Here is a 57,671-nt window from a genome sequence, read left to right as displayed (position 1 = left end):
TTCAGGTTCGGCATACCGAGTTCCGCGATCAGCTTTTCGGCCGCGCCGAAGTCATTGAGGAAGTAGCCCGGCATGTTTCGCCCGTTGATCGGCTCGAGCAACAGGTCGATGCCCTCCTCTGAAAGCCGCCCCGCAACGTACGCAACGGAGCGTCGGTAAGATGAGGCCGCGTCTTTGTCGTGGGGATCAGCAAGGCCGGCCATCAGGTGCAGCCGCCCGACACCCGTCGCCACCGCATAGTCCAGCGCCCGCTCGACGCCCGCTTTCAGCGCATCGAACCGTCCGGGAAGCGCCGCGACACCCCGGTCGCCGGCGGCCCAATCGCCCGGCGGCAGATTGAACAGGGCCTGCTGCAGATTGTTGCGGGCGAGCCGTTCGGCAATCGCCTCCGGTGCGGCTTCATAGGGAAAGAGATATTCGACGGCGGCAAACCCGGCATCGGCCGCGGCGTCGAAGCGGTCGAGGAACGGCCATTCGTTGAACATCATCGTCAGGTTGGCGGCAAAAACCGGCATGGTGGCGTTCCTTACGGTTTCTGAGGCTCTTTGGTGGCACCGGGCAATGTGGCACCCGACAGCTGGGCGTAGAGCCGCGCGAGCGAGGAATCGTCGTCGCGGCCCATGCCGGCTCCGGACGCGCCCAAATACATCTGCAGGGCCGCCGCTGCGAGCGGTACCGGATAGCGCTCCGAGCGAGCCATATCCTGGACGATGCCGAGGTCCTTGACGAAAATCTCGATGCTGCTCAGCGGAGTATAGTCTCCGGCCAGCACATGCGGCACGCGGTTTTCGAACATCCAGGAATTGCCGGCCGAGGCCGTGATCACTTCATAGACCTTGTGGAGGTCGAGGCCCTGCTTGGCGGCAAACGTTATCGCTTCGCAGGCGGCCGCGATGTGCACGCCGGCGAGAAGCTGGTTGATCATCTTGAAGGCGGCGCCGGTTCCGGCCGCGTCGCCGAGCTCGTAGATCTTGCCGGCCATGGCGTCGAGACCCGGGCGGGCCGCGTCGAACGCCTGCCTGGAGCCGGATGCCATGATCGTCAGTTCGCCGTTTGCGGCCTTGGCCGCGCCGCCCGAAATTGGCGCATCGAGATAATGCAGACCGAGAGCCTCCACCCGTTGTGCCAGGTCGCGTGCCACAGCCGGGTCCATGGTAGCCGACGAAATGAAGACTGCTCCGGGCTTCATCGTCCTCGCTACACCCTCGACGCCGAACAGCACAGCCTCGGTCTGCGCACCATTGACGACGACGGAGACGACAATGTCGGCATCCTTTGCCGCACCGGCGGGCGTGGCCGCGCCGCGTCCGCCCTCGGCGGTGAAGCGGTCCACCGCCGCAGGAGTGATGTCATACCCAACGACGTCGAGGCCTGCGCGCTTCATCGATCGGGCCATTCCGAGCCCCATGGAGCCAAGGCCGATGACGGCCGCGACAACAGCGGGGCCTGAGTTTTCAGCAAGCGGTGACATGACGAGTTCTCCAGTCTTGTAAAGGAAGAGCTGCCCCTCCGGATGCTGCCACCCGGAGGGGTTGGTGTTTAGCGGTTGACGGTCTTCGCCGGAACCGTCAACACGGCCAGCGAACCGATGACCAGGGCCGCGGCGAGAAGATACATGCCCGCGCTGTTGCTGCCCGTAAGATCCTTCAGATAGCCCACCAGAAACGGCCCGAGGAACCCGGCGAGATTGCCGACCGAATTGATCCAGGCGATGCCGGCTGCCGCGCCCGTGCCGGCGAGAAAAGCGGTCGGAAGCGACCAGAAGAGCGGCGCGCAACTGATGGCGCCCGCAGCAGCCAGCGAGAGGCAGACGATTGAGACCGTCGTGCTTGTTGCCGTCGTTGCCGCGACAAAACCACCGGCGGCGATGAGGGCGGGAATGACCAGGTGCCACCGGCGTTCACGCAGCCTGTCGGCGGAGCGTCCGAGCACCAGCATGGCAACGAACGTGCAGATATAGGGGATAGCGGAAATCAGGCCGATATTCAGGTTCCCGCTGACGCCGGAGGCCTTGACGATGGAGGGCATCCAGAAATTCAGGCCGTATTGCCCAAGCACGAAGCAGAAATAGATGAGGCACATCAGCCAGACGCGGCGATCCGTCAGCGTTCCGGCAATGCTGTGCGGGCTCGAGGCCTTGGCCCGGTTCTCCGCCTCGATATTGGCCGCCAGCACACGCTTTTCGTCTTCGTTCAGCCATTTCGCGTCACGGATCGTATCATCAAGGTAGAAGAACGTGGCGACGCCGAAAAGGATGGCCGGGATGGCTTCGATCAGGAACATCCACTGCCAGCCGGAAAGGCCATGCGTGCCGTGGAAGCTGTCCATCAAGAGACCCGAAAGCGGATTACCGAAAATGGCGGATATCGGGATTGCGGACATGAAGGTGGTGATGATTCTGCCGCGGCGATGGGCCGGATACCAAGCGGTCAGATAGAGAATGATGCCGGGGAAAAACCCCGCTTCGGCAACGCCCAGCAGGAAACGCAGGACATAGAAGACGGCTTCCGACGAGGTGAACATGAAGGCGGCGGAAATGATGCCCCAGGTGACCATGATGCGGGCAATCCACACCCGCGCGCCGACCTTGTTCATGATAATGTTGCTCGGCACTTCAAACAGAAAATAGCCGATGAAGAAAATACCTGCGCCGATGCCATAGGCCGCTTCCGAGAGGCCGAGCTCACTCGACATCTGCAGCTTCGCGAAGCCGACATTGACGCGGTCGAGATAGGCCACCACGTAGCACAGCATCAAAAAAGGAACGATTCTCCAGAATACCTTGCCATAGGCCCGGTCTTCCACCGTCTGTACGGCGTATGCGCCATCGACTGGCGCCTGCGTTTGCAGCGTCATGATTTTCTCCTCCAATTGTTGCCGCAGTCTCCTTCCGCGGCACGCCGAGCCAATAATGGCAGCGCTGCCATTTTCTTTAATCCATCTTGGCAGCGCTGCCAACACGAAATTGGTAGCGCTGCCAAAAAAATCTTGCTTCTTGAAGAGAGTGGTGAAAAATGAGGACTGCATGGTGGGCAACATCGGAGGGATGACGGCTTAGCGGCTGAAGCGCCCACCCAAGGCCGGGTTCGAAAGTGACTATGGAATTCAAACACCAGGCGACAGTGACGCTTGCCGAGGTCGCGGAAGCGGCCGGGGTCGGCGAGAGCACGGTCTCGCGGGTGCTGCGCAACCACGGCTCGTTTTCCGGCAAGACGCGGGACCGGGTGATGGCTGCGGTCGAGCGGCTCGGCTATGTGCCGAACCGGATCGCAGGAACGCTCGCCTCCACCGCCTCGCGCCTTGTCGCCTTCGTCATTCCCTCGCTGTCCAACATCGTCTTTCCCGATGTACTGCGCGGCGCCAGCGCCGTTCTGGAGGAAAACCGGTATCAGGCGGTCTTCTCCGTCACCGACTATGATCCGGGGAAGGAAGAAGCGCTTGCCGCCGCGATGCTCGCCTGGCGGCCCGCGGCGGTGATGCTGGCGGGGTACGAGCACACGGAGGGCACGGTGAAGATGCTGCGCGCAAGCGGCTGCCGGATCGTGGAAATGCTCGATCTGGACGGCGATGCGCTTGATCTGGCGGTCGGTTTCTCAAACCGCGCAGCCGGACGCGAAAGTGCTGCCTTCCTGCTCAAGCGGGGCTATCGCCGGATCGGGTATGTCGGCCACGACCTCAACCGCGATACCCGCGCCGGCAAGCGGTTTTCCGCTTTTTGCGAGACGCTGGGTGCGCATGACGCCCCCCTCGCCGATCGCGAAATTCTCGCCGGGGCATCGTCGGTGGAAAACGGCAGGCTGGGACTGGAGCGGCTGCTCGCCCGGACGCCCGATCTCGACGCGGTCTATTTCTCCAACGACGACATGGCGCTGGGCGGCTATTTTCACTGTCTGGCGCGGGGGATTGCGATCCCCTCGCAGCTTGCCATTTTCGGCTATAACGGCCTCGATATCGGCCGGGCAACGCCGCAGCCGCTCTCGACCATCCGCACGCCCCGAGTTGCGACCGGACATGTGGCGGCACAACTTGTCGTCGCCAATGCGCCACCCCAGGTCGTCGATCTCGGTTTTGAACTGATCGAAGGGGCAACTGCCTAGAGCTGGAGGAACTGTCATGTCCGACGCGCGCCTGCGTGAGGAAATCTGCCGTTACGGCCGCTCGCTGTTCGAACGCGGGCTGACGCCCGGGTCGTCGGGCAACATATCGTTGCGGCTGGAGGATGGCGGCTGGCTGGTCACGCCGACCAACGCCTCGCTCGGCTTCCTCGACCCGACCCGTATCTCAAGGCTCGATGCCGCCGGGCGTCTCGTGTCCGGCGACAAGCCGACCAAGGAAATTCCGCTTCACACGGCCCTCTACGACACGCGCGGCAGCGCCCGCGCCATCGTCCATCTTCATTCCACCCACGCGGTTGCGCTGACCATGCTGCCGGAGATCGATCCGCGCGCCGCCCTGCCGCCGATGACGCCCTATTATCTCATGCGCGCCGGCGAGACCGCGCTGGTCCCCTATTACCGTCCCGGCGATCCGGCGGTGGCCGACGCGATCCGCGGGCTGGCGGGCAAATATTCGTCGGTGCTTCTGGCCAATCACGGACCGGTCGTCGCCGGCGACAGCCTGGAGGCGGCGGTTTTCGCGACCGAGGAATTGGAGGAGACGGCGAAGCTCTATCTGCTGCTGCGCAACCTCAACCCCCGTTACCTCAGCCCGGCGCAGGTGGCAGATCTCACCGAGACCTTCGGCCTCGACCTGCCGTCGCATCACGACCACGACCACGATTGATGCGCTATCGCCTGAAGCAGGCACTCATTCCTTCACCGCCCCGGTCATGGACGACACATAATAATCGACGAAGAAGGAATAGAGGATCACCACCGGCAGCGAACCGAACAGCGCGCCCGCCATCAGCGCTCCCCATTCGAACACGTCGCCGCGGACCAGCTCCGTCAGCACGCCCACGGGCACGGTCTTGTTCTCCGAAGACTGGATGAAAGTGAGCGCATAGATGAACTCGTTCCAGGAAAGCGTGAAGGCAAAGATACCAGCCGAGATAAGCCCGGGGACGGCAAGCGGCAGGATGATCTTGATCAGGATCTGCCAGCGCGTCGCGCCATCCACCAGCGCACTCTCCTCGAGCTCGAACGGGATCGACCTGAAATAGCCCATCAGCAGCCAGGTGCAGAAGGGGATGAGGAAGGTCGGATAGGTAAAGATCAGCGCCAGCCTGGAATCGTAGATGCCGAACTTGAAGACGATGAATGCCAGCGGAATGAACAGGATCGAGGGCGGCACGAGATAGGCGAGAAAGATCATCAGGCCCACCGGCCGCGAGCCCGAGAACCGCACCCGCTCGATCGCGTAGGCCGCAAAGACCGAAGCCGCAAGCGACAGAAACGTCGCGCAGGTCGCCACCAGCATCGTGTTCCACAGCCAGCCCGGATAGGAGGTTTCGAACAGCAGGTACTTGATATGGTCAAACGTCGGCCCGACCACCCAGAAGGGGCTGTAATTGTTGTAATCCGTCAGCTGCGAATTCGGCTTCACTGCAGTGATCGCCATCCAGTAGAACGGAAAGAGCAGCACGAAGACGAACACCGCCATCGGCAGATAAACCATCACGATCCTGCGTGGCAGGCGGTTGAGATAGCTCATTCCCTGTACATCATCTGTCAGAACGGCATCTTCGGATTTCACGGTCGTTGTCATCGTCATTCTCCCCCAATCAATCCTGGCCACCCTGCTGCCATTTACGGCGTTGCAGACCGAAGAAGCTGAACATGATGGCGGCAAGCAGGAAGGGGATCATCGCCACAGCGATCGCCGCCCCCTCGCCCAGCTGTCCGCCGGGAATGCCGCGCTGGAAAGACAGCGTCGCCATCAGATGCGTCGCATTCACCGGACCACCCTTGGTGAGCACATAGATGAGCTGGAAATCGGTGAAGGTGAACAGCACCGAGAAGGTCATGACGACGGCAATGATCGGCGTCAGCATCGGCAACGTCACATAGCGGAAGCGTTGCCAGCTCGTTGCACCGTCCAGCGACGCCGCCTCCTGCAACGAGGCCGGAATGGTCTGCAGGCCAGCCAGCAACGAAATGGCGACAAAGGGAATGCCGCGCCAGACATTGGCTGCGATCACCGAGGCTCGGGCATTTTCCGGATCGCCCAGGAAGTTGATCGGACTGTCGATCACGCCGAGCTGCATCAGCGACCATGAAATGATCGAGAACTGCGCATCGTAGATCCACCAGAAGGCCAGCGCCGAGAGCACGGTGGGAACGACCCAGGGCAAGAGTACGATTGCCCGGAAGAAGGACTTGAATGGCAAATTTTCATTCAGCAGCAGCGCCAGCCAGAGCCCGAAGACGAATTTCAGGATCGACGCCACAATCGTGTAGAGCAACGTGTTGAAGACCGAGAGCCAGAAGACCGAGTCCTCGGCAAGGAAGATGTAGTTTTCGAGCCCGATGAACACCCCGTCACGACCGATGCGCGTGTCGGTAAAGCCAAGCCAGACGCCGAGACCGAGTGGATAGGTGAGGAAGCAGACAAGGAAGACGGCGGCCGGAAGCATGAAGAGGAAACCAATCATGTTCCTGTTCTGCATGAGCGAGGCCATCGCGGATGGCGGCTTCCTGGATGACGCTGTGGACATCGGACATCTCCCGTATAGCGGATTGGGGAACGGGTATCGGCGGGGCATTTCCGCCGATACCTTGTCTCAGCGGCCTATGCAGGCCACGTTGGGATTTAGACCCGGTAGTAGCGGTTTGCCCGGCGCTCAGCCTCTACAATTGCCTCTTCCGGCGTCATCTGCCCCGTAACCGCGGTGGCGAACATGTCGACCAGCACGTAGTCGGCCATGACGCCGGCGGACGCATAGCCGAGCGGGCCGGCATAACCGTTCGGGCGCAGCGTTTCCGAGGCGCGCGCATAAGGCGCGTGGATCGGATCGGACGTCCAGACGGGATTGTCGGCGAAAGCCTTGAGCGGCTGGCAGCAATACGCGCTGGAGCCCGTGATCCAGGCATTCATCTGGTCGGCCTCCATCATGAACTTGATGTACGCCTTGGCCGCTTCCGGATATTTCGTATGGCTGAAGAGCAGCAGCGAACTCGTCTGATGCAGCTCGACGCTCTGGCCGACCGGACCGACAGGGAAGTTCGTGGTGCGGATGTCGGCTGAAAGTTCCGCCATCGCCGGGTCCTTCTTCGACGCATAGTAGAGCGAGACGCCGTTCGCCGTCAGCGACACCTGGCCCGCCAGGAAGGCCCGGTTGTTGTTGATGTCGAGCCAGCTCTCGGTGCCCGGAATGAAGGTCTCGTAAAGCGCCTTGGCATAGTTGACCGCTTTGAGCGTCTCGGGGCTGTTGATGACGACCTTGCCGCCTTCATCGACCATCTTGCCGCCATGGCTCCAGAGCAGCCAATGGGCATAGTTGTTGCCGTCGCCGACGGCCTTGCCGTGCGGGAAGCCAGCTGGCGTTCCCTTGGCCTTCATGGCTTTGCAGAGTTCGAGGAACCCGTCGGTTTCCTTCGGAAATTCGCTGAAGCCGGCCGCCTTCATGTGACTATCCCGGTAGCAGATCGCATTGCCGATGGCCGCCAGCGGCATGGCGATGAACTTGTCGCCGCGCGAAGCATAACCCTTTACGCCATCGTACCAGCCGCCGTATTTGCCGCCGAGGTAGTTGGCGAGTTCGGTCAGATCGACGAGCTTGTCCGGATATTGATGGGCATCGTCGAACCAGCACATCACCATATCCGGCCCGGAGCCGACATTGGCAGCGACGGCCGCTTTCGGGCGAATGTCTTCCCAGCTTTCCTTGTCGATGCGGACCTCGACACCGGTCGCTTGGGTGAACTTCGCGGTGTTGGCAAGCCATGCATCCTCGTCACCCTTGACGAAGGGTGTCCAGCGCAACAGCCTCAGGTTAGCACCGTCCTCCGGCTTGTAGGCCGGCTCCGCCCCTTGGGCGAACGACGAGCGGATGCCGAAAGGCGAAAGGCCGGCCATGCCCGCGACCGCGGCGGATGCGGCAAGAAAATCACGTCTCTTGAAAGTCATAATGCTCCTCCTGGTGACACGGGACATCATCCTTTCCGGCACCCGCCGTCCCGTTTGGCGAATGCTGAGTTAATGGCTTCCGGAAATGCCGGAATGCCGGCCGATGCGTCAGGGCTCCTCTTCCCTCACGCAGCGCAAAACGGGACGGTATCAGTCGGTCAGCCGCACGCCGGTTTCGGCGTCGAACAGGTGCACATGATCGGCATCGATCGATAGGTGGATTGCCTCGCCCGGCCGGGCGGTCACGCGCTCACGGAAAACGCAGGTGACGTCCGTGCCGCCGAAGCGCACGATCAACTGCGTCTCGTAGCCGGTGGGCTCGATAACCGCGACGGTCACAGGAAACCCGTTCGGGTCGAGCGACATATATTCCGGCCGCAAGCCGTAGATCAGATCACGCCCTCTTGCCGCCGATGGCGACCGCGCGAGTGGCAGCGCCATGCCATCGGTTGCGATAAAGCTATTCGGATTTTGCGGGTCGAGCCTGCCTTTGATCATGTTCATCGCCGGCGAACCGATAAAACCCGCGACGAAAAGATTGGCGGGACTGTCGTAGAGGTCAAGCGGCGCGCCGATCTGTTCGACAATGCCGTCATGCATGACGACGATTTTGTCGGCCATGGTCATCGCCTCGATCTGGTCATGCGTGACATAGACGGTGGTCGTCTTCAGCCGCTGGTGCAGTTCCTTGATCTCGGCGCGCATTGCTACCCGCAGTTTCGCATCGAGGTTGGACAGCGGTTCGTCGAAGAGAAACACCTGCGGATCGCGCACGATCGCCCTGCCCATGGCCACGCGCTGGCGCTGGCCGCCGGAGAGCTGGCGCGGATAGCGGTCGAGCAGCTTGGAAAGTCCCAAAATTCCGGCCGCGGTACCGACGCGCTTCTCGATCTCGGATTTCGGCGAGCTGTTCAGCATAAGGGAGAAAGCCATATTGTCGGCGACCGTCATATGCGGGTAGAGCGCATAGTTCTGGAACACCATGGCGATATCCCGATCCTTGGGCGGCAGGGCGTTGACCACCTTGTCGCCGATGCGGATCTCGCCCGCTGAAATGTTTTCAAGCCCGGCCAGCATTCGCAGAAGCGTCGATTTCCCGCAGCCCGACGGGCCGACAAGGATGACGAATTCGCCATCCTCGATTTCGATATTCACGCCCTTGATGACGGGAAAGGCTCCGAATGATTTTCTGACATCGACGAAGTCAACGCCTGCCATATGCTTTCCTCCCTGTGAATTTCATCTGAAATCGGCGGATTGTCCGGCGGCCTCCTCATGCCGTACTCGGACCCCGTCCGGTTCCCGATCGACTGCCCTTACCCTCGCCCCACCAGCGGCATCTTCGTCGCCATGACCGTCATCGTCAGCACATTCGCCTCCAGCGGCAGGCTTGCCATGTAGACAACGGCTTCGGCGATATGCGCGACCGGGATCGTCGGCTCACTGGCGGTCGCGCCATTCGCCTGCAACACCCCGGAATTCATCTTCGACGTCATGTCGGTCGCGGCATTGCCGATATCGATCTGGCCGCAGGCGATGTCATATTTGCGCCCGTCGAGCGCGGTCGACTTGGTCAACCCCGTGATCGCATGCTTGGTTGCCGTGTAAGGCGCGGAGTTCGGCCGCGGCGTCTGGGCCGAAATCGAGCCGTTGTTGATGATCCTCCCGCCGCGCGGCGCCTGCGCCTTCATCAGCCGGAACGCCTGCTGTGTGCAGAGAAAGGCACCCGTGAGGTTCGCGGCGAGAATACCGCTCCATTGCTCGAAGGTCACATCTTCCAGCGACACTGGCGGCACGGTGGAACCGGCATTGTTGACCAGCAAGTCGAGCCGGCCGAACTCCCTGCGGATCGCCTCGAAAAGGCGAGCGACCGCAGCGGGGTCGCCGATATCTGCAACGATCGCCCGCACGGTTTCTCCCGTTTGCACCGCTATGTCGCCAGCGGCTTTATCGAGCACGTCGGCGCGCCGGCCGGTGATGACGACGGTATAACCCTCCGCGCTCAAGGCCCCGGCGATGCCGCGTCCGACGCCCGTGCCGCCGCCCGTCACCAATGCGATCTTGCCTTCGCCGGATTTCAAAGCGCGGACCATCTCAGATATGTCCTCCGAGTTCGTCTTCGATATGGATCCTGATGATCTCGTCGAAGTTGGTTTCGGCTTTGAAACCCAGTTGGGAAGCACGCCGCGCGTCGAAATCGGTCGCCCAGCCTGAAACAATCGACTGGATAACCGGGTCGGGCTCACGGCGGATGAGCTTGACGGCCTTCTGACCGGCCACACGCCGAAGCGCTTCGATCTCTTCACCAACGAGGGCGGAAAGGCCAGGCATGGTCAGATTGCGTCTCGGGCCGATCGCGGACGTATCCATCCGCGCGGCATGAATGAAGAAACCGACTGCCGAACGCGGGCTTGCAAACCAGTGACGCAAGTTCTCGTCCACCGGCAACACCGCCTCCTGACCTGCCAGCGGCTCGCGGAGAATATTGGAAAAGAAGCCGGACGCCGCCTTGTTGGGTTTGCCGGGACGGATGCAGATCGTCGGCAGGCGGATGCCGACGCCATCGTAAATGCCGCGCCTCGAATAGTCGGCGAGAAGCAGTTCGCAGATTGCCTTCTGCGTACCGTAGCTCGTCAGTGGCGTGGTAAAGAACTCGTCGCCGATCTTTTCCGGGAAAGGCTTTCCGAAAACGGCGATCGACGAGGCGAAGATGACCCGCGGAACGTAGGGCTCCCGCAAACTCTCATGGCGGATCGCCTCGAAGAGCGCCCGCGTTCCGTCAAGATTGACCTTGTAGCCCTTGTCGAAATCAGCCTCGGCCTCACCGGAAACGATCGCCGCGAGGTGGAAGATCACGTCGGGGCGCAAAGCGACCAGTTTGCCAGCGGCGTCCTCGGTTGACAGATCAAGCGCGAGTGCCTTCGCGATCGGCGACAGCCCTTGAGGCACAGGCGGCTCGATCACATCCACCAGCGTCAGCCTGGAAATATCGTAGCCAAGCGCGCCTTCCTCTGAGGCGAGCTTCTCCACCAGCTTGCGGCCGACCATCCCGGCCGCTCCAATCACCATGATATGCATTTCCGGCGAACCTCCCCGTCTGCCGCCCGGCTCAGCCGGATCAGCCTGCCGTCCCGCTCTTGTTCTTTTCCCGTTTTTTCTGCCCGCTCCCCGCAAGCAGTTCCTTCGTCGTGTCGTAGATCCGGGTGAGATGCTGGCGAAATGCAGCGATCACCGCGTCCCGGTCGCGCCGCTCCAGTGCCTCCACGATCTCGGTGTGGTCGTCATAGCTGGCATCGATAGCGCCCGGCCGTGACATCGCGCTGCGCCGGTAGTCCATCATGTAGGTGTAGAGATCGGTGACGAAATCGGACAGCAGCGGGTTTCCGCAAGCCCGATAGATTCCCATGTGGAATTCGCGGTCGCAGATCAGGAAGCGCATGGCGTCATCGCCACACAGCTTCTGCGCTTCGAGCAGGCTTTTGAGCTTGCCCAGCGTCTCTTCATCAATCCGATCGGCAGCATCGCCGACGACCTTCAGCTCGATATGCAGCCGGGCCGCATGAACATCGTCGAGATCGTAGCTGTCGATGGCGTTGGGCGAAGCGATGGTAACGGTGAGATGGCTGAGATCGACATTGCAGATCCGTGTGCGGCTGCCCTGAGACACCTCGACGATACCGCGCGCGGCGAGCGTCTGGATGGCACCGCGCACAGTCTCGCGGCTGACATGAAGCACATTGGCGAGTTCCCGTTCGCCCGGCAAGACGTCGCCGGGGCGCAGCATGTTGGTGGCGATTAGCACCATCAGCTTGTCGGCGATGAGGTCACGAGCCGTGCGCCGGTCGAGACTCTGCCCGACCTTTGGCATTTGCGTGAGTATCGGGCTGCCGTCCATCGCCACCATCACCTCCAACTGACCCACTGGTTGGTCCAGCAGATCAGTTTCCATGGAGCCGCGAAAAGTATGACTAGTCAAGACAGGTTCGTTGCTGCACCGCATCAAAGATCGGCCCACCGCCAACACAGCTACGCATAGAACCCAAGAAGTCGCGGTGCCTTTGAAATGGCGAGTATGCGGAAGCGATGGTCGGGCGCACCGCAGTGCACCATAATTGAGCAATGCCCTCTCAGAGGGCTATTATTTGAACAGCATCGAACGCCCCGCCGGGACCCGCCTCGCTAGGTTATTGAAATCACTAGGGACCCAGTTTCGCTCCAGCTGGCATGCTACTTGCTTCCCTGATCTCGAGACCAAGCGGATTCCGTCGCAGGCGCCCAATGTCGCGCGCCAAGTGCAAAGTTGCTGAACAGGATCGACGGGCCCAATCCGATGGGCGTCGTCTTCGCTCATGGTGTTTCCAGGACCAACAGGAGAATGGCGCGTTCAACGCGCCGGGAGATGCAATGTCCGCTCTTCATCAAACACAAGAGATCTCTGCAAGCGAGCAAGCGCGCGCGCTGTGGACCTCCGCGACTGCCTTCACCGTCTGTTTTGCCGTATGGACGATCTTTTCCATCATCGGCGTGCGCATCAAAGACGAACTCGGCCTCACCGAGGCGCAATTCGGCCTGCTGATTGGCATGCCCATCCTCACCGGCTCGCTGATCCGCATTGTGCTGGGTATCTGGACGTGCCGCTATGGCGGCCGGCTCGTCTACACCGTCACCATGACGGCAGCAGCCCTTGCCACGTTTCTCCTCTCCCACGCAAAGACCTATCCCGAGATGCTGCTCGCGGGGCTGGGCATTGGCCTGGCTGGTGGCTCGTTCGCCGTCGGTGTCGCCTATGTGTCGCCCTTCTTTCCGCCGGAAAAACAGGGGACGGCGCTCGGAATTTTCGGCGCCGGCAATGTCGGTGCAGCTGTGACCAAGTTTGCGGCTCCGCTCGTTCTCGTTGCCTTCGGCTGGCAGACCGTCGCACAAATCTGGTCCGCAGTGCTGCTCATCACGGCCGTCGTCTTCTGGTTTTCCACGAACGACGACCCTCAGTTTCGCGCGCGCCGCAATCACCAAGTTCCGCGAAAAAGCTTCCTGCAAGAGTTCGAGCCGCTCCGGAACATTCAGGTCTGGCGCTTCGCTCTCTACTACTTCTTCGCCTTTGGCGGCTTCGTTGCTTTGTCGCTTTGGCTGCCGCGCTACCTGGTCGGCGTCTACGGTTTCCGCATCGAGACCGCCGGCATGATCGCCGCAGCCTATTCGATCCCTGGCAGCATCTTCCGCGCTTATGGCGGCATGCTTTCCGATAAGATCGGGGCACGCAAGATCATGTACGCGACGCTTTCCGTCGCGGCCGTGGCGACGCTCATTCTATCCGTGCCGGCAGGTGGGGCGGGCGGAGCAATGCCGATTGCTGTGACCCCGGCCGTCTTTGTCTTCGTGATCTTTGTGCTCGGCTTTTTCATGAGCCTCGGCAAGGCGGCGGTCTACAAGCATATTCCCGCCTATTACCCCGCCAGTGTCGGCGCCGTCGGCGGCATCGTTGGTATGATGGGCGGTCTTGGCGGCTTCGTCCTGCCGATCGCTTTCGGCCTTCTCAAGGATGCGACCGGCCTCTGGTCGAGCTGTTTCATGCTGCTCTTCGCGATCGTTGCGGTTTCACTTGTCTGGATGACCGCCTCAATACGGCAGTTCAAGCGCCGCGCCGAAGAAGACATGCCAGCCGGCGCCTTTGCTCGATAGGTGGTCCGGAGCGACCTGAAATATCCAAAGCTTCGGGGTGAAAGAGCTTCCCCGCAGGGCCGAGCCAAGGCCCTGCTTCTTGCCCGGCCACTTTGTGCCGGGCATTTTTTTGCTATTTCGCCGGGCGCCAAAAGCGCCGCGTGTGAAGGCTCGCACCTTGGGATCGCGAAGGCAATACCGCAGACCGCCAAGCCGTGCCCGCGCCGCAGGCCCCATCCGGACCCTTCGAGATGGCGGCCGTTCCCTAGAAAGACGACATGAGGGAAACGGCAATGGTCCTGAGACCTGGGATGACGAAGAAGCGCGGCCTCAAGGGTTTCCGGAGGCACTGCAAGCTGACATGTTCCTTTTCTGTTCCGAACCGCGCCATCGGCCAGCGAAGAAGGCGTCGAACCGGGTAACGGCCTGACGTGCTCCTCACGTCAATCTACGGGCCATTTTTCCCCACGCCGCCTCACGCGCGCGGGGCCGACGGGGCCGCCTGTCGGTCTCGACAGCCGCGTCTTGGTCAATGAGCCACCGGCGATGACGAGTACGTTGTCAAAGAACTCCTCGCCGCTTGCGGATTTCGGAGGCGTGGCGTCGTGCATGACGCTGATCACCGTCGCGCCAGGGCAATCGTCCTTGAGGGCCTGGTGAAAGGCGACCGCCGCCTCGCGGTCGAGAGCGCTGGTCGGTTCGTCGAGAAACAGGAGCCCCGGGCGCAGTAACAGGATCCGCGCCAGAACGAGCTTTTGCTTCTGACCGCCGGAAAGAAGCTGGTCCCAGCTTTGGTTGTCGCGCCCCTCCTCGGCAAGGTCGCCGATGAAATCGGCAAGACCGGCTTTTGTCAACGCTGCGGCGGCCTCAGTATCTGAGTGCGCCTCGACGGGATCGGGGAGGCAAATCAGTTCCTTCAGCGATATTGTCGGCAGCTTTATGTCCTGCGCGGCATAGAGGGCCCGCACCTTCCTGGGCAAGACAATGGTGCCGCGGCCATGCGGCCAGAGTCCGTTGAACGCGTTGAGCAACGACGACTTGCCGCTGCCCGATTCGCCGACGAGAAGCGTCCATTCGCCACGGTCGAAGTGGAGGAGCCCGGTCGTGACGAAGGGTTGATCATCGCCCGGGTGCATCAGTTCAAGATGCCGGATCGTCAAGCCGAACTCAGGATCCTGCCGGGTATAGTGCAGCTCGGCGTGACCGGTGTAGGCATAGAAATCGCGCGGCTGCTGCACGTCTTCGATGGCTTTTGCAAGGTCGGCAATACGGCCCGCATTCGCCCTGAGCCTCGCTATGTCGGGCATGACGTGGATGAACCACGAACAATCGTTGATGATCGCATTGGCGAGCTCCGCGCCGGTTACGTATGCTTGCAAGCTGAGCCTGGCCTCCACATAGGGGAGCAGCCCGGGCGCGTAGGCGACGATGCGCGAGCTGAAAAAGTTGTAGACGAGTTCGAAACCCATATAGCTCGCGGTCAGAATGTTGAGCCTTGCCCAGGTGCGGTCAATGTCGAGATAGCGCCGCCTGTGAACACCGTTCTGTGCTTCCTCGCCGCCGGCGGCCGCGACGTGGAAACTGCGGTGGAGGAGCGTGGTCAGTTCGCGGCGGTAGCTGCCTTCGGCCCATTGCATCCTGACATCCAGCCTTTGCTGGATCGCTCCGATCTTCACAGCCAAAAGCGTGTTGGCGGGGACATAGGCGACGACGGCCACAAGCGTCAGACAGGCGCTGGCGTAACTGCCAAGGAACTCCAGTCCGCTGACCTTGGTGGACGTTTCGATGATTTTGCCCCCGACAAAGAGGAGCGACAGGACCACGCCAGCGATGCCCATGGCAAGCCCGATGGCGCCGCCGGTCATGCCCTTGATCGATTCCTGGATGCGCTGGTCGATATTGTCCGGCACTGCGGCGTCGGACAGAATGGCGTCCACCGCCCCGTGCTGCAGGTGAAAATGCGTATGGTTGCGGTCGAGCAGTGCGTCGTTGAAACGCCGGTCAAGCCAGGCGCGCCACTTGCGATGCAGGCTCGTCGAGAAGAAGTGGCGGACTGCGGTGAAACCGACTTCCTTGAGCACGACGATCGCGGCCAAGGTCACGGCGCTTGCCAGAAGCGACTTGAGCGTTGTCGGGTTTTCCGGATGGTGGAGGAAGGCGATTGCGCTGACAAGTTCGCCCGACGCCTCGGCGAACCAGACGCTGGCCATTGCCGACAGGGCCGTAAGCACGACGATGATCGCCGCCAGTCCCCAAGCCTCCTGCCATCTGTCGGAGAACCAATAGGCCCACATCAGCCCCCAGAAGCTGCGCATCGAGGAGACGGGGGTCGGCTGCGGCGGCTTTCCCAGTTGCGGCTTCACCAGTGCAGCGCCTCCCCGCCGGTGATCAGTACGTCCCTCACTGATGTTCCCTTGTTATTGCATTCGACGCTCAACCCGCGAAGAGCGGAGTGCCGGTTGGCTCCCCCCCGGTTCGATGCCTAGCTCGCTACCCTCAAGGCTCCTGAAACGTTCCTGACCAGATGTCATGACGGAGGCGTGACGCTTCGATTCCATGGCGACGGTCAGTCGGCAGTGTCTTCAGCTGCGGTGTGTTGCATCAAACCGTCCAGGCCAACGGCAGCGAGCAACAACGATCCTCACTGCAACAGATGCTACAAACAAGTATAGTCCCTAAGCGATCGCGGAGGGAGCAGGAAAAGAACAAATGTCCGTGGACGCGGGACCGCGAAAATGGACGCCGGTGTGGAGCAACGGCCGAACGGACGGCTGATACTGACGTGGCCGTGCTCTATATGCGATGGATTAGGTAAGCGGGCTTGCAGTGCCTCCAATAGTTTCCACGCAAAAGAACCGTGGCCGGCAATTCCGTTACTGATACGCACCAAGACGAACGCGACGCGTTGCGCTATAATGTTTGCTTATGGCGACGGAAGCTGGGCAACCGATTTCACCTGTTCAAGAGCAGGACTTGCGCGGTCGCGACATGATTGCGATCGTTGAGGAATTTGTGCGCGAAGTGCATCTTCGGCACGATCGAGCCATGGATGTCGTCCCTTCGAGCCGCATCGAACGCGATCTCGGCATCGACAGCCTCGGCCGGACTGAACTGGCCTTGCGGATCGAGCGCGCATTTCGCGTGCATTTGCCCGCCGAAATCGTCGCCGGGGCGGAGACGGTCCTTGACCTTGTGCAAGCCTTGGAGCGGGCACAGCCAGCGGGGGAGCGGATCGCCGCTGGTCCGCGGCCGGCTGCCGTTCTGCCGTCCGCACCGGCCGCGACTGAGGCGCGCACACTGGTCGAGGCTCTGGAGTGGCATGCGACGCGGCATTCCGACCGCCGTCATCTGACCGTGTTGCAGGACGAGGTGACCAGTCTCGGAGCCCTGACCTATGGAGAACTTGCGACGAGAGCGCGCCGGATTGCCGGTAGCCTGATTGCCCGCGGCGTTGTTCCGGGTGACCGGGTGGCACTGATGCTGCCAACCGGCATCGATTTCTTCGTCGCGTTCTTCGGGATCCTTTACGCCGGCGCCATTCCGGTTCCGATATACCCCCCGACACGGCTTGCACAGCTTGAGGAGCATGTCCGCCGCCAGACCGGCATTCTCGGCAATGCGGGCGCCCGCCTGCTTATCACGATGCCGGAGGCACGGCGGCTCGCCGGACTACTCAGAGCGCTTGTGGACACCTTGAACGCGGTCGATTGCGTCGCCGATATAGAGAGCGCGGCAGCAGCGGTGGACCTTCCCCAATCTTGCGACCCGAATGCCGTCGCGCTCATTCAATATACCTCCGGCAGTACGGGCGACCCGAAAGGGGTCGTGCTGAGCCACGCCAATCTGCTTTCCAACATTCGTGCGATGGGCGGCGCCATGCAGGCGAGTTCGGCCGACATCGTCGTGAGCTGGCTGCCGCTCTACCACGACATGGGTCTCATCGGCGCGTGGCTGGGATGCCTCTACTATGCCGCGCCGCTTTACGCGATGTCGCCTCTGAGCTTCCTTGGAAGGCCGGCAACCTGGCTGTGGGCGATGCACAACTTTCGGGCGACCTTCTCCGCTTCGCCGAATTTCGGCTTCGAAATTTGCCTCAATAAGGTTGCCGACGCCGACCTGGAGGGCCTCGATCTCTCTTCGCTGCGTATGGTCGCTAATGGCGCGGAGCCGGTGAGCGCGCGCACGCTTCGCAGGTTCATCGAGCGGTTCGGCCGTTACGGCGTTTCCGCTGAGGCGGTGGCCCCGGTCTATGGGCTTGCTGAGAGTTCGGTGGGCCTCGCCTTTCCGCCGCTGGAACGCCCACCTGTTGTCGATCGCGTCGACCGCGATCGCTTGGCCACAAGCGGCGTGGCAGAACCTGCCAGCCCGGAAGACCATACGGCCCTTGAAATCGTGGCCTGCGGCCAGCCATTGCCCGGCCATGAGATTCGGATTGTCGATGAAGCGGGCCATGAACTCGAGGAACGGCGGGAAGGAAGGCTCGAGTTCCGTGGTCCCTCGGCGACGGCCGGCTATTTCCGAAACGACGAAAAGACCCGCGCGCTCTTCCATGACGACTGGCTCGACAGCGGCGATCGCGCCTATATGGCCGGGGGCGACGTCTTCGTCACGGGCCGCGTCAAGGACATCATCATTCGTGCCGGTCGCCATCTCTATCCGCAAGAAATCGAAGAGGCGGCGGCGGCCTTGCCGGGAATACGCAAGGGAGGGGTCGTGGTCTTCGGTACATCCGATCCGGACTCCGGCACTGAGCGAGTGGTGGTCGTCGCCGAGACGGCCCAGACCGATCCGGCTTCACGGGCATCGCTGCAGGCGCGCGTGATCGACGTCACGACCGACATCGCAGGCACGCCGGCCGACGAGGTTGTCCTGGTCCCGCCGCGGTCGGTGCCCAAGACATCGAGCGGCAAGATCCGCAGGAGCGCCTCGAAAGCGCTCTACGAGGCGGGCCGCATGGGATCCGCCCCACACAGCCTCGCGCTGCAATTCACACGCTTGATACTGTTGAGTGCCGTCCCTCAGATGTGGCGCTCTGCGCGGCTCTTTCGGGAGGCGCTGTATGCAGCCTGGTGGTGGACGGTTCTTGGCGTTGCACTGCTGCTCGGATCCCTCGCCGTGCTCGTTATCCCGCGTCTCCCCTGGCGCTGGCGTGCCGTTCGGTGGATTGCGCGCACGGCGTTCGCAGTCATGGGCGTGTCCGTCTCCACCGGGGGAACGGAGCGCATCCCGAAGAGCGGCGCGATGCTGGTCTTCAATCATTCGAGCTATGCAGATGCGCTCGTTCTGGCGGCCGGCCTTCCGGGCGAACCGGCGATCGTCGCCAAGAGGGAACTGGCCGAGCACTTCGTCGCAGGCCCGCTGCTGCGGCGCCTCGGTATTCCCTTCGTCGAACGCTACGACGTTTCCGCGAGCCTCCAGGATGCCGAGGCGTTGACAGGTCTTGCCCGCGAGGGCCGTGTGCTGGTCTTCTTTCCGGAGGGTACCCTCACCCGCAGAGCCGGTCTTTCAGGCTTCTATCTCGGTGCGTTCAAGGTAGCGGCGGAAGCCGGCCTTGCGATCCTGCCGGGGGTCATTCGTGGAACGAGATCGATGCTCCGAAGCAATCAATGGTTTCCGAGACATGTGCCGCTCAGCGTCGAGATCGGCGAGCCGATTGCGCCGTCGGGCACGGACTTCGGATCCGTTCTGCGGCTGCGCGACGCGGTACGCAGCGCAATCCTCGCCCGCTGCGGCGAACCCGATCTCGGCGGGCTGGCAAAGCCGGAACCGCCACAAGTCGTGGCGTAGCGGCACGGTCCCTCCTGCAGTCAACGGCCGATGACAAGCGAAGGCGGCAGGTCGCGCACGCTCGGCGAACTCTTGCCGCAGGCCAAGTCCCATGGCTGGCACGGCCTGTTTTCTCGACGGGGAGAGGGCAGCATGGTATGGTTTCGCACGCACCGGCCTTTCACTCAGGAGTGTTCGGCAGGTCGGTGGAAGGGATGGCCTGCAATGAACGCCACGGGCCAGATATCCGGGTTCGGCTGGGAGCATTTCCATCATGACGCCGACATCGGGGTGCGCGGAAGTGGTCGGTCTGTTGTGGAGGCCTTCGAGCAGGCCGCCTTGGGCCTGACCCGGATTGTCACCTACAGTCCGATCGCCGCGGATATCCGGGTTGAGGTAGAATGCCGTCAATGCGACCTGGAATTGCTCTTCGTGGACTGGCTCGACGCCATCATTTACGAGATAGCGACCCGTAAGGTGCTTTTTGGGTGCTTCGCGGTGCGCATAGAGGGGCTCTTTCTGCAGGGCTCGCTTTGGGGCGAACCCGTTGACGTGGTGCGGCACGCACCAGCTTGCGAACCGAAGGGTGCCACGCTCACGGCATTGAAGGTGGCGCGAGACGACAGTGGCATCTGGACCGCACAGTGCGTGATCGACGTATGAGGCGCTTCAATGGATCCGGCTGGCTTCACGCAGATTGATCCGGTCACCTGGCGCATCGAACCGACCGGAGCGATGCGCGTGCCGGCGATCATCTTCGCGGATGAGCAACTCATCAGCGAGATGGACGATAAGGTCGGTCAGCAGGCCTGCAATGTCGCGACCCTGCCAGGAATCGTGTCTGCCTCGATAGCGATGCCCGATGCCCATTGGGGCTATGGGTTTCCGATCGGCGGTGTGGCCGCCTTCGATCCGGAGGAAGGAGGCGTGGTCTCCGCCGGCGGCGTCGGCTTCGACATCTCATGCGGGGTGCGCACGATGCTCACCGGCCTGTCGGTAGAGGATATTCTGCCGGTACAGGAGGCTTTGGCCGAAACTCTGTTCCGGCAAATCCCCGCAGGCGTCGGAAGCAGGGGAGAGATGACGCTCGACGATGCCGAGATGGACGCGATGCTCACGGGGGGCGCGCGCTGGGCCGTAGAGCGTGGCTGGGGCGAGGAGCACGACCTGGACCGGATTGAAGACGGCGGCCGAATGGAAGGCGCCAGGCCGGATTTTGTCTCGGATCGCGCCAAGGAGCGCCAGCGGCGGGAAATGGGCACGTTGGGCTCCGGCAACCACTATCTCGAAGTGCAGGCCGTGGCTGAGATCTTCGATGAACAGGCCGCTGACGCATTCGGCTTGCGTGTCGAGGGCGTCGTCGTGACAATTCATTGCGGCTCGCGCGGGCTCGGCCATCAGATCGGCAGTGAGTTCCTGAAGGAAATGGCGAGTACTGCACCGGCTGCAGGGATCATCCTTCCGGACCGCGAACTGGCCTGTGCGCCCATCAAGTCCAAGTTGGGGGAGCGATACCTCGGGGCGATGCGCGCCGGGATCAACTGCGCATTGGCAAATCGGGAGATTCTCGGCCATTACAGCCGGCAGGTCTTTGGCCGCTACTTTCCGCAGGCCAGCCTCGAACTACTGTTCGACGTTTCGCACAACACCTGCAAGCTCGAGTCGCACGTGGTGGGCGGCAAGCGCCGTGAGCTTTTCGTTCACCGCAAAGGCGCAACCCGTTCGCTCGGGGCCGGCCATCCGGTCGTTCCGCAAGCATTCCGCGCCGTCGGGCAGCCGGTCCTTATCGGCGGGAGCATGGGCACCGCCTCCTATGTGCTGGCCGGCGAGCCGACGAGCGAGGAGAAGGCGTTTTCGTCCGCATGCCATGGTGCCGGCAGGGCGATGTCACGCCATGCGGCACTCAAGCTCTGGAGCGGCCGCCAAATCGTTGACGAGCTCGCTGTGCGGGGAATTCTCATCTGCAGCCCCTCCAGCCGTGGCGTGGCAGAAGAAGCGCCCGGCGCCTACAAGGATGTCGAAGCCGTCGTGCTGGCCGCCGAGCGGGCCGGTCTTGCCCGGCGTGTGGCGCGCATGCGGCCCGTCATATGTATCAAGGGCTAGCCATAGCATCCGGCAAGATGACCATATGGCTGCAGACCAAGCCGAGGTGATCGATGTCGAGATTTCGCCGTTCGGTTTACCAGGCTGCCTTCGAAATCCGTAAAACCCTCGGTGTCATTGTGTTCGCTCATGGCAGTGGGTCGAGTCATAAGGGCCCGCGTAATGTCTACCTTGCCGAGACGCTGCGGCGGCACGGCGTTGCGAGCTTGCTCTTCGACCTCCTGAGTGAGAGGGAGGCTGCAGACCGCGCCCATGTCTTCGATATCCCGCTTCTGGCCGGAAGACTGGTTGGTGCCTACAATTGGGTCTTGGCGGCGCAAGAGAGGCGAGGGCTGCCGATCGGGATCTTCGGGGCGAATATCGGCGCGGCCGCAGCCCTCAAGGCCGCGGATCTGCTCTGGCTTCGGTTGGATCATGCCTCAGTCGTCAATCCTAAACCCGACTTTCACGACCACCTGATAGTGCGCAACTTCGCCATCTTTGATGTGTCCCCGGATCTGATCAACCTCGAACCATTCGAGATTTCTCATGGTCTTCGATGCCCGCTCAATCGCAGTCTCGATCGCCTCTGTGACGGAGGTCTTCGAACTTCCGACAAGTTCCACTTTCTTATAGACGTGGTCGCTCATGCCATCCTCCCGGTTTGCTTCGAATGGTGCTTGGCTTTTAGAAGAGGTCCACGGCAGGCTGCACGCGATAGCGCGCCGGCGCCTCCCCTAGCCTTCCGCGAAGCAAGACCACCCTCATCAGACGATCCGGGAATCATTGGCTGTTGTCAAACGACCTGCGACAACAGCGGTGAGGTGACACGTTCAGCGCAAATTTTACGCAATCACATGCAGGCCGCCGCGGAAACCGAAAATACAGCCACACTGCATGGGTGATGATATCGGCAAGCGCGCAGTGGCGCCCACAACGGTGAGATATGAGATCGGTCTAGTGTTTGGTCATGCCGCCGATACCATCGCGACCAGCGCCAATCGTTAAGGCCCCCCCGAGATCACCCACGGGCTTTGCGGCCTCCCGGCCCGTACAAGATTCGATCGCCTGTTCTCTTGGTGTTAGAATTGGGACCAACCTGCGGAGTCGGAGATGACCAGAGTAACCGCCCTGCCGGATCAGACGGACTTCGACGTGACCGCCGGCGAGACCTTGCTGGAGGCGGCCTTGAGATCGGGCTTGCCGTTCGCGCATGCATGCGGCGGGCGGGCGAAATGCTCGACCTGCCGTGTCTGGATCCTCTCTGGCTTGGAGGCCTGCCCAAATCGGAATGCCACTGAGGCTTCGATGGCGGACCGATTGCGTTTGACGGACGAGGTTCGGTTGGCTTGCCAGCTTAAACCCCAAGGCGACCTTCGTGTCCGGCGGCTGGTGTTGGACGAAACCGACATGATGATCACCAACCAACTTGGTGCAACTGCCGCGACACGTTCTGGAGAAGCCAAGCACATCACGGTGTTCTTCAGCGACATTGTCGATTTCACGGCGCTGTCGGAGAAGCTCTCTGCCTACGACGTGATGTACCTACTCAATCGCTACTTCGCCCAGGTCGGCGACATCATCGAGAAGAATGGCGGCTTCATCGACAGTTTCATTGGTGACGGGCTCATGGCCATATTCGGCATAGATGGTCGACCTGACGCACCGCTCCGCGCCGTCAATGCAGCCCTTCAGACTCTCTGCACCGTGGATCGATTGAAGCCGTTCTTTGCCTCGATGTATGGGATCGACTTCGAGATCCGCATCGGCCTCAACTACGGCGAGGCTGTCATCGGAACATTGGGTTTTGCCGGACATGGACGACTAACGGCCATTGGTGACGTTGTGAATGTGGCGAGCCGGATCGAGGCCGCCAATAAAGATGCCGGTACGCGGTTGCTGATATCCGAATCGCTCCGTAACGCGCTTGCCGATAAGGTGGAGATTGCTGACTTCGTCAGAGTGCGCCTTCGCGGTACAAGCGAGCGCTCGACGCTATTCGAAGTAGACAGGCTAAGGCCCGAAATCGACGCCGAGCTCAACGCCAAGCCCTCCCGCGAAACCATCCGACATGGCGGCCGAAGGTGGGTTTGCGCTCTTGCTGAACAAGACCTCCAGCTCCACGAAAGACGGATTCTCGACTTCGACGACTACGACATCGTCATAGTTCGCGAAGCGGATGGTTATTGCGCCTTCAACAACGCCTGCCCACATCTTCACTTGCCGCTATACGAGCGCCGCAGTCCAGCCCAGACAAAAGGGCTGCAACTCCCACACACCGAAAGTACCATTACCAGCGATCTTGGCCTCGTCTGCCGATGGCATCAAAGCTGTTTTGACCTGCTCACCGGCGAAATCAGGCAGTGGGCGCAATTACAGCAGGATGGCACTGCGCCTGGCTATGAATACGCGGGAGATATTTCGAAAAACCGCGCCAAGTTGGTTGTTTACCCGTGCCGCGTACAGGACGGCTCCGTCTGGATCGGCTTGGACTGACCACCCTGGCGTAATACTGCGCGGCGGCTTCAGCTGTCGGAACGTTGCCAATGGCCTCGACGGCGGCCCTGCCCGGTAGGGGCTATCTGCCATACCTGATGGATCTGGTTCTGAAAAGGAAGAGCAACCCAGGAAAGGTGTTCGCCCTTGCCGCGCTTCGAAGGAGGCGCCGCCATCTGGCCACGCTGAAGGCCAAGTTCGACCCGTTGCTGCCATTCGCCGATAACGCTGGGAATTTCCGGTGCTGACCCTTCTGCGACGATGGAACCGGAAACGGGAAAGATCGACACTCTGCAGCCGTCCGAAAGGGATTATTGTGGCAGCAATTACGTCTTCCAGGCTCAGATGCCCATGGCAGTGAAGTAACCTCGTCACAACTGATCAGATGGAGTATTCTATCCATCCTGGCAGACATACCGGCCATGGCGCACCCCGTGGTGGGGGCGGTAGCACTCGACGCAAGCTGATTGCATGGGGGATACTGCAGTGGAGGGGCGCGAGGCGGATGAATCAAGCGTCAGTCTCAGACAACAGGTCGAACTGCTGAAGCGGGAGCTTGACGAGGCCCTCGAGCAACAGACGGCGGCGAGCGAAATACTGCGCGTCATTCCGATCTCGACCAACTCCGCGCAGCCCGTCTTCGATGCGATAGCGAAAAGCGTAGCAAGGCTATGCGCGGCGGAATTTTGTTTCGTATTTCAGTTCGACGGAGAGTTCCTACACCCAGTCGCCTATCACGGCATATCGCGCGAAGGCATTGAAGCAGTACGTGCCAGGTTTCCGCAACGACCAAATAAAGGCAACGTCACGGGCAGAGCTTTTATCAGCGGTGTCATCGAGCAGATCCCCGACGTCTTTTCCGACCCAGATTATCAGATGCTCCAGCTGGCGGAGATCGTGTCGTACCGTAGCGCCATGGGCGTGCCGCTGTTACGAAAGGGACGTCCGATTGGATCGATCGCCGTCACTCGGCGCGCGATCGGCGTCTTTCCAGAGCGACAGGTTGAGCTGCTGCGAACATTCGCTGATCAGGCGGTGATCGCCATCGAGAACGTTCGTCTTTTCGAGGAGGCGCAAGCGCACAACCGAGAGATTGGCGAGGCGCTCGAACAGCAGACGGCGACAAGTGAAATACTTCGCGTCATCTCGACCTCACCGACCGATGCGCAGCCCGTGTTCGACACGATCGCGCAGCGTGCAGCCCGGCTTTGCGGCGCGCAGTTCTGCCACGTGTTTCGCTATGATGGCGAACTGTTGCATTTCGTGGCGCACCACCGGCTGGAACCCGAAGGCGCGGTGCTTCCAGCCCCGCCCGGTCGAGGCAGCGCGGCCGGCCGTTCGATCCTCAGCCGATCAGTAGAGCAGATAGAAGACTGGCTCGCCGATCCGGAATACACGGCCGACACCGTCATCGGCAGTCAATCCTCGAACTACAGAAGCCTGGTGGCAGTGCCCATCATACGCGGCGGCGTCGCGATCGGAACCATTGTCGTGGCACGAAGCGAACCAGGATTGTTCCCCGATCGCCAGGTCGAAGTTCTCAAGACCTTCGCCGATCAGGCCGGGATAGCAATCGAGAATGTTCGACTGTTTTCCGATTTGGAAGAACGGAATCTCGACCTGAAGGAGGCGCTGCAGCAACAAACGGCGACAGCCGATGTTCTGAAGGTCATCAGTCGGTCGACCTTCGATCTCCAGACGGTACTTGATACGCTTGTCGAATCGGCCGTGCGACTTTGCGAGGCCTATGATGCGGCCATTTTCCTAAAGGATGGAGACACTCTCTACTTGAGAGCGCATCACGGGCCAATTCCGATCGATTTCGCAGGCTGGCCGGTGTCACGGGGTTGGGTGACCGGACGGGCCGTCGTTGACAGAAAACCTATTCATGTGCCTGACCTGACGGCCGACGCCGACGAATACCCGGACGGCCAGAGCATGGCCGTGCGGATGGGGCATCGCACGATTTTAGCGGCGCCCTTGCTGCGACAGCAGCAAGCTATTGGTGGGCTCGTCATACGCCGAACTGAAGTCAAGCCATTTACTGAAAAGCAGATCGACCTTCTCCAGACCTTTGCCGACCAAGCGGTCATAGCGATTGAGAACGTGCGGCTTTTCGACGAGGTGAAAGCGCGGACGGCCGAGCTAGCCGAGGCGCTAGAACAGCAAACCGCGACGGCTGACGTACTGAAGGTCATCAGCCGCTCCGCGTTCGACCTGCAATCGGTTTTGGATACTCTGGTGGCGTCCGGTGCCCGTCTTTGCGAGGCGGACATGGCGACGATGACCCGGCCGATGGGTGACGCGCATTATCCAGTGTCCAGCTACGGCTTCTCTCAGGAATTCGACCAATATTTCCGAGCGCTCCCGCTGGAGCCGGGGCGCGGGAGCATAGTCGGGCGAACCCTGCTTGAGATCCGGCCGGTCCAGGTGGCCGACGTCCTCCACGATCCCGAGTACGCCATGCCGGAAGCGCAAAGACTTGGCGGGTTTCGTACCGTACTTGGCGTGCCGCTCCTGCGCGAGGGTAGCCCGATCGGGGTGCTCGCATTGACCCGTTCCACCGTGCGGCCATTCACGGACAAGCAGATCGAGTTGGCATCTACCTTTGCCGACCAGGCCGTGATTGCCATCGAGAATGTGCGTCTATTTCAGGAAGTGCGGGCGAGAACCGACGAACTGTCGCACTCCCTCGAAGAACTCAAGGCTACGCAGGACCGATTGATCCAGACGGAAAAACTCGCCTCACTCGGACAGCTTACCGCCGGAATTGCACACGAGATCAAGAACCCGTTGAACTTCGTGAACAATTTCTCGGCGCTGTCGGTCGAATTGATCGAAGAGCTTCAGCAGGCGCTCGACGGCGGGCCGCGCTCCGAGATCGACGCACTCGCCGAGACGATAAAGGGTAACCTTAAAAAGATCGTCCAGCACGGCAAACGCGCCGATTCAATCGTCAAGAACATGCTTATGCATTCGCGTCAGGGAGCGGGCGAGCGCAGGCCGACCAATATCAACGCCATCGTCGAGGAGAGCCTCAATCTCGCCTATCATGGGGCTCGAGCGGAGAAGCAGGGGTTCACGATCTCCCTAAGGAAATCGCTCGATCCGGTGGCCGGGGAGATCGATCTATACCCGCAGGAGATCACACGCGTGCTTCTCAACCTCATCTCAAACGGCTTCTATGCGACGAGCAAACGCGCAGCATCCGACCCCGGTGACAGTTATGAGCCGACGCTTGCGGCGGTGACCAGGGACCTCGGAGACAGCGTTGAGATCACTATCCGCGATAATGGTGTCGGAATCCCGCCAGAGGTGAGGGAGAAAATGTTCAATCCTTTCTTCACGACCAAACCCGCTGGCGAGGGGACTGGCCTCGGCCTGTCACTCAGCCACGACATCATCGTCAAGCAGCATGCCGGTTCCATCGAGGTGGAAACAGAACCCGGTCAGTACACCGAGTTTCGCATTCGACTGCCGCGGTTAACCCCGGCGATGGCAACGCCGGAGGGCAAATCATGAGCCTCCTCATTCTGGTGGTCGATGACGAGCCCGACGTCGAACTGCTTTTCAAACAACAGTTCCGCCATGACCTGCGCGCTGGTCGCTTTGTCATGGAGTTCGCGCGATCAGCATCATCCGCACTCGAGCGGATCGCCGATGCGGGCGACGTCATGCTCATTCTCATCCTGTCCGACGTCAACATGCCCGGTATGAGCGGGTTCGAACTTCTGCCGAAGGCGAGGACCGTACGGCCTGATGTGCCGGTGATCATGATCACTGCCTATGGCGATCCGGATACGAAGCGACGAGCCATGGAAAGTGGTGCGGAGGCGTTGCTGACCAAGCCGATCGACTTTATCGCGTTGCGAGAAGAAATCGACAGTCGAGTTGGGCGCGCCGCATGAGCACAAGTATCCTCGTTGTTGACGACGAGCCGGACCTGGAGATGCTTCTTCTCCAGAAATTCCGGAAGCAGATCCGCGACGGATTACTGCGTTTCCTGTTCGCCTGCGACGGAGTTGACGCCTTGGCAGTGCTTGCTGCCAACCACGACGTGGATATTGTGCTGAGCGACATCAACATGCCGCGTATGGATGGCCTGTCGCTGCTGGCCAAGCTTCAGCAGAGGGACGTGGATCTGTCCACGATAATCGTCTCGGCCTACAGCGATATGCCCAACATCCGGATCGCGATGAATCGCGGCGCCTATGATTTCGTGACGAAGCCGATCGATTTTCCCGACCTGGAGGCGACGATCGTCAAGACGATCCACCACGTGGAGACGTTGCGTGAGGCGCAGCGCCGGCAGTCGGCCGCCGAGCAGGCACGTGCGTCACTTTCCCGTTACTTTTCGCCAAATCTCGCCGAACGCCTGGCCAGCAGCGCCGACGCCCTCGATCTTGGCGGAAAACGCCGAGATGTTGCGTCGCTCTTTACCGATCTGACGGGGTTCACCACACTGGCGGAAACAATCGAGCCGAACGTGCTTGGGCAGCTCCTCAACGATTACATCGTCGGCATGACTGACATCGTGTTCGCCCACGACGGTACTGTCGCCAAGATCATTGGCGATGCACTCCACGTACTTTTCGGCGCACCGGTTGATCAGCCGGACCATGCCAGTCGCGCGATCGCCTGTTCATTCGCACTTGACGCCTTCGCACGGTCTTTCCGTGAACACTGGTGCAGAAAGGGAATAGCCCTTGGCCACACCCGGATTGGTGCGCATGCCGGCACGGCCGTAGTCGGCAACTTCGGCGGAGGAAAGTTCTTCGACTATAGCGCCTACGGTGACACCATCAATGTTGCCGCGCGCTTGGAAGCGGCCAACAAGTCGCTTGGCACACGTATTTGCGTGAGCGGCAGCCTCGCAGCGAACATGCAGGGGTTCTGCGGTCGCCCTGTTGGCGACCTCCTGCTCAGAGGCAGGGTGGAGCCGATCCGCGCTTTCGAGCCGCTCGAGGCCGAAATCTATGCCAGCGGCGCAACGCAGGCGTACATGGCTGCCTTCGAAGAGCTGGAGACCGGTGATCCTCGTGCTGTAGCTTCATTCGCTGCGCTGGTTGGTCGCAATCCGGAGGACCCGCTCGCTGGCTTTCACCTGAGGCGACTAATGAACGGCGAATTCAGCACAACCATCAACCTCAAGAATTTGCACTGAGTGTCTACTGCATAATTCCTTAAATCGGAATCGATTTAAGGGCAAAATTATGCAGCAATTCAAAGTGTTACAGCGACCTTTGCGCGTCTAAATAGACGCGCGGCGCTGTAGCCTTCGGATCCGGTCAGGACCGACCTGAAGGGCCAGATCTCCTGCTCCAAGGCCGAGGCGTACGCCGACCGCGGTGTTCCCTTCATCGAATGAAGCAGTCGAGCGTTCCTTTGAATTAACGATCCCGAGTGTGCTCATGCGCATCGGAGCCTGAGCGCGGCCTACGAGGCAGGTCACGTTTTGCCTGCGCAGCGCGGATGGCATGTCGTTCTCTGCCGGATCCGTCCGTGGGCTGCAGCATCTTGCGAAATTCATCCCGTTTCTCGTGTATGGATGCAATCACCAGGCCCATCGGAATGCCGATGCCAACGAGCACTGCTTGCGAGAGCTGGAGGCTGGCTTCGATGGTCTCCGGCACTGCATCAGTGACTTTCAGCTCGTACAATTCAGTTGCGTGCACCGCATCCCGCGCGCGGGCGACGATGGGAAGTTCCGACCGCTCCGATCTCGCAGCGCGGACGATAGATTCAACCGCCTCGGCATTGTCCAAGGTCACGACAAGCGCGCGGGCGTTCTGGATTCCACAACGTCGAAGCAACTCGATCCGGGTGGCATCGCCATAATAGATCGTAGGACCGCGAGCTCGCTCATTGGCGACGAGCACGGGATCGGCGTCGATTGCGAGGAACCTCAATCCGTGCCGTGTGAGCATCTCGGCGACCAACTGTCCGACACGCCCGTATCCGACGACGATCACGCGCTCCAGACCATCGTCATGCTGGGGCGTCAATCCCGCGAATGCAGGTTCATCCATACCGGCATATGCTCGACCGCGGCCCAGTATACGGATCAGCAGGGGGATGCCAACCATCGTCAAAGTAGCCGCGACGGTGGCAGTGGCGCCGGCTTCGTCAAGGACGACGTTGCCCGCCACAGCTGCACCGATAAGGATCAATGCGAACTCGCCGCCGGGGCCCAGTACAACCGCCAGCTCGCCGGCACTCCGGTTCGTCAAGCCCGATAGGCGCGCGATGGGGAACAGGATAACTGCCTTTATGGCAAACAAGCCGATCGCGACACCCACTGTAACGAACGGGTTGGCGATGATCTCCGAAAGATCCAGACGGGCTCCAACCGAGACGAAGAAGAGGCCAAGCAGAAGACCCTGGAAGGGTTGGATCGTGACCTCGATCTGCCGACGATACTCGGTTTCAGCCAGCAGGAGGCCCGCGATGAAGGCGCCCAGAGCCATGGACTGACCACTGAGCGCTGTGACAAGGCCAGAGCCGATCACGACCAGGAGGCATGCTGCGACGAACAACTCGCTGCTCTTTGTTGTCGCGACCAGCTTAAACAGGGGCCGAAGAATTAGGCGACCCAGCCCGGCCATTGCGAATAACGCAACTGCGGCAGGCGCTAGCGCATACAAAAAGCCGGCGCCGAGTCCCGTCCCTCCACGAGCACCCAACATCGTCACCATGAAAAGGAGAGGCGCCACCGCAAGGTCCTGGAAGAGCAGCACGGCGAAACTTGCGCGTCCAACCGTGGTGTTCAGCAGTTTGCGCTCGACAAGCGACGGCAGAATGATAGCCGTCGATGACATCGCGAGCGCGCTGCCAAGCACCACCGCCGAAGCTGGAGTTTGACCCAGCAAGCCCGCGACGGTCGCGAGGACGGCTGTTGAGGCGAGAACCTGCAAGCCCCCTAGCCCGAAGACGAGTTTGCGCATTAGCAGAAGGCGGCTCCACGACAGCTCGAGCGCGATCATGAAGAGCAGGAATGCTACGCCGAATTCAGCAAGATGCGCGATCTGTCCGACATCTGTTATGGAGATTGCAGAGAGCCACGGCCAATCTCTCGCGAGAGCTCCGAGACCGAAGGGGCCAAGCATCATGCCGGCGGCGAGAAATCCAAAGACCGGGCTCAATTTTAACCGCCCAAACAGAGGCACTATTACGCCGGCCGTCGCCAGAAACAGCAGAAGCTCCTTGTAATTTTCTGGTCCTGGCGTCATCGATAGCTCACAAACTTTGACCCAAGGCGCAACGCGCGCAGCCGCTTTTTACTACGAGCCGATGCGCACCACCGCTCGTAGGAGCACACTTCGTGTCCTCAGACGGATTCTACTCTCATTTCAGATGATGGTGTCTCCGGTGCGATGATAGTACCGGGCCAGCGGTTCAAATCGGCGACGAATAAAGACTACCTCTATTTTCGTGGCTCGCCGCGCCGGCAGTTCCCTTCGATCCATTATGCCATCTCTTCAGTACGGAACGAGAATGCCACTCACTCCCACGCGACGCTCTGAGGTTTGAAGAAGCGGTACGACTACGACCTCTCCTTCCATAGGTCAGTCTAAGATTATGTGGGGTACAAACCGCGACAAATTCGCGGTGATGCAAGTACGATCCTCGCGGATGCCGAGGCCACAAGAACGGTCGCCGACAATCCAGCTCCCCAGCACCGCGTAGCCAGCCTCACTGTGAAACAGCGGCGCATACGCTTGTATCACGAAGCCTTCGTCGCCGTAGCTGCCCCCCAGAGACAGGAACTCCCTGCCGTCGCGATAGACACTTACATTCTCGCCTTCACGGGAAAGCAATGGCTTGCGGACGTAGTTTGAAAGCGGTGGGGGATCGTCGGGAAAAAAACTCGGCAGAAGGTTTGGATGGTTCGGATACCGCTCCCACAAGAATGCAAGAAGACCTTTATTTGCGAGAACCGCCTTCCAGGCGGGTTCAACGAAGATCGATCCTGATTGGGGCAGATGAGAGCTGAAGCCCTCCCGAAACATAAATTCCCAGGGATAGAGTTTGAAACATCGATCGATGACGCGGTCCTTCAAATCCGTGAAGCGGCCAATGCCATCCACGCCAATATCACGAACGTCGAGTAGCTCGACGCGGTGACCGCCTTGCACAGCGCAATCCATGAGATAGACCGTCGTGCCGCGATCTTCCTCATTGTCTGTCATTGCGGCGAAATGGAAAATGGAGCTTGTGTCGAATTGTTGGAAAGCTTCGACCAAGCTCTCCTGCAGGGAGTTGAACTGATCGGCATTGGCCGGCAAAACACCGAGCGCAACCTGATCCGTCAGCCAATTATTCTGAAAGAAAGCCGACTCGAAAATCGAAGTCGGTGTGTCAGCATTGTACTCGAGAAGTTTGGCGGGTCCGCTGCCGTCATAGGCCAAATCAAACCGGCCATAGAGATGTCGCTCGCCCTGTTGCCAGGAGCGACGAACGACCTCACGGAACTCTTCCGGGATCGCTAACCGATGAAGCTTTTCATCACTCCCCACAATGTCTGTGACGAGTTCCATGCACATTGCGTGAAGTTCCTCGCTCGGACCTTCGATTTGGGTTTCAATCTCCTCAAGCGTAAACACGTAGGCCGCGTCATCAAGCCAATACGGCTCGCCATACATTTCGTGGAAGCCAAAGCCGACGGCACGTGCCTTGTCCTGCCAATCCGGGCGTGCCGGCAGACTTATTCGGTGCATGTCAGCCGCCAAATCCAAACGAGAACGAACGTCCGCCAAATCCTTGGCGCGCCACGGTTCGTGTGTTCACATTGACTGGCTTTACACTGTATCGGGAAGACGAGGCGCTGGCGCTCTGCGAGCCGCGGGCAGGCGCGGGCGTCGTCGTCACTGTTTGGCCGGAGCGCGTTCTATAGATGGGGGAGCCGGAGTACCCTCCACCACCACCACCGCCTCCCTGCTCCTCCTCTCGGCGGCGGTACTTGTAATAATCGTCAATTTTCTCGAACCCGGTAGACAGCATGTATCCTGCCATAAAGGGGATGAAGAAACTGCCCGCGCTTCCGCTGCCGTCGGCGCCGCGCGCCTGAGTGCATTGTGCCCACCCGTATTCTGCTTCGCATGCGGCGCGACGATCGAACCGCGGAGCGCCCGCCAGATGGGCGCGCATAGCGTCCTGATAAGCGGTCCGGCAAACTTGCTCATCCATGCCGGCCTGCATGCACTGGTCTACGGATTTGAACATGACATCTTCGGCAGGTGGGTTGTCGCCGCAACTCGCCAACGCAAGGCCGGAGGCCGCAATGGTGCCGAGGGCAAGGATAGGAGGCGTGCGGCCGGAAAGTCGTCTGCGCATCGGAGCTTCCTCAGTAGGTCATGCAAGCGGCATTGAGAATGCCGCCCGCCAGGGCAATTCCTCCGCCCCAGAGACCCGCGGCCATATCCCCCCGCGTTATCTTCTCGTGGAGACCTGGCATTGTGAATCCCGCGAGGAAGAAGGCGAGCACTTGCATGACAATGCCAATGACCGCCCAGATGACGTAATCGAGAATGCTCACTGAATTGGCTGCGGCCGAGGCAAGCGGCAAACTGAACCCGATCAGGGCACCCATGAACGCGGTGACGGCAGCCAGGTTTCCCGATCGGATCAATTTGGCCTCCGCATGGGGAGTGAGGTGGGTGTAGACGGTCGCAAAGATCGCATAGGCAGCTAAGCCGATAGCGAAATAGGCGAGAAAAGCTGGCAGCCCTGCAACATAACCAAACATCCTTAGTCTCTCCAAAATACTATTGAAACGCGTCTTCAGTCACGTCGGACGCAGGCCGGGCCGGCCCGCCGGCGCCTACCCAGGGCTCGCTCTTGGCCCAGGCAGCGACCGTGTCCCGCTGCGCCTGCCGCCGACGATCGCAGTGCACAACGCGTCAAGGCGCAGCTTCAGTGCCTACTCTTCTGCCCGCGGGTCGTCGGATCGAGCTCGACAAGCACCCCGCCCTTTTGCACTCGGATGCCGTTGATCGCATTTGCGGTGAATACCCGGCCCGGTTCTTTTTACTCGACGATCTTGCCCGGCCGACCGGCTGGATCTTGCCTGTGCGGTCGCGACGATGTCGCCACCGCCGCGAGCAATGTCACAAGTAGCTAGCAATATGCAACTGGCGTCAGCGGGATCCCAGGCTAAATAAAGCAATATATGTCAGGATGTTATCGTAGAGGACGCACATGATTAGTACGACATTTGCGGGGGCGGATTCCATTTTCAAATGCAACAGAGACAAATTGGCCATGGTCTCTGGAGGATGGACGTGGCCCGCTCGTTTGTGCAGTTGAGTATGAATGAACGACGCGTCATTGCGCGGATGCATAAGAAAAAGATCAGCCAGGCTGAGTTCGCGCGGTCGCGAGCCTATTCCGCCGGGCATTGAGGTCACGCTTCAGTCTGAAAACGGCATGCTTGGAATTGGACCTTTCCCCTTCGAAGGGGAAGAGGATCCCGATTTGATCAACGCAGGCAAGCAAACAATCAGCGAGTTGGCAAGTAGCAGTTATTTTTCGAGCTCCGACAGTTTCGCCATGATCCGCGGTGGCCACATCGACTCGACGGTCCTCGGCGCCATGGAGGTCAGCGAAAGTGGCGATATTGCCAACTGGATGATCCCAGGCAAAATGATCAAGGGGATGGGCGGAGCCATGGACCTGGTCGCGGGCGTCAAAAAGATCGTCGTGCTGATGGAACACGTGTCAAAGGATGGCTCGCTGAAGTTCATACCCTCCTGCAGCCTGCCGCTGACCGGCCGCGACGTCGTGGACATGATCATAACGGATCTTTGCGTCTTTGAGCGCCAATCTCCTGCCGCACCATTTTCGCTGATCGAACTGGCTGATGGCGTGTCTGCAGATGAGGTCGCATCGAAGACGACCGCCCGCTTCCTGAGATGAAGCCCAGCGCCGCTACGCCCATCGGTCGCCCACCAACGCTCTTCATCGAATAGAAGTTGGTCGCATCGTGGAAATAGAGATCGGCGTGCTGCGGACTGATATGATGAAACACACCGGCAATGGTGCGGCGGGTCCGGGAATTGAAGCCTTCCACCGAATTGACGTGAACCGCATCGCGAACATACTCGCGACTGGAACTGGAGACATTGCAAAGATGGATGGGGACGATCTATCTCGTCTATTTTTAGGTATCAGTGGCGGACACGCTGGCCGAAATGCAATGCGATGCCGCTGAAGGCAACCCGTGCGCGTGCTGCCCGACCCGTCAATTAGCAAGAACAGAGACTGCACCGAGACGTGCGACATAGCCCAGGCTCACCGGGTTGAAGTGAGGCAAAAGCTGGAAGAGCTACAGGCGCTGGAAGCAGCCAGATCAGAGCGCGCCGCATAAATCCATAAGCATCCAGCACGAGCGCGCCCTCCGTGGCAGATCCCCGGCCCTTCATCCCTGTGGCAGTGAGGTCGCGGAAACGCTTCTTCCGTGCGGAAAGAGGACACCGCCAATCCCAAGTTCCAGCAATTAGATGCCTAGCATCGCACGCATGGCGGCCTGCAGGTCCTCGAAGCAGCGGAAACGGGTTTCATGCCTGTCGGCGATCTCGCCGCTTGCCGGCTCATAGACCATCGAAACGGAACTGAGGGCGGCCATGGCGGCTGCGACATCGGCGAAAGCGCCGGAAGCGACCACCCCGAGGATGGCAGAGCCGAGGAGGACTGGCTCTTGCGCGCGCGGCGCGACGACCGGCTTTCCACAGGCATCGGCAAGCAGTTGACGCACGAGATCGCTCTGCCCCGCCCCGCCGCTGATCACCACGCGTTCGACCAAGGCCCCTTCCCGCGCCTGCGCCTCGATGATCTGCCGCAATCCGTAACCAATGCCACACAGACCGGCGATGTAAAGCGCGACGAGGCTGTCGACATTCCGCTCCATGCCGAGGCCGGCGATGACAGCCCTTGCATGCGGATCGGCAAAGGGCGCGCGGTTGCCGAGGAATTCCGGCACCACATGCAGGCCAGTGGCAAGATGGACGGCGTCGGACAATGAGGAAGCCTTGGCGGAAGCCATCTCGGCCAAGAAGACGGGCAGCGAGCACCCGCGTGCACACGCCTGAGCCGCCGCTTCCGGCGCGGCGGGATGGAATGCGAGCAGTTGATCGATAGCAGCACCCGCGGCGCTCTGGCCGCCTTCATTGAGCCACAGGCCCGGCAGCATGGCCGAGTAGTACGGCCCCCATACTCCGGGCACGAAGACAGGCTCCTGCGTCGAGGTCATGGTGCAGGAGGAAGTACCGAAGACATAGGCGAGGTTCTCGGTCGACCGGCCGCCGATGCCGACCGTGCCGATCCCGCCGGCGTGGGCGTCGATCATGCCCGCAGCAACTGCCGTACCGGGGTTCAGGCCCATGGCCGCCGCCGCGTCGGGCGTCAGCCCCTGCCCCAGCCGCGTGCCCGGCTCGACAATATCAGTACCGATTCGACCAAAGCCCTCTTCGGCGAGTTCCGCGAGGCCGACCTTCTCGAAATAGCTCGGATCCCAGCGCTTCTCGTGCGCGAGATAGGTCCATTTGCAGGTGACGGTGCAGGTCGAACGGGCGAGATCGCCCGTTGCCTTCCAAGTGAGGAAATCGGCGAGATCGAAGAACTGCCAGGCCGCACGAAAAACCTGCGGCCTGTTCTCTTTCAGCCAAAGCAGCTTCGGCGTCTGCATTTCCGGCGAGACGCGCCCGCCGACATAGCGCAGCACGTCATGGCCGATCGCGTTGATGCGCTCCGCCTGCCCGACGGCCCGGTGATCCATCCACACGATGATGTCGCGCTCCGGCTTTTCTGAGGAACCGACGGCGAGCGGCGCTCCGCCCTCACCGAGCACCACGAGCGAGCAGGTGGCGTCGAAGCCGAGACCGATCACCGACGCCGGGTCGACACCTGCACTAACCACGGCCTCGCGCACGCTCGTGCAGACAGTGTCCCAGATTTCCGTGCTCGATTGCTCGACGATCGCGCCCGCCGCGCGGAACAGCGAAATGTCCCGCTTGGCGGAGGCGAGCATGGCGCCCGAAAGGTCGAACAGGCCGGCCCGCGCACTACCGGTGCCAACATCGACACCTACGACGTAGCGGGAATTGCATTCCGAGGACTGGGTCATGGGCCAAGCTCGCTGACATTGCTGGTTGCCGAAAGTTCTACCGGCCCGCGACGAAGTCGGCCATGCGGCGGATCAGGAAAGCACCCACCGTCGCGCCGGCATCCTGCAAACCGACGGTCTTTTCCTGGAAGGCCGCCGCCTTACCATGCTGGGCGAGCATGGACTTGGTGCCCTCCAGTGCCTGTTCCGCCACATCCGCCGTCACGTTGAGCGCATCCGAAAGCGCCGCACCACCGGAAGCCTCAGCTTCCAGCCTCACCGCGATCGGGTCGAGCACGTCGAGCAAGGTCTTGTCGCCGACCTTGGCCTTGCCGCGCTCGGCGACACCGTCGCGATAAGCACGCCAGAAGGCGGCCATATCAGCGGCATTCAGCGTTTCCTTGCCTTCCACGGCCTTGCTTGCGCGCAGGAACCCGGTCGCCGTCAGCGTTCCCATGGTGGAGGGAGCGGTACGAGCCATGGTGGCGCCGGCGGTGCGCAGCAGCTTGGCGATGCCCGCCGCCTCCCCTTCCGCTTCGAGCGCTTCGGCAGCAGCGGCGAAGGACTTGCTCATGGTGATGCCGAGGTCGCTGTCGCCCACCTTGCCATCGAGCGCAATGAGGAATTCGCGCTGTTCGGCAAAGAGGCCCTTCCAGCTCTTGAAGAGGTCGATGAGGTCAGCGGCGTTCAATGTCTGAAGCGTCATGGCATCACTCCGCAACGTGCTGGAAGAATGGTGTGTTGGCCGGAGCGGCGACCAGGCGGTCCAGTTCATCGTCGAGATGCAGGATCGAGATCGAGGCGCCGGCCATTTCCATCGAAGTGGCGAACTCGCCGACCCAGACGTATTTTGCGGTGACACCACGTACATCCAGTAGTTGCGAGACGCGGCGGAAGAGGATGTAAAGTTCTTCCAGCGGCGTGCCGCCGAGGCCGTTCATCAGTACGGCGACGTTGTCGCCCTGCTTGTAATCCGTTTCGGCGAAGATGCGGTCCATCATCTCGTCGACCACGGCATCGGCCGGCGCCAGCTTCTTGCGGCTGATGCCGGGCTCGCCATGGATACCCATGCCGATTTCCATCTCATCGTCGCCGATGGAGAAGGTGGCATGGCCGATTTCCGGAACGACACAGCTCGAAAGGGCAACGCCAATTGTGCGGGTACGCAGGCGCGCCTTGTCGGCAAGACGCGCGACCTGGTCGAGCGGAAGGCCTTCCGCGGCGGCCGCGCCGGCAGCCTTGTAGATGAAGAAGATGCCGGCAACGCCGCGACGCTTGTGCTCCTCGCCAACGACCGACGAGGCGACGTCGTCATTGCCGACGACCTGCTTGACGGCGATGCCGTCGAGATCGGCAAGTTCCGCCGCCATGTCGAAGTTGATGATGTCGCCGGTATAGTTGCCGTAAATATAGAGGACGCCGGCACCTTGATCGATGTGCTTGGTCACCTGGTACATCTGCTCGGCGCTGGGCGACTGGAAGACGCCGCCGACGGCCGCGCCGTCCAGCATGCCGTCGCCGACGAAGCCGAGGAAGGTCGGGAGATGCCCGGAGCCGCCGCCTGTGGCGATACCGACCTTGCCGGGCCTGGTCTTCGCCGTGACGAGGCAACGCAGGTCATCGGCCGTGTAGGTGACGGCGGGATGCGCCTTGTAGATACCTTCCAGCATTTCGTCGACGAAATTGACGGGATCGTTCAGGAATTTCTTCATGGATTTCCTCCGGGAATGGGGGGGTTATTTCTTGCGTTGTCGCGTGACGAAGAAGGCGGCGGCCAACAGGATGAAGCTGCCGACGACCAGCCGCTGCCAGGTGCTGGGAATGCCGACCATGACGAGCACGCTGTTGAGCACGACGATCAGGAGCACGCCGAGAAGAGTGCCGAGAACCGTGCCCGTGCCGCCGGTGATGCGCGCCCCGCCGAGCACGACGGCGGCGATGACGTTGATCTCGGTACCGACGAGATCGAAGGGATTGGCCTGCCGGTTGGCGCAGACATGGATGATCCCGGCAAGGCCCGCGAGCGCGCCCGCATAGCCGAACAGGAAGACATGCACGGTGCGCAGGCTGTAGCCGAGGCGGCTAGCGATGTCGGCATTGCCGCCAACCGCGAAAATGGCGCGGCCCATCAGCGTGCGGTTGAGTATCCACCAGGTCCCGAACGCCGCGATGGGCAGGACGAGGAAATAGAACGGCAGTGTGATGAGCGCGCCATTGGCAGATTCGAACTGGACGAGCGGCATGCGGCCGAAGGCCCCCATCTGCGGCGGCAGCGACATGATCCAGACCGTGCCTATGAAGGAGAGCAGGAAGCCGCGGAAGAGATACTGCGTGCCGATGGTGACGATCAGCGACGGCACCTTCAGGTGATGGACGAGCAAGCCGTTGATGATGCCGAGCGCCGCCCCGCCGAGCGTCGCCATGAGGATAACGACGACGATGGGCAGATTGGGCAGATAGCTCTGCACGAGCACGGTCATCGAATACATGGTGAAAGCCGCAATCGCCGTGAAGGACACGTCAATGCCGCCCGCCGCCAGGATGATGAAGACGCCGAGTGCGAACAGTCCCATGACCACGCTGGCGCGGCCGATGTCGATGAGCGTCGAGGGCTGCAGGAAGGCCGGGTTGACCACGGCGACGATCACGCAGATCGCCACCAGCAGCAGGAAGGTAATGGTCTCCGGACGGCGGCGCACGTGCTCCCCGAAGCTGAAGGAACGCGACTGGCCGGCGGCGCCGTGGAGTTCATCGGTCCGTGAAACGCTCATTGCAGAGTCTCCGTCGTGGTCGTCAGCATCGCCTTGTAAAGCTGGTCTTCGGTTGCCTGCTCCGCATCCACTTCTGCGACCACCCGGCCGCTGTTCATGACGAGGATGCGGTCGGCGTTCTGCAGGAGTTCGGGCAGGTCATCGCTGACGATGACGAGGCCCATGCCCGCTTCAGCGAGCGCCTGGATGACCCGGTAGATCGTATCCTTGGAGCCGACATCAACGCCGACGGTCGGCCCATGCAGCACGAGCAGTTTCGGCGCAATGCTCAGCCAGCGGCCGATCAGCACGCGCTGCTGGTTGCCACCCGAGAGCGCGCCGACCGGCAGATCGAGATTCCTGGTGTTGAGGCGCATTTCCTCGGACAGGCGGGCTGCAATCGCGCGCCCCTCCTCCCGGTCGACGACGCCTAACGAATTGGCGAGGCGCGAGACGATGAGCGCGATCTCGTTCTCGAAAATCGACTTGTCGAGGAAGAGGCCTTCGGCAAGCCGGTCCTCCGGCACGTAGCCAATGCCTCGCTCGATGGCCTCTGCGGGCGATCGCACCGATACCGCCTTGCCATCAAGCGCCACGACACCCGCGGTCGCAGGGGCCACGCCGGTCAGGGCCATGGCAAGTTCGTTGCGCCCGGAATCGGCAAGGCCCGTGATGCCGAGGATCTCGCCCTTCTTGACGGCAAAACTCATCCCCCGCACGCCATCGGCGACAAGACGATCGACTTTGAGGAGCTCGACATCGGACGGCTTGCCGGTGCGATAGCGCTGCGCATCGATGGAACGGCCGGTCATCAGCTCGGCCAGTTCCTTCTTGCTGTAGTTCGCAATCGGCCCCTGCGCGACGCACTGGCCGTCGCGGAAGACGACGGCATGGCCGCCGATGCGGTAACATTCGTCCAATTTGTGCGTAACGAAGAGCACGGCGACGTTTTCGGAGCGCAGGCGCTCGACGACGCGGATGAGATTGTCCACCTCGCGGCGCGTCAGCGACGTGGTCGGCTCGTCCATGATCACGAGCTTGGCGCGGGTCGCGATTGCCCGCGCGATGGCGACAAGCTGGCGGGAAGCGAGCGGCAGATCGGAAACGATGGTGTTGAGGAAGGCGCCGTCGGTCGGCAGGCCCGCGGCGGCAAGCGCCCGTACCGCCGTTTCCCGCAGTCGCTTGCGGTCGAAGAGGCGCGCGAGGCGGCCATTGGCGTTTACCAACTGCTCGTTCAGCGCGACGTTCTCGGCGACGGTGAGATTGGGCAGCAGCGACAAGTCCTGGTAGACGGTCTCGATGCCGGCGGCGAGCGACTGGATCGGCGTCAGCGACGAAAAGGACTCGCCGCCAAGCACGATCTCCCCCGATGTCGGCGCATGGGCGCCCGACATGATCTTGATGACGGTGCTCTTGCCGCAGCCGTTCTCACCGAGAAGATGATAGGCCTCGCCCGGCTGAAGCGTGAGGTCGATGCCGCGCAGGGCATGGACGCCGCCGAACCACTTCTGGATGTTTCTCAGTTCAAGGAGCGCTGCCGACTGCTGCGCGGTATGTGCTTGTGCCGCCACGGAAATTGTCCTCATGCTGACCGGCGCGTCGCCACGCCGGACGGGTTCGGCCGGAAGGCAAGCCTCCCGGCCGGCTGACGGTTTGCCGGATTAGAACAGGTGTTCCTTGTAGGTCGCCTTGTCGGCGAGCACCATGCCGTTGCCGAGGATAAGCAGGCCCTTGCCCGGACCCTGCTTGACCGAGACCTTGTTGTAGCCTTCGACGCCGAGGTCCATACCGTCGGTGACGTCCTTCTTCTCCAGCAGCAGCTTGGCGACGGCATTCATCGCCATGCCGGCCTTCTGCGGATCCCAGAAGCCGATCGCCGTGATGGCGCCGGATTCCAGAAGGTCGGACGACGGGTTCGGCAGGCCGGTCCCGACGAGGCAAACCTTGCCGCTCAGGCCCGCCTCGTCGATCGCGCGGCCGACACCGAGAACGTCGTTGCCGGCCGAGGTCTGGAAGCCCTTGATATCCGGGTGCTTGCGCAGGATTTCCTTGGCCTTCTCGTACGTGCCGTTGGCGTCGTCGAAGGATTCGTTGTTCGGATCGACGAGCTCCATGCCGGTATATTTCTTGGCGTTCTCCTCGCCCGCGCCGACCCACTGCATGTGCGTGCGGCTGCCGAGCGAACCGACAAAGGTTGTCCATTTGCCTTCCTTGCCCATGCACTCGGCCAGGCGCTCGTTCAGCGCAGCGCCGTAGTCGGCATTGTCGAAGGCCTCAACGTCAGCGTTGGTGTTCGTCTGGTTGTCGGCTTCATGGGTCACGACAACGATGCCTCGCTCCATGGCGCGCTGGAACGTGCCTTCCAGAACGGCCGGATCCATCGGCACGACGGCAAGCGCGTTGACGCCCTTGGCGACGAGGTCATTGACGATCTGAAGCTGCTGGGCCGAGTCCGCCGTCGCCGGGCCGCTCTGGCTTGCAACGACACCCGGGTTGGCTTCCTGGTAGGCGACGACGCCGGTGTTCATGCGGTCGAACCACGGAATGCCACTGATCTTGACCACGGTGGCGATCACAGGCTTTTCCTGGGCGACCAGCGTGCCGATGGAGCCCGCGAGCGCGACGGCAGCAACCGTGGTTCCAGCCAGTACCTTCTTTGAAAATGACTTCATGTTTTCCTCCACGAATTTTCCCTCCTGTTTTCACTTCGGCGCTTGAGGGACAGGCACCGAAGGGGTTTGCGAGCGGCGGCCCGGAGACAGGAAGCCAGCGATGTCGTAGCGTCCGACGGCCAGGAACGTCAGCAACAGCAGGCCCCAGGCGAAATCGCGCACGAAGTTGGAAAGGCCGCTGAAATTGAGCAGGCTCGACATGAGCTGCAGGGCGATGGCGCTCAGCACGACACAGATGACACGCCCGTAGCCGCCTTCCGGCTTCACGCCGGCCATCACCGCGATGAGGATGGCGATGAGCAGGTAGGAGCTGCCGTAGTCGAACTTCACGTTGACGTTGCGCGCCGCGATGATGACGCCAACAAGGGCCGACAGCGTGCCTGAGATCGCATAGGTGGCGATGATCACGCCGTTCTTGGGGAAGCCCGCATAGACCGCTGCCTTGGGATTGGTGCCCATCAGCATGAGCCACAGGCCATACGGCGTGAACTTCAGCAGCGCGGCAACCACGCCGGCGACCAGCACGAAGACGAAGAAGCTGATCGGGACGGCGGCGATCATGTCGTTGCCAATGCTGGACAGCAGCGCCGGACTGCCGACCGTCACCGCCTTGCCGCTGGAGACCACCACCGCAAGGCCCATGAAGGCCATCTGCGTGCCGAGCGTGCAGAGAATCGGCGTGATGTTCAGCCGCGAAATGAGGAGGCCGTTGATGACGCCGCCGGCAAAGCCGACGAGGAGCGCGCCGGCGATGAAGGCGAGACTGAAGGCCGCACCACTCTCCGTCGCCGACAGAAAGGACGAGACGATGACGGCGGAGAGTACGCCCGAGAGGTTGGCAAGTGCGATGCCCGACAGGTCGATGCCGCCATTGCCGGCGCACATTGCCAGCATGACGCCAATGGCCAGAAGGCCGATTTCCGGCACCTGGCTCGCCATGGACTGGAGATTGAAAACCGAGAGGAACGTGCCGCCGGAGATCAGGGCGCCCGCCACGAGCAAAAGGCCGTTTATGACAACCAGCATCGCCAGCTGCCCGCCGGTTTTTTGCATAATCCCCTCCCAACCGTTTACTAAACAAACTGCATTTTCACTAAAACGCTAACAAAGGAAATTTGCGCTGACAAGCCCAATTTTCGCGACATATCGGTTGCGAAAGGCGAAAAATTGCCCTAGGCGTCGCAAAGGCTACCTAAATCGTTTAGTAAACTTGTTAGCAGTCGCAGCATAAAGAGGCCCTAACCTCCACATGAAGAAACCGGGAAAACTGACCATCAGGGACATCGCGGAGGCGGCGGGCGTATCGGCCGCGACGGTTTCGCTCGTGTTGAACGGCAAGGGGGAAATTTCCGGAGTGACGCGTGCGCGCGTGCTAGAGGCGGTGGCAAGCCTGAACTATGTGCCGCGCGCCACGAAAAGCAGCACGGAACCCGGCGAAACACTGCGCTTCCTGAAGATCGCCAAGCACGGCCACACCGTGAACCGGGATCACAGCGTCTTCATCTCCGACTATATCGACGGCATGTCTGCTGAGGCGACGCGGCGCAACTACACGCTGGAAGTGGTGAGCTTCGAGGGCCAGCCGATCAGCACTGTGGCGGAATCGTTAGCCGGCGCGCCGATTTCCGGCGTCATTGCCCTCGGCACGGAGTTGACGGAAGCTGATATCAGGTTGATCCAGGGCCTCGGCCTGCCGACGGTCTTCATTGACACGTTCTACGATGTGCTCGACGCCAATTTCGTCGACATGAACAACGAGGACGCCGTCTACAAGGTGCTGTCCCGCTTCCGCATGCAGGGTTTCCAGCGCATCGGCTTCGTCGCCTCCCATGTCGATACGACCAACTTCCGCCTGCGCCGCGAGGCGTTCTTCAAGAACATGGCGCGCCTCGGCTTGCCGGTGAACGAGGCCGATATCCTTTCGGTGGAATCGACCTATGACGGGGCCTATCTCGATACGCGCACGCTGCTCGCGACCGGCCTCGACCTCGCCGAATGTTATTTCTGCACGAACGACATCATCGCCTACGGCTTCATCCGGGCGCTCAAGGAGCACGGCATCGCCATACCGCAGGACGTCTCGATCATCGGCTTCGACAACCTTCCGCAGAGCGGCACCATGGAACCCGGCCTGACGACGATCGATGTCTCGAAGCGCAAGATTGGCTACCTCGCCGTCACCGTTCTCGACGACCTCATCGCCGCCGCCGAACCGCAGCCGCCGGTTAAAATCCTCGTCGGCGCGGACCTCGTGCTACGTGCCAGCCATGAGCACGGCGCACCGAAGGCGACGTACAGCCGTCCCGCGCGGGCGGCGCGGCAGTCGGCGGAATAGTCCGAAGGAGAAGCGATTATGGAATACAGGACACTTGGCCGCACGGGGCTCAAGGTTTCGGCCATTGCAATGGGCACCTTCTCCTTCGGCGGGGTCGGCGCATTTTCCCGGGTAGCGAACCAGGGGGTTCCCGAGGCCCGGCGTCTCATCGACTGCTGCATCGACGGCGGCGTCAATCTCTTCGACACCGCCAACATGTATTCGCTCGGCCGCTCGGAGGAAATTCTCGGCGAGGCGCTCGGCGAAAAGCGCAATAGGGTGCTGATCTCATCGAAGGCGCGCATGCGCATCGGCGACGGGCCGAACGACGAGGGGACCTCGCGCTACCATCTGATCCGCGAGTGCGAACTGAGCCTCAAGCGCCTGAAGACCGACCATATCGACATCTACTTCATGCACGAATGGGACGGCGTGACTCCGGTCGAGGAGATGCTCTCGGCGCTCGACACGCTGCGCCAGCAGGGCAAGATCCGCTATATCGGCTGCTCGAACTATTCCGGATGGCATATCATGAAGGCGCTGGGCGTGGCGGAGGCGAAAAACCTGCCGCGCTTCGTGACCCAGCAGATCCACTACACGCTGGAAGCACGCGAGGCGGAATACGAGCTGCTGCCGATTTCGGTCGATCAGGGCCTCGGCGTGATGGTCTGGAGTCCGCTAGCCGCCGGTCTTCTCTCTGGCGCCTTCGGCCGTGGCAGGCAGCCGGCCGACTCCCGTCAGACTGCCGGCTGGAGCGAACCGCCGATCCGCGATCAGGAACGCCTGTGGACGATCGTCGAAGCGCTGGAGGCGATCGCCAGGAACCGCGGTGTCACGGTGGCGCAGGTCTCACTAGCCTGGACGCTGTCACGCCCCGCCATATCGAGCCTCGTCGTCGGCGGCCTCAGCAAAGAACACTTCCGCGACAACATCGCAGCCGTGGACCTCACGCTTACCGAGGACGAACTTGGCACGCTGAACAAGGTCAGCCGCCTGCCCTGTATCTATCCCTACTGGCACCAGCACAATTTCGCCAGCGCGCGTTTCAGCGCCGGCGACCGGGTGCTGCATGACAGCTACGCAGATCTTGGCATGATCTAAGTACGTGTTCCGGTGGCGGAAGAGGACCCTGCACTTTAAGCAAAAGCGCGCCGGAGCCAGACCGATATATCGCCTTGAACGGAAGCGAACCTGCGCCCCCCAGTATCGCCCACAAGCTTTGCCTCACATTAAGCAACTGCCAAAATCCTTTCGGGTGGCTGCCATTCGAGGCGAATGCCTTGGCCGGGCGGTTGCGGCTATTCAAGGGACGTAGAACGCTCCCTACTGTGAAGGCTTTTTTGGGGGGAGTGCTCACCAAGACGGCGTCACCACTCTCAACGACGCAACAGCTCAGGCTGTGTTGCTTGCAGACCATGTCACTGATTGCTTGAAGCGTTTAAATGCCGTTGCGCCATCAGTGCAGCCTCGACGCGGTTTTTCGTTCCGAGCTTCGTCAGCAGCCGGCTGACATGAAACTTGATGGTCTTGACCTGAACGCCCATTTCCTCGGCGATCGCCCGATCAGCTTCGCGACCTTGTGCTCCTGCGTTCTGCTGCGGATAACGCCGAATAGCCGCATGCCGAGGTTGGGTGACATATAAGAACGCCCCTCGGCGACCGCGACCAGCTCCAATGCCGGCCCTTCAGGACATAGCCGGCCGCTCCAGCGCCGAGCGCTTCGAGAACGTCGTCGTCTTCCTCCGAGACGGTCGCCTGTTGCACGACGTCACCAACGAGCCTATTTAGCTGGTGCGCGTCCCAACCTCACCTGTCTGATCGTTCTGCAGGAGCCGGCCCCAAATTCTCCGGGTCCGCTCGTACGCGCATTCGTAGACCTGCTCGTTGTCGACTTCACCAAGCCGGTGCTGTTCACGAGAACCGACCAGCGCCAGTTTAACCGTAAAATGTTTCTTCCGCACTTTGATGGTCTCCATCATGGAAGGGAAACACCCCTGTCCGCATTCTCGCTCGCCTTGACCACGTCGGCGGCATCCACGCGATGCCATGTTTTGCTCCGATCTCGGCGGCGTCGCAGGCACCTAGTCGGTCAAGACACACCCGTGCTGTTCCGGATGCTGGACCCGCTAGCTTCGCTGCCACCTACGGCCGGGCGGCCGCTACCGGACCGTGTCGCTTTGAGCTGCGCGCTTGGCGTCGGTCCTGCTCAAACGGCGGGTCATGCTCCGATCCTATCCTGCTGCGCGAATTCGGCGGCGCCGATGGTAGCCGATGTATTCCATAACCGGGACGCTCATGCTGTTGCCGACGCCTCGATACCGCACGATATCCAACGCACGGCGACCGCCGACAACGACAACTGTCCAGTTATCCGGGAAGCCCTGCGCGCTCTCACACTCCAGCGGCGTTGGACGGCGAACGGTTCCGTCGCTCGTCACGATAACGAAATCCATCTGGTTGCCTTACCCGGCCGGGCGAGACATTCCAGCACCGCTCGCGTTCAGAGTTCCAAAGACGGGCGGCCAAATCACGTCTCCTGAGCCGACAGTACCGCTTTCGGAAGCTTCTTACCGCGCTTTGCTGGTCGGCGAAGGATCCCACGCTTCGCAGTCGTGCTCAAAGCCCCGGCTCCGGCGAGGGCTGCCAGCAAACATCCAAATCCGTTCGTTCCATCCGACAAACTCCCTTCACGTTCTCTTAAATTACAAAGCGCAGGCCGTTTATCCCCTCATGCGCAGAGCCAGCCGCGCCAGCGCTAGGTTGCCGCGGTCATCATTAAGGCCTCTGCGCAGGCCCGAGATCGAGAAAGCCTGGCAAGGGTTGCCGCCCTCGAGAACGTCGATTGGTCCTAGCGCGCGGAGATCGTCGTCGGTGATCTGTGTGACATCGCGGTAATTGATCACGGAGCCTTCCGTGATCGAAGCGTACTGCCTTGGGTGGAAGTCTTTGCCAGTAGGCAGGTATTTCGGAGCCGATGCGTCGAGACGCTGATTGAGCACGTGGCACTGGAACGCGGACGGCTCGCAGTATGCCGCGAACTCGTATCCCAGAGGTTTCCATACGACGGACGCCGCACTGATGCCGGAGAAAGTAGACAGAACACGCATCACAGGACACCTTCCTCCTCCGGGAGTTCGAGATCCGCACACGCATCCTCAAGCTCTACGACCTGCGGCATGGATATGCGCTGGCTGATCCATCCGGCGAAGCGGCAGAGAGGCCGATGGCGACGAAAGTCGCAAAACTTGTTGGACCTTCCGCCGTTCCCATTACGCCGGTTTCTGGCGATCCTTTTTCCATGGCGAGACCCCTGCGGCTAGGACCCGACGGAACCGATTGGGCGTGACAATGCCGCGGTTCAAGGGCGGCAGCGGCCCTACGTGCGTCTAAAAGGACGCCGAGGGCGTAGATACCGTGTTGGGTAAATCAAGTCGGGCGTTTGTCTTGGAAGCACCGACCGGTCACTGCTGCAACTGCAGAGGGTGTTGTGATGCGTGTTACGTATGGTGGAATAAGCCGGGGAGAATTTTTCTCAAGGCGACTTCGGCAAGCGGTCGCAGCGGCTACGGTTGGCGCCGCCACTCCTATGCTGTGGCCGACGGCTGCCGCGGCTCATGTCAAATGGTTCGCGCCGTTTGACATTGCATCGCCCGCACGGCCATTCGCGGAGACCTTGGCAAGCCAGTGGTTCTGGCTTGCCGTCGCCATTGCGGTCCCGCTATTCGTCATGACCGTCGCCTTCGAGCGCACTGCCGCAGGCGATAAGGTGCTCACGACGATGGAGCGACTGACCGCCCCGTTGTGGAGCCGAGCTGATGATTTTGTTCGCGCAGCGACGGCAGCTTTCTTCATCGCAATCTTCGTCATTGGCGGCGTCTATCTCACGCCTGACCTGAGAACTGGCTTGGAATGGGTTTCCTGGGCGCAGTTGTTGATCGCGGCGGGTCTCTTCTCGCGCAGAACAATGTGGTGTTCCGCGATTGGGATACTCGCGCTCTGGGGAGCGGCGCTGAATGAGTATCAGCTTTTTCATCTGCTCGACTACCTGGTGCTCTGCCTTGGCCTTGCTGGTTATCTCATACTGTTTTCGCTTGAGGGATCTTCGTGGCGAGAACAGCGCTTCGCCATTCTGCGCTGGGCGATCGCGATTACCCTGATGCGCTCCAGCCTCGAAAAATTCGCCTATCCTGAATGGTTCGACCCGCTGGCACAGGAGAAGCCGTTCCTGACCTTCGGGATGCCGGAGAATGTGTTTCTTCCGATGGCAGGCGTCGTCGAGTTCGTCCTCGGTCTTGGACTGATCTGGACCCCGATTGTGCGGCGGCTTTCCGCCATTGCGTTGCTTGTGATCTTCAATGCAGCCGTCGTTGCATTCGGGCGGCTGGATTTTGTTGGTCACGGCCTGATTACAATGATGCTGGTGATTGCGGCCATTGACCCCGCCCGCGAAATGCAGATTGCTCCCTCATTCCGGCGAGCGATCTTCGGCGCACCCATTGGCTTCATTGCTGCTTTGGCGATCCTGGCCCCGACCTACTGGAATCTGCATTCGCTCCTTCATAGTCGTGCCCCGCCGACGGAACTGTCGGTGCATACCGGACAGGACATTCCTCTGGTGATGTCAAAGTGAAAGCCTTCAAGACTGGATGGATGACGGGCTTCGATACCTTTGGAGTTTCCGCTCTCGGAATTCGAATGATGTTGATGGAGGCGCGTGCAGCTGGTTCTGCGACCCCAGTGCGCCCTGGCAGAAAGGTGCGGTCGAAAACGTGAACAAGCGCATTCGCCGGTTCATGCCAGGCGATACGGACCTTGCCACCGTATCGCAACGCAACCTCATCCAGCTTGCTCGCCATCTCAACGACCAGCCGAGAAAGTGCCTCGACTACAGGACGCCGGCCGAAGTGTTCGGGGCACATTTGCAAGAAGGAGGCTGACCCCCTACCCTCTAAACCGGCATGATGCACTTCGGTTAGGATGTCCCCTGGATGCGGGAGACTTCACGTCGAGGGCGCGATCGTCTGACGCCGGCTCGGTATCGCAATAGTGCCTGGCGGCGCCGCGGATCAACCGATTGAGCCAGCGCTCAAGGCGAACGACTTCAAGAGTTCGGGGTCTATCCCCGGAGCCAGCAGACCGTCGCGATCAACAGTGCGCGTCAAGCTCCCTCTCGAAGTATTCGAGGTGATCGCGGAGATAGCCGGCGACAGTTAGTTTTCGCGCATCCCTTTTTCCTTTTTGTGAGACCGCGCCGGATCGGCTCGTCCCAACCGGTAGCCATTCGCTCGCCGCAAATTGTATAATACTGCCATAATCTCTGTATACGCAGATTATACAATTTCATTGACTCCGTCGAGGCGCTGTGAGACCTTCCATTTGTCAAACGGCGATCAACGCATCCGCCGACACGAAATTTCACGAAGGAGGGTTCGGTGAAGAAGGGAAAGAGCGGCCTCTACGAGGATCTCAAACGCCAGATTCTGACGATGGAACTCGATCCCGATCAGGATCTCGACGAGGTAAGCCTGGGCGAACTGTACGGCCTCTCCCGCACGCCGGTTCGCGAGATCTTTCGTCGGCTCGAAGGCGAGGGCTACATCGACATCCGCGCCAATCGCGGCGCACGCGTCAGCCCGATGAATCATCAAACGCTCCGGCACTTCTTTTTGGTGGCTCCGATGGTCTATGCCGCGATCGGTCGCCTGGCCGTCCAGAACTTCAAGCAAAAGCAGTTGGGCGACCTCAAGGACACGCAGGAGCGCTTTCGCTCGGCAAGTCTCACCGGCGACGCTCTTTCAATGGTTCTCGAGAACAATCGCTTCCACGAGATCATCGGGGAAATGTCCGGCAATGCTTATCTGCAGCCGAGCCTCGGACGCCTGCTGATCGATCACGCTCGTATCGGCCACACCTTCTTCCGCCCGAAGACCGATGACATGCGCCAGCGCCTGCAGGTCGCGGTCGATCATCACGATGGCTTCATCGCGGCAATAGCCTCGCATGACGAAGACACCGTCGTCGATCTGGTGTTCGAGCACTGGGAACTGTCGCGCGAAAACATGGAAATGTTCATCGCGCCGGAGGGGATGAAGGCGGACGCGCTCGTTGAGGTTCCCGCCCAATCGATGGAGAAGTCATCTTGAAGTTCGAAGGTATATACACGCCGGCGGTCACCCCACTCGGGCAAGACGGACAGATCGACCGCAAGGGCTTCGCGGCCGTGCTGGAAACGCTGATCGAGGCCAAGGTCCACGGCATCATCGTCGGCGGATCGACGGGTGAATATTACGCCCAGAGCGCTCAGGAACGCTTCGACCTGGCCGCGCTCGCCAAAGATGTCATCGGCTCACGTCTGCCGCTCGTCGTCGGAACGGGTGCGACCAGAACCGAAGACTCGGTGGAATTCGCCAAGGCGGCCAAGGAGATCCGTGCGGACGCCATCCTCGTGTCGTCACCGCCTTATGCCTTGCCGACGGAGCGCGAGAACGCCGTTCATGCGCTGACTGTCGACCGGGCCGCGAACCTGCCGATCATGCTCTACAACTACCCCGCTCGAATGGGCGTGATGATGGGAGACGAATATTTCTCCCGCGTCGGCAAGTCCAGGAACGTTGTCGCCATCAAGGAGAGCTCGGGCGACATGGCCAATCTGCACCTGCTGGCCCGGAAATTCCCGCACATCTCGCTTTCCTGCGGTTGGGACGATCAGGCGCTCGAGTTCTTTGCCTGGGGAGCAAAGAGCTGGGTCTGCGCCGGCTCGAACTTCCTGCCGAGGGAGCATGTGGCGCTCTATGAGGCCTGCGTCGTCGAAAGGAACTTCGACAAGGGCCGCGCGATCATGACGGCGATGCTGCCGCTGATGGACTTCCTCGAATGCGGCAAGTTCGTGCAGTCGATCAAGCACGGATGCGAACTGATCGGCTTGAAGACAGGCTCCGTCCGAGCCCCGCTCCGCCCGCTCAACTCCGAAGAGAAGCGAACCCTCCAGACTGTCGTCTCCACGTTGAAGCGAACGGTCGCCCAGATCACGTCGGGAGCCAACAATGCATGAACCTCTGACCGCCGCTGAATACAAGGCCATCGCCGTCGGGCTCGACCTGCCTACCAACGCCTTCATCGACGGGGCCTTCCGCCCGGCCAATTCCGGCAAGACCTTTACGACGACCAACCCGGCTACGGGCGAGGCTCTGGCCGAGATCGCGGCCTGCGACGCAAGCGACGTCGACTTTGCCGTCGCCAAGGCAAGGCAGGCCTTCGAAGACGGTCGTTGGCGCCTGCAATCGCCCGGCGACCGCAAGGCCGTGCTGGTCAAGCTCGCAAAACTCATCGAAGACAATCGCCACGAACTCGCCGTCATGGAAAGCATCGACAGCGGCAAGCCGGTGCGTGAGTGCCAGACGGTCGACGTGCCCGACACGATCCACACGATCCGCTGGCATGCCGAACTGATCGACAAGCTTTACGACAACACCAACAATGTCGGCGCGAATGCCTTGGCCATGGTCGTGCGCGAGCCCATCGGCGTCGTCGGCTGCGTCCTACCCTGGAACTTCCCGCTTCTGATGCTGGCCTGGAAGATCGGCCCGGCGCTCGCGTCCGGATGTTCGGTCGTCGTGAAGCCCGCGCAGGAAACGACACTGACCACCCTTCGTGTCGCCGAGCTTGCCCATGAGGCGGGGATCCCGCCGGGCGTCTTCAACGTTGTAACGGGCAGCGGCAAGGATGTCGGCGAGCCGATCGGCCTGCACATGGATGTCGACATGGTCGCCTTCACCGGCTCCACCCCGACCGGCCGGCGGTTCCTGCGCTATGCGGCCGACTCCAACCTGAAGAAGGTTGTGCTCGAGTGCGGCGGCAAGAACCCCGCGGTCGTGCTGGGGGATGCGGAAGACCTCGATCTCGTCGCCGAACAGGTGGTCAACGGCGCCTTCTGGAACATGGGCGAAAATTGCTCGGCGACCTCCCGCCTGATCGTCCAGTCGAGCATCAAGGACGAACTGCTGCAGCGGATCGGCGCCTATATGCGCGAGTGGAAGACGGGGGATCCGCTTGACCCGGAGAATCGCATCGGCGCGCTCGTCAGCAAGAGCCACTTCGAGAAGGTGCGGTCGTTCCTCGACGACGTGAAGTCGGAGAAACTCGCGCTCGCGCACGGTGGCGGGACATATGAGGGCGCCTTCATCGAACCGACTGTTGTAGACGGGGTAACGCCGGCGAGCCGGCTGTTCCAGGAGGAGATCTTCGGGCCGATCCTTTCGGTCACGACTTTCGAGAACCTCGCCGAAGCGGTAGCGCTCGCCAATGACACCAATTACGGCCTGACGGCATCGATTTACACGGGAAGCCTTCGAAACGCGATCCGGCTCTCCCGCGACATCCGCGCGGGCCTCGTCACCGTCAATTGCTTCGGCGAAGGAGACGCAACGACGCCCTTCGGCGGGTACAAGGAGTCAGGCTTTGGCGGCCGTGACAAGTCGATCTTCGCCCACGACAACTATTGCGAACTGAAGACGATCTGGATCGACGTTTCGGAACGCTCCGTCGATGAGACGATCCGATGAACACGCGGTCCGTCAAACGCTTGCCGGTCGAAAATGGCATCTCGGGTTGGGAGGCGATCAGTCGACGTTCGTTTCCGGTCCGGTGCCTCGACGGCAACGTGACGGCGGACTGGCTCATCATCGGCGCCGGGTTCGCCGGACTTTCGTCGGCGCGCCGTCTGCTCGAGCTTAGGCCTGACGACAAGATCGTCGTTCTCGAAGCAAGTGAGGTTGGCAAGGGCACGTCGGGGCGGAACTCCGGCTACATGATCGACGTGCCGCACAACCTCACCTCCAGCGAGTATTCAAGCGGCACCGCTGATGCGACCCGCCTGGAGATGGCCCAGAACCGATCGGCCATCGCATTCGCCACCCGCGCGGCTGAAGACTACGGCATGTCTCGCGAGACGTTCGATCCAGCGGGCAAGATCAATGCCGCCGCGACCGCGCGCGGCATGAAGCTCAACGCGAGTTTCGGCCAGTCTCTGAAGAGCGCTGGCGAGAAACACTCCTTGCTCGACGCCGCCGAAATGCGCGAGATCACGGGGTCTAGCTATTATCTTGGCGGGCTTTACACCCCCGGGGCGGTCCTGATCCAGCCGGCCGACTATATGCGCCAGTTCGCCGCCGGGCTGTCACAAAGGATCGATCTCTTCGAGCGGTCTCCGGTGATGTCACTGCGGCGCGAAAACGGATCCTGGACGGCATCGACCGCGCGCGGCAGGGTTAGCGCCCCAAAGGTCATTCTCGGCGTCAATGGCCATATCGAAGACTTTGGCCATTTCGGCAGGCGCCTGATGCACATCTTCGCCTATGCCTCGATGACCGCACCCTTCCCGACCGATGACTTTGGGCACAAGGTTTCGGGCCGCGATCGCTGGGCCCTGCTTCCGGCCGATGCGATGGGTGCCACCGTACGCAAGATCACGTCCGGCGGACAATCGCGGATCGCGATCCGGACCAAATACACGTACGACACGACGGTCACTTTGTCGGAACGCCGCCTGTCGAAAATGGCTGAGGCACACCGGAACTCACTGGATGCGAGGTTCCCTGGCCTCAAGGGGATAGCGTTCGAGCACAGCTGGGCGGGCCGTCTTTGCCTCAGCCTCAACCACGTGCCCGCCTTCGGCGAAGTTGAAGAGGGGCTCTTTTCCGCCTGCTGCGAGAATGGTCTTGGCACCGTGAAGAGCACGCTGGCCGGGATGATGGCCGCCGAATTGGCGACCGGGACCATCTCCAGGGAACTCGAAGAATATATGGATCACCCAGGGCCAACCCGCCTGCCCCCTGAGCCATTTGCGTGGCTCGGCATCAACTCGGTGATCCGCCTGCAGGAATTGCGCGCAGGCCGCGAGGGCTGACCCTTCGCCGCGCAATGTGAGGGCTGAGGCGACCGCCGGTCTTCAAAGAGAATGGGAACGAAAACTAGGAGAACAATAATGAAGACTTTGTGGAAAGCGCTCTGTGCTGCTGCGATGGTCGGAATGACCATGGTGTCCGCGCGAGCCGAAGAAAAAACCATCACACTGGGCACCATGTCTTGGGAGGACCTCACCCCCATCACCGGAATCACCAAGAAGGTGCTCGAGGACGCCGGATACAGCGTCAAGGTCGTGCCCTTTTCCGAGTGGGGCATCGCCTACGCTGCTCTCACCAAGGGCGACGTTCAGCTCCTCGCCTCGCAGACAGATTATGTCGCACAGGACTACTGGGATAAGAACAAGAAGCGCCTCGAGAAGATTTCGCCTGTTTCGCACGGCCTCTATCAGGCCATTGCAGTGCCGCAATACGTCACCATCGACTCCGTCGAACAACTCAACGAAAACGCCGACAAGTTCGGCGGCAAGATTGTCGGCATCGAGCCTGGTTCAGGTTTGATGCGTGACGCCGCCACCGTCGTGAAGGACTACGACCTCAAGCTGCAGCTTGTCGAAGGCAGCACAGCCGCAATGACCGCTGCACTCAAGTCCGCCATCGACCGCAACGAATGGGTGGCCGTCACTATCTGGGAGCCGTCCTGGATGATGCAGAAGTACCCCTTGAAATTCCTGAAGGATCCAAAGGGCATATTCCCGCCGCCGCAGAGCTACTACTGGATCGGTCAGAAGGGTTTCTCCGCTGACTACCCGCACGCTCGTGAGGTTGTTGCCAGCGTTTACGTGCCGCTTGCCGACATCACTGCGATAAACGGCGCTGTCAGCGACGGCAAGTCTATGGATGAGGCGGTCAAGGACTGGACCGATAACCACGCCGACCTGCTGAAGCGCTGGGGCAATATCAAGAGCGAATGAGCGTGAATACGCGGGCGGCTCGGGATGGTGCCGCCCGCAATCGACCATAAGCAAACAGCTACGGGCTGAATTGCGGGGAACGAGATGAACACGATCAACAATGCGAACGAAGTGCTGGTGGACTGCCAGAACGTCTGGAAAATATTCGGCGCACGTGCCCCGGCTGCGATAAGGGCCGTCGAAGAGCGTGGGCTATCGAAGAAGCAAATCCTGGAAGAATTCGACTGCGTTGTTGGCGTTGCCAACGCCAATCTTCAGGTCCGTCGCGGCGAGATCTTCTGTATCATGGGGCTTTCCGGTAGCGGCAAGTCGACCCTCGTGCGCTTGCTCAATCGGCTGATCGAACCGAGCCTTGGTCAGATCACGATCAAGGGCAAGGACATTGCCAAGCTGAACGCCGCAGAGCTACGCGACATGCGCGCCCGGAACATCGGTATGGTATTTCAGAGCGTAGCCCTTCTTCCGGGAAGGACCGTGCTCGAAAACGCCGCATTCGGACTAGAGGTCCGTGGAGTGCCTCGGGACGAGAGGTACAAGATTGCCCGCGCCGCCCTAGAAAAAGTGGGACTCGCCGACTGGATGGCGCGCTACCCTTCCGACTTTCGGGCGGCATGCAGCAACGCGTGGGCCTTGCCCGGGCGCTGGCTGCAGACCCGGAAATTATCCTGATGGACGAACCGTTCAGCGCGCTCGACCCGCTCATCCGCAGGCAGTTGCAGGATGAGTTCCGGCAGCTGACGAAATCACTTGGTAAGTCGTCTGTCTTCATTACCCACGACCTCGAAGAGGCCATTCGGATCGGTGATCGGATTGCGATCATGAAGGATGGCGTGATCGTGCAGGTGGGGACCGCGGAAGAAATCGTGACACAGCCGGCCGATGATTACGTCTCCGAATTTGTCGCCGGCATTTCGAGAATCCATCTCGTCAAGGCACATTCAGTGATGCTCCCGGTTGCGGAGTTCCAGACCCTGCAGCCCCACTGCGACGTCGAGGCGCTTCTGAAGACCTCGCCGGAAGCCGACATCGGGGAACTCATAGATCTCACCATGCGCTCGAACCGCGACGCCGTTGCAGTTGTCGAGAATGGTGCCATGGTCGGTATCGTGACGACCCGCGGATTGCTCTGCGGCGTGGCCGGGACCCCCGCCAGAGAGCTCGTCGCAGCCTAGTTGGAGGTAATGCAATGGACACCTCGGTCATTACGGATAATTTCGACACCTTTACGGACGACGCGCTTGGCTGGATCAGCGACAACGGCGAGTGGTTGTTCGACTTCATCAGGATGGTGCTGGAGGGGACTTACGACGGCATCCTCTGGGCACTCCAGATCTCACCGTTCTATGTCGTTGCTGCTCTTGCTGCCTTGCTCGGATGGCGGCTCATCAATCTTGCAGCCGGGCTACTGACAGGCGTCGCACTGACCTTCTGCACAGCCATGGGTCTTTGGGCCGAAACGATGAGCACGTTGGCCCTGGTCGCAACGGCAACGATCCTTGCACTCGTCGTCGGCATTCCGATCGGGATCCTCGCCGGTTTTGTCAGATCCTTCGATCGTGCTCTCGAGCCCGTGCTTGATCTCATCCAAACACTGCCACCCTACATCTACCTTCTCCCGGCAATTGCGCTGCTCGGTTATGGGCCTGCGACCGCGCTCATCGCCACCTTCATCGTCGCGATGCCGCCGGCCATCCGCCTGACGTCGCTCGGCATTCGGATGACGCCGCGAGAGTTTATCGAACTGGGGCAGGCGAGCGGCCTGACGCCGTGGCAGATGTTCACCAAGATCAGGCTTCCCTTCGCGATCCCGAGCGTGATGGCCGGAATAAACCAAAGCTTGATGATGGCGTTCGGGATGGTTGTCATCGCCGGCATCGTCGGTTCCGGCGGGCTCGGCGAGACGATCTACGGTGCGGTTCGCACGCTCGACATC

51 protein-coding genes and 2 pseudogenes (2 of these 53 cut by a window edge) are annotated in these 57,671 nt (G+C 61.1%); 23 read left to right on the top strand and 30 right to left on the bottom strand.

The features are described 5' to 3' along the window. The 3 genes from otnI to BC363_RS16835 form a co-directional block, all read right to left on the bottom strand. Nucleotides 1-515: the 5' portion of a 2-oxo-tetronate isomerase gene (otnI, locus tag BC363_RS16845; RefSeq protein ID WP_065784725.1), read on the bottom strand. 262 nt of this gene lie to the left of the window's left edge; the window shows 515 of its 777 coding nt (coding positions 1-515); the start codon lies at nt 513-515; its stop codon lies beyond the left edge, outside the window. Nucleotides 516-526: 11 nt separating this feature from the next. After that, nucleotides 527-1,471 (bottom strand): L-threonate dehydrogenase, encoded by a 945-nt coding sequence (gene ltnD / locus BC363_RS16840; RefSeq protein WP_065784724.1) that lies wholly within the window; start codon nt 1,469-1,471, stop codon nt 527-529. Nucleotides 1,472-1,539: 68 nt separating this feature from the next. Next, on the bottom strand, nt 1,540-2,856 hold the full coding sequence (locus BC363_RS16835; RefSeq protein WP_065784723.1) for an MFS transporter: 1,317 nt from the start codon (nt 2,854-2,856) through the stop codon (nt 1,540-1,542). Nucleotides 2,857-3,098: 242 nt separating this feature from the next. On the opposite strand from BC363_RS16835, the gene BC363_RS16830 reads away from it, so the two are divergent. Together BC363_RS16830 and BC363_RS16825 are read left to right on the top strand one after the other, a co-directional pair. Next, complete coding sequence (locus BC363_RS16830) at nt 3,099-4,097, top strand: LacI family DNA-binding transcriptional regulator (protein ID WP_065784722.1); 999 nt, start codon at nt 3,099-3,101, stop codon at nt 4,095-4,097. 16 nt (nt 4,098-4,113) lie between these two features. Next, a complete protein-coding gene (locus tag BC363_RS16825; protein ID WP_065784721.1) occupies nt 4,114-4,782 on the top strand; it encodes an aldolase in 669 nt (222 codons plus the stop codon). 24 nt (nt 4,783-4,806) lie between these two features. Here BC363_RS16825 and BC363_RS16820 read toward each other — a convergent pair whose 3' ends face one another. The 7 genes from BC363_RS16820 to BC363_RS16790 form a co-directional block, all read right to left on the bottom strand. Beyond that, nucleotides 4,807-5,706, bottom strand: a complete 900-nt coding sequence (locus BC363_RS16820) for a carbohydrate ABC transporter permease (protein ID WP_065784720.1) — start codon at nt 5,704-5,706, stop codon at nt 4,807-4,809. Nucleotides 5,707-5,722: 16 nt separating this feature from the next. After that, nucleotides 5,723-6,655 carry a sugar ABC transporter permease gene (locus tag BC363_RS16815; RefSeq protein WP_053249896.1) on the bottom strand — a complete coding sequence of 311 codons (933 nt, stop codon included), beginning with the start codon at nt 6,653-6,655 and terminating at the stop codon, nt 5,723-5,725. Between the two features lie 95 nt (nt 6,656-6,750). Further along, nucleotides 6,751-8,067: an ABC transporter substrate-binding protein gene (locus tag BC363_RS16810; RefSeq protein WP_053249895.1), complete on the bottom strand. Its 1,317-nt coding sequence runs from the start codon at nt 8,065-8,067 to the stop codon at nt 6,751-6,753. A 150-nt stretch (nt 8,068-8,217) separates the two neighbouring features. Beyond that, the gene (gene ugpC, locus BC363_RS16805) at nt 8,218-9,285 is read right to left on the bottom strand and encodes a sn-glycerol-3-phosphate ABC transporter ATP-binding protein UgpC (protein WP_065784719.1); all 1,068 of its coding nucleotides are present in this window, start codon (nt 9,283-9,285) and stop codon (nt 8,218-8,220) included. A 98-nt stretch (nt 9,286-9,383) separates the two neighbouring features. After that, on the bottom strand, nt 9,384-10,160 hold the full coding sequence (locus tag BC363_RS16800) for an SDR family oxidoreductase (protein WP_065784718.1): 777 nt from the start codon (nt 10,158-10,160) through the stop codon (nt 9,384-9,386). Between the two features lies 1 nt (nt 10,161). Continuing rightward, nucleotides 10,162-11,145: a D-erythronate dehydrogenase gene (denD, locus tag BC363_RS16795; protein ID WP_065784717.1), complete on the bottom strand. Its 984-nt coding sequence runs from the start codon at nt 11,143-11,145 to the stop codon at nt 10,162-10,164. A gap of 40 nt (nt 11,146-11,185) precedes the next feature. Next, nucleotides 11,186-11,962: a FadR/GntR family transcriptional regulator gene (locus BC363_RS16790; protein WP_065377142.1), complete on the bottom strand. Its 777-nt coding sequence runs from the start codon at nt 11,960-11,962 to the stop codon at nt 11,186-11,188. 509 nt (nt 11,963-12,471) lie between these two features. Here BC363_RS16790 and BC363_RS16785 point away from each other — a divergent pair. Then, a complete protein-coding gene (locus BC363_RS16785; protein WP_065784716.1) occupies nt 12,472-13,746 on the top strand; it encodes a nitrate/nitrite transporter in 1,275 nt (424 codons plus the stop codon). A 422-nt stretch (nt 13,747-14,168) separates the two neighbouring features. Here the strand turns inward: BC363_RS16785 and BC363_RS16780 are convergent, their stop codons facing one another. Then, nucleotides 14,169-16,040 (bottom strand): ATP-binding cassette domain-containing protein, encoded by a 1,872-nt coding sequence (locus BC363_RS16780; RefSeq protein WP_083223570.1) that lies wholly within the window; start codon nt 16,038-16,040, stop codon nt 14,169-14,171. Between the two features lie 673 nt (nt 16,041-16,713). Here BC363_RS16780 and BC363_RS16775 point away from each other — a divergent pair. The 3 genes from BC363_RS16775 (at nt 16,714) to BC363_RS16765 (ending at nt 21,594) form a co-directional block, all read left to right on the top strand. Continuing rightward, nucleotides 16,714-19,512, top strand: a complete 2,799-nt coding sequence (locus BC363_RS16775; RefSeq protein ID WP_244519893.1) for an AMP-binding protein — start codon at nt 16,714-16,716, stop codon at nt 19,510-19,512. 204 nt (nt 19,513-19,716) lie between these two features. Beyond that, nucleotides 19,717-20,154, top strand: a complete 438-nt coding sequence (locus tag BC363_RS16770; RefSeq protein WP_065784714.1) for an archease — start codon at nt 19,717-19,719, stop codon at nt 20,152-20,154. A 9-nt stretch (nt 20,155-20,163) separates the two neighbouring features. Further along, nucleotides 20,164-21,594, top strand: coding sequence for an RtcB family protein (locus BC363_RS16765; protein WP_065784713.1), 1,431 nt, complete (start codon nt 20,164-20,166; stop codon nt 21,592-21,594). Here the strand turns inward: BC363_RS16765 and BC363_RS35475 are convergent. Both BC363_RS35475 and BC363_RS16755 read right to left on the bottom strand, forming a co-directional pair. Beyond that, nucleotides 21,591-22,010, bottom strand: a complete 420-nt coding sequence (locus BC363_RS35475; protein WP_065784712.1) for a hypothetical protein — start codon at nt 22,008-22,010, stop codon at nt 21,591-21,593. The two genes, BC363_RS16765 and BC363_RS35475, sit on opposite strands and share 4 nt — an antisense overlap. A 3-nt stretch (nt 22,011-22,013) precedes the next feature. Next, a complete protein-coding gene (locus tag BC363_RS16755) occupies nt 22,014-22,223 on the bottom strand; it encodes a dodecin (RefSeq protein WP_065784711.1) in 210 nt (69 codons plus the stop codon). Nucleotides 22,224-22,686: 463 nt separating this feature from the next. On the opposite strand from BC363_RS16755, the gene BC363_RS16750 reads away from it, so the two are divergent. Then, a complete protein-coding gene (locus BC363_RS16750) occupies nt 22,687-24,069 on the top strand; it encodes an adenylate/guanylate cyclase domain-containing protein (RefSeq protein WP_065784710.1) in 1,383 nt (460 codons plus the stop codon). Between the two features lie 29 nt (nt 24,070-24,098). Here the strand turns inward: BC363_RS16750 and BC363_RS35140 are convergent, their stop codons facing one another. Then, a complete protein-coding gene (locus BC363_RS35140) occupies nt 24,099-24,359 on the bottom strand; it encodes a hypothetical protein (RefSeq protein ID WP_161952469.1) in 261 nt (86 codons plus the stop codon). 196 nt (nt 24,360-24,555) lie between these two features. Here BC363_RS35140 and BC363_RS16740 point away from each other — a divergent pair, with 196 nt between their 5' ends. Genes BC363_RS16740 through BC363_RS16730 form a run of 3 tightly spaced genes read left to right on the top strand, consistent with a single transcriptional unit; the run spans nt 24,556 to nt 29,233 of the window. After that, nucleotides 24,556-27,591, top strand: coding sequence for a GAF domain-containing protein (locus BC363_RS16740; RefSeq protein WP_244519892.1), 3,036 nt, complete (start codon nt 24,556-24,558; stop codon nt 27,589-27,591). Then, entirely contained in the window at nt 27,588-27,977 is a 390-nt protein-coding gene (locus tag BC363_RS16735) for a response regulator (RefSeq protein WP_065784707.1), read from the top strand. The genes BC363_RS16740 and BC363_RS16735 overlap by 4 nt, the downstream gene beginning before the upstream one ends. After that, entirely contained in the window at nt 27,974-29,233 is a 1,260-nt protein-coding gene (locus BC363_RS16730; protein WP_065793312.1) for an adenylate/guanylate cyclase domain-containing protein, read from the top strand. Before BC363_RS16735 ends, BC363_RS16730 begins: the two co-directional genes overlap by 4 nt. 226 nt (nt 29,234-29,459) lie before the next feature. On the opposite strand, the gene BC363_RS16725 is transcribed toward BC363_RS16730, so the two are convergent. The 4 genes from BC363_RS16725 to BC363_RS16710 form a co-directional block, all read right to left on the bottom strand. Then, nucleotides 29,460-31,298 (bottom strand): cation:proton antiporter, encoded by a 1,839-nt coding sequence (locus tag BC363_RS16725; protein WP_065784706.1) that lies wholly within the window; start codon nt 31,296-31,298, stop codon nt 29,460-29,462. A gap of 336 nt (nt 31,299-31,634) precedes the next feature. Then, a complete protein-coding gene (locus BC363_RS16720; RefSeq protein WP_065784705.1) occupies nt 31,635-32,786 on the bottom strand; it encodes a glutathionylspermidine synthase family protein in 1,152 nt (383 codons plus the stop codon). A gap of 1 nt (nt 32,787) precedes the next feature. After that, nucleotides 32,788-33,402: a DUF1190 domain-containing protein gene (locus BC363_RS16715; protein WP_065784704.1), complete on the bottom strand. Its 615-nt coding sequence runs from the start codon at nt 33,400-33,402 to the stop codon at nt 32,788-32,790. 10 nt (nt 33,403-33,412) lie between these two features. Next, complete coding sequence (locus tag BC363_RS16710; RefSeq protein WP_065784703.1) at nt 33,413-33,814, bottom strand: DUF350 domain-containing protein; 402 nt, start codon at nt 33,812-33,814, stop codon at nt 33,413-33,415. Nucleotides 33,815-34,380: 566 nt separating this feature from the next. Between BC363_RS16710 and BC363_RS16705 the strand changes: the two genes are divergently transcribed. Next, complete coding sequence (locus BC363_RS16705) at nt 34,381-34,983, top strand: 3-oxoacid CoA-transferase subunit B (RefSeq protein WP_083223568.1); 603 nt, start codon at nt 34,381-34,383, stop codon at nt 34,981-34,983. A gap of 64 nt (nt 34,984-35,047) precedes the next feature. Here the strand turns inward: BC363_RS16705 and BC363_RS33545 are convergent. The 8 genes and pseudogenes from BC363_RS33545 to BC363_RS16670 form a co-directional block, all read right to left on the bottom strand. After that, nucleotides 35,048-35,179 (bottom strand): annotated as a pseudogene (locus BC363_RS33545) (transposase); the annotation flags it as partial. 384 nt (nt 35,180-35,563) lie between these two features. Continuing rightward, complete coding sequence (locus tag BC363_RS16700) at nt 35,564-37,189, bottom strand: FGGY-family carbohydrate kinase (protein WP_065784702.1); 1,626 nt, start codon at nt 37,187-37,189, stop codon at nt 35,564-35,566. Between the two features lie 37 nt (nt 37,190-37,226). Beyond that, the gene (locus tag BC363_RS16695) at nt 37,227-37,874 is read right to left on the bottom strand and encodes a dihydroxyacetone kinase subunit L (protein WP_065784701.1); all 648 of its coding nucleotides are present in this window, start codon (nt 37,872-37,874) and stop codon (nt 37,227-37,229) included. Nucleotides 37,875-37,878: 4 nt separating this feature from the next. Beyond that, nucleotides 37,879-38,880, bottom strand: a complete 1,002-nt coding sequence (locus tag BC363_RS16690; protein ID WP_065784700.1) for a dihydroxyacetone kinase subunit DhaK — start codon at nt 38,878-38,880, stop codon at nt 37,879-37,881. A gap of 24 nt (nt 38,881-38,904) precedes the next feature. Beyond that, a complete protein-coding gene (locus BC363_RS16685) occupies nt 38,905-39,939 on the bottom strand; it encodes an ABC transporter permease (RefSeq protein ID WP_065784699.1) in 1,035 nt (344 codons plus the stop codon). Next, nucleotides 39,936-41,489, bottom strand: a complete 1,554-nt coding sequence (locus BC363_RS16680) for a sugar ABC transporter ATP-binding protein (protein ID WP_244512993.1) — start codon at nt 41,487-41,489, stop codon at nt 39,936-39,938. Before BC363_RS16680 ends, BC363_RS16685 begins: the two co-directional genes overlap by 4 nt. 90 nt (nt 41,490-41,579) lie before the next feature. After that, on the bottom strand, nt 41,580-42,590 hold the full coding sequence (locus tag BC363_RS16675) for a substrate-binding domain-containing protein (protein WP_065784739.1): 1,011 nt from the start codon (nt 42,588-42,590) through the stop codon (nt 41,580-41,582). A 30-nt stretch (nt 42,591-42,620) separates the two neighbouring features. After that, nucleotides 42,621-43,643 carry an ABC transporter permease gene (locus BC363_RS16670; protein WP_065784697.1) on the bottom strand — a complete coding sequence of 341 codons (1,023 nt, stop codon included), beginning with the start codon at nt 43,641-43,643 and terminating at the stop codon, nt 42,621-42,623. A 196-nt stretch (nt 43,644-43,839) separates the two neighbouring features. On the opposite strand from BC363_RS16670, the gene BC363_RS16665 reads away from it, so the two are divergent. Next, complete coding sequence (locus BC363_RS16665; protein ID WP_065784696.1) at nt 43,840-44,925, top strand: LacI family DNA-binding transcriptional regulator; 1,086 nt, start codon at nt 43,840-43,842, stop codon at nt 44,923-44,925. A gap of 18 nt (nt 44,926-44,943) precedes the next feature. Next, a complete protein-coding gene (locus BC363_RS16660; protein ID WP_065793311.1) occupies nt 44,944-46,005 on the top strand; it encodes an aldo/keto reductase in 1,062 nt (353 codons plus the stop codon). Between the two features lie 317 nt (nt 46,006-46,322). On the opposite strand, the gene BC363_RS33535 is transcribed toward BC363_RS16660, so the two are convergent. The 4 genes from BC363_RS33535 to BC363_RS16650 form a co-directional block, all read right to left on the bottom strand. Continuing rightward, nucleotides 46,323-46,448 carry a LuxR C-terminal-related transcriptional regulator gene (locus BC363_RS33535; RefSeq protein ID WP_083222787.1) on the bottom strand — a complete coding sequence of 42 codons (126 nt, stop codon included), beginning with the start codon at nt 46,446-46,448 and terminating at the stop codon, nt 46,323-46,325. A gap of 240 nt (nt 46,449-46,688) precedes the next feature. Further along, nucleotides 46,689-46,883: a hypothetical protein gene (locus BC363_RS16655; RefSeq protein ID WP_065784694.1), complete on the bottom strand. Its 195-nt coding sequence runs from the start codon at nt 46,881-46,883 to the stop codon at nt 46,689-46,691. 252 nt (nt 46,884-47,135) lie between these two features. Next, nucleotides 47,136-47,357, bottom strand: coding sequence for a DNA cytosine methyltransferase (locus tag BC363_RS34455; protein ID WP_141690348.1), 222 nt, complete (start codon nt 47,355-47,357; stop codon nt 47,136-47,138). A 267-nt stretch (nt 47,358-47,624) separates the two neighbouring features. Then, nucleotides 47,625-48,011, bottom strand: coding sequence for a DNA cytosine methyltransferase (locus tag BC363_RS16650; protein WP_065784693.1), 387 nt, complete (start codon nt 48,009-48,011; stop codon nt 47,625-47,627). 479 nt (nt 48,012-48,490) lie between these two features. Between BC363_RS16650 and BC363_RS16645 the strand changes: the two genes are divergently transcribed. From BC363_RS16645 to BC363_RS16605, 10 genes and pseudogenes are all read left to right on the top strand, one after another. Next, nucleotides 48,491-49,534 (top strand): DoxX family membrane protein, encoded by a 1,044-nt coding sequence (locus tag BC363_RS16645; RefSeq protein ID WP_244519891.1) that lies wholly within the window; start codon nt 48,491-48,493, stop codon nt 49,532-49,534. A gap of 79 nt (nt 49,535-49,613) precedes the next feature. After that, nucleotides 49,614-49,841: pseudogene (locus BC363_RS16640) on the top strand (IS30 family transposase); the annotation flags it as partial. A 495-nt stretch (nt 49,842-50,336) separates the two neighbouring features. Then, nucleotides 50,337-51,047 carry a GntR family transcriptional regulator gene (locus BC363_RS16635; RefSeq protein ID WP_065784691.1) on the top strand — a complete coding sequence of 237 codons (711 nt, stop codon included), beginning with the start codon at nt 50,337-50,339 and terminating at the stop codon, nt 51,045-51,047. Further along, nucleotides 51,044-51,955, top strand: coding sequence for a dihydrodipicolinate synthase family protein (locus BC363_RS16630; protein ID WP_065784690.1), 912 nt, complete (start codon nt 51,044-51,046; stop codon nt 51,953-51,955). Before BC363_RS16635 ends, BC363_RS16630 begins: the two co-directional genes overlap by 4 nt. Continuing rightward, the gene (locus BC363_RS16625) at nt 51,948-53,465 is read left to right on the top strand and encodes an aldehyde dehydrogenase (RefSeq protein ID WP_065784689.1); all 1,518 of its coding nucleotides are present in this window, start codon (nt 51,948-51,950) and stop codon (nt 53,463-53,465) included. The genes BC363_RS16630 and BC363_RS16625 overlap by 8 nt, the downstream gene beginning before the upstream one ends. Further along, complete coding sequence (locus tag BC363_RS16620) at nt 53,462-54,808, top strand: FAD-binding oxidoreductase (protein WP_065784688.1); 1,347 nt, start codon at nt 53,462-53,464, stop codon at nt 54,806-54,808. Before BC363_RS16625 ends, BC363_RS16620 begins: the two co-directional genes overlap by 4 nt. A 78-nt stretch (nt 54,809-54,886) precedes the next feature. Continuing rightward, complete coding sequence (locus tag BC363_RS16615; protein WP_065784687.1) at nt 54,887-55,738, top strand: glycine betaine ABC transporter substrate-binding protein; 852 nt, start codon at nt 54,887-54,889, stop codon at nt 55,736-55,738. Between the two features lie 84 nt (nt 55,739-55,822). Further along, nucleotides 55,823-56,407, top strand: a complete 585-nt coding sequence (locus tag BC363_RS36370) for an ATP-binding cassette domain-containing protein (RefSeq protein WP_348272176.1) — start codon at nt 55,823-55,825, stop codon at nt 56,405-56,407. Beyond that, nucleotides 56,407-56,910: a CBS domain-containing protein gene (locus tag BC363_RS36365; protein WP_348272175.1), complete on the top strand. Its 504-nt coding sequence runs from the start codon at nt 56,407-56,409 to the stop codon at nt 56,908-56,910. The genes BC363_RS36370 and BC363_RS36365 overlap by 1 nt, the downstream gene beginning before the upstream one ends. A 14-nt stretch (nt 56,911-56,924) precedes the next feature. After that, a protein-coding gene (locus tag BC363_RS16605) for a proline/glycine betaine ABC transporter permease (protein ID WP_065784686.1) crosses the window boundary here: on the top strand, nt 56,925-57,671 show its 5' portion. 102 nt of this gene lie beyond the right edge of the window; the window shows 747 of its 849 coding nt (coding positions 1-747); the start codon lies at nt 56,925-56,927; the stop codon falls past the right edge of the window.

The sequence above is a fragment of the Ensifer sp. LC384 genome (assembly GCF_001695865.1).
GTDB lineage: Bacteria > Pseudomonadota > Alphaproteobacteria > Rhizobiales > Rhizobiaceae > Ensifer.
This window is presented reverse-complemented; position numbering and strand designations above follow the sequence as displayed.

Coding starts and splice junctions, on each gene's coding strand:
- BC363_RS16765 (WP_065784713.1), top strand. CDS start 20,164: ATGGATCCGGCTGGCTTCACGCAGATTGATCCGGTCACCTGGCGCATC.
- BC363_RS16690 (WP_065784700.1), bottom strand. CDS start 38,880: ATGAAGAAATTCCTGAACGATCCCGTCAATTTCGTCGACGAAATGCTG.
- BC363_RS16665 (WP_065784696.1), top strand. CDS start 43,840: ATGAAGAAACCGGGAAAACTGACCATCAGGGACATCGCGGAGGCGGCG.
- BC363_RS34455 (WP_141690348.1), bottom strand. CDS start 47,357: ATGGATTTCGTTATCGTGACGAGCGACGGAACCGTTCGCCGTCCAACG.
- BC363_RS16800 (WP_065784718.1), bottom strand. CDS start 10,160: ATGGTCCGCGCTTTGAAATCCGGCGAAGGCAAGATCGCATTGGTGACG.
- ugpC (WP_065784719.1), bottom strand. CDS start 9,285: ATGGCAGGCGTTGACTTCGTCGATGTCAGAAAATCATTCGGAGCCTTT.
- BC363_RS16705 (WP_083223568.1), top strand. CDS start 34,381: ATGAACGACGCGTCATTGCGCGGATGCATAAGAAAAAGATCAGCCAGG.
- BC363_RS16755 (WP_065784711.1), bottom strand. CDS start 22,223: ATGAGCGACCACGTCTATAAGAAAGTGGAACTTGTCGGAAGTTCGAAG.
- BC363_RS16685 (WP_065784699.1), bottom strand. CDS start 39,939: ATGAGCGTTTCACGGACCGATGAACTCCACGGCGCCGCCGGCCAGTCG.
- BC363_RS16615 (WP_065784687.1), top strand. CDS start 54,887: ATGAAGACTTTGTGGAAAGCGCTCTGTGCTGCTGCGATGGTCGGAATG.
- BC363_RS16720 (WP_065784705.1), bottom strand. CDS start 32,786: ATGCACCGAATAAGTCTGCCGGCACGCCCGGATTGGCAGGACAAGGCA.
- BC363_RS16730 (WP_065793312.1), top strand. CDS start 27,974: ATGAGCACAAGTATCCTCGTTGTTGACGACGAGCCGGACCTGGAGATG.
- BC363_RS16725 (WP_065784706.1), bottom strand. CDS start 31,298: ATGACGCCAGGACCAGAAAATTACAAGGAGCTTCTGCTGTTTCTGGCG.
- BC363_RS16810 (WP_053249895.1), bottom strand. CDS start 8,067: ATGACTTTCAAGAGACGTGATTTTCTTGCCGCATCCGCCGCGGTCGCG.
- BC363_RS16710 (WP_065784703.1), bottom strand. CDS start 33,814: ATGTTTGGTTATGTTGCAGGGCTGCCAGCTTTTCTCGCCTATTTCGCT.
- ltnD (WP_065784724.1), bottom strand. CDS start 1,471: ATGTCACCGCTTGCTGAAAACTCAGGCCCCGCTGTTGTCGCGGCCGTC.
- BC363_RS16790 (WP_065377142.1), bottom strand. CDS start 11,962: ATGGACGGCAGCCCGATACTCACGCAAATGCCAAAGGTCGGGCAGAGT.
- denD (WP_065784717.1), bottom strand. CDS start 11,145: ATGCATATCATGGTGATTGGAGCGGCCGGGATGGTCGGCCGCAAGCTG.
- BC363_RS16645 (WP_244519891.1), top strand. CDS start 48,491: ATGCTGTGGCCGACGGCTGCCGCGGCTCATGTCAAATGGTTCGCGCCG.
- BC363_RS16825 (WP_065784721.1), top strand. CDS start 4,114: ATGTCCGACGCGCGCCTGCGTGAGGAAATCTGCCGTTACGGCCGCTCG.
- BC363_RS16715 (WP_065784704.1), bottom strand. CDS start 33,402: ATGCGCAGACGACTTTCCGGCCGCACGCCTCCTATCCTTGCCCTCGGC.
- BC363_RS16675 (WP_065784739.1), bottom strand. CDS start 42,590: ATGAAGTCATTTTCAAAGAAGGTACTGGCTGGAACCACGGTTGCTGCC.
- BC363_RS16785 (WP_065784716.1), top strand. CDS start 12,472: ATGTCCGCTCTTCATCAAACACAAGAGATCTCTGCAAGCGAGCAAGCG.
- BC363_RS16770 (WP_065784714.1), top strand. CDS start 19,717: ATGAACGCCACGGGCCAGATATCCGGGTTCGGCTGGGAGCATTTCCAT.
- BC363_RS16750 (WP_065784710.1), top strand. CDS start 22,687: ATGACCAGAGTAACCGCCCTGCCGGATCAGACGGACTTCGACGTGACC.
- BC363_RS16830 (WP_065784722.1), top strand. CDS start 3,099: ATGGAATTCAAACACCAGGCGACAGTGACGCTTGCCGAGGTCGCGGAA.
- BC363_RS16620 (WP_065784688.1), top strand. CDS start 53,462: ATGAACACGCGGTCCGTCAAACGCTTGCCGGTCGAAAATGGCATCTCG.
- BC363_RS36370 (WP_348272176.1), top strand. CDS start 55,823: ATGAACACGATCAACAATGCGAACGAAGTGCTGGTGGACTGCCAGAAC.
- BC363_RS16815 (WP_053249896.1), bottom strand. CDS start 6,655: ATGTCCACAGCGTCATCCAGGAAGCCGCCATCCGCGATGGCCTCGCTC.
- BC363_RS35475 (WP_065784712.1), bottom strand. CDS start 22,010: ATGATCCAACCGAAGCCAGAGCAGATCCGCGGCCTTGAGGGCTGCGGC.
- BC363_RS16700 (WP_065784702.1), bottom strand. CDS start 37,189: ATGACCCAGTCCTCGGAATGCAATTCCCGCTACGTCGTAGGTGTCGAT.
- BC363_RS16650 (WP_065784693.1), bottom strand. CDS start 48,011: ATGCGTGTTCTGTCTACTTTCTCCGGCATCAGTGCGGCGTCCGTCGTA.
- BC363_RS16735 (WP_065784707.1), top strand. CDS start 27,588: ATGAGCCTCCTCATTCTGGTGGTCGATGACGAGCCCGACGTCGAACTG.
- BC363_RS16835 (WP_065784723.1), bottom strand. CDS start 2,856: ATGACGCTGCAAACGCAGGCGCCAGTCGATGGCGCATACGCCGTACAG.
- BC363_RS16820 (WP_065784720.1), bottom strand. CDS start 5,706: ATGACAACGACCGTGAAATCCGAAGATGCCGTTCTGACAGATGATGTA.
- BC363_RS36365 (WP_348272175.1), top strand. CDS start 56,407: ATGGACGAACCGTTCAGCGCGCTCGACCCGCTCATCCGCAGGCAGTTG.
- BC363_RS16780 (WP_083223570.1), bottom strand. CDS start 16,040: ATGCGCAGCTTCTGGGGGCTGATGTGGGCCTATTGGTTCTCCGACAGA.
- BC363_RS16775 (WP_244519893.1), top strand. CDS start 16,714: ATGATTGCGATCGTTGAGGAATTTGTGCGCGAAGTGCATCTTCGGCAC.
- BC363_RS33535 (WP_083222787.1), bottom strand. CDS start 46,448: ATGGGCGTTCAGGTCAAGACCATCAAGTTTCATGTCAGCCGGCTGCTG.
- BC363_RS16625 (WP_065784689.1), top strand. CDS start 51,948: ATGCATGAACCTCTGACCGCCGCTGAATACAAGGCCATCGCCGTCGGG.
- BC363_RS16655 (WP_065784694.1), bottom strand. CDS start 46,883: ATGATGGAGACCATCAAAGTGCGGAAGAAACATTTTACGGTTAAACTG.
- BC363_RS16670 (WP_065784697.1), bottom strand. CDS start 43,643: ATGCAAAAAACCGGCGGGCAGCTGGCGATGCTGGTTGTCATAAACGGC.
- BC363_RS16695 (WP_065784701.1), bottom strand. CDS start 37,874: ATGACGCTTCAGACATTGAACGCCGCTGACCTCATCGACCTCTTCAAG.
- BC363_RS16660 (WP_065793311.1), top strand. CDS start 44,944: ATGGAATACAGGACACTTGGCCGCACGGGGCTCAAGGTTTCGGCCATT.